The organism is Streptomyces sp. NPDC058872, from assembly GCF_042743065.1.
Classification (GTDB): Bacteria; Actinomycetota; Actinomycetes; order Streptomycetales; family Streptomycetaceae; genus Streptomyces.
The window spans coordinates 1-53,968 of sequence record NZ_JBHYMK010000039.1 but is presented as its reverse complement, the minus strand read 5'-3'; the positions used below and the strand labels follow the sequence as shown (position 1 = coordinate 53,968).

Sequence of the window (53,968 nt, the reverse complement as noted above, 5' to 3'; positions counted from 1 at the left end):
GTAGCTCACGACCGCGGTAGAAGTACCTGCCAGTCGAGCTACGTCATCCCGCGTCACCTTGGCCACGCGCGGAAGTCTACGCGGGGGGACCTACCTACCGGCAGGTCGCACTGTGGCATCCGCCACGTTCTTGTCCTCCGAGGGGGTGAGGACCTCCGCGTTTTCCTTGACGCGCGAGCCCGCGCGGGCCTCCTCCTTGGCGCGGGCCTCCTCCGCCGCCCGCTCGACCTTCTCGGGGGTGACGAAGCGGTAGCCGACGTTCCTGACGGTGCCGATCAGGGACTCGTGCTCCGGCCCCAGCTTGGCCCGCAGCCGCCGCACGTGGACGTCCACCGTGCGGGTGCCGCCGAAGTAGTCGTACCCCCAGACCTCCTGGAGCAGCTGGGCGCGCGTGAAGACCCGGCCCGGATGCTGGGCCAGGTACTTGAGCAGCTCGAACTCCTTGAAGGTCAGGTCCAGGACCCGGCCCTTGAGCTTCGCGCTGTACGTCGCCTCGTCGACCGAGAGGTCGCCGTTGCGGATCTCCATCGGGGAGTCGTCGGAGACGATCTGTTGCCGGCCCATGGCGAGCCGCAGCCGGGCTTCGACCTCGGCGGGGCCCGCGGTGTCGAGGAGGACGTCGTCGATGCCCCAGTCCGCGGTGACGGCGGCGAGGCCGCCCTCCGTGACGACGAGGATCAGCGGACAGCCCGGCCCGGTGGAGCGCAGCAGCTGGCAGAGCGAGCGCACCTGCGGGAGGTCGCGCCGGCCGTCGACGAGGATCACGTCCGCGCCGGGGGTGTCCACGAGGGCGGGGCCCTCGGCCGGGGCGACCCGGACGTTGTGCAGCAGCAGGCCGAGTGCCGGAAGCACCTCGGTCGACGGCTGGAGTGCGTTCGTCAGGAGCAGCAGAGAGCTCATCGCCGCCCTCCCGCGCGCCCCGGGCACCGCTGCGGCAGGGGGCGCCCCCCTGCCGGGGTCATCGGTCCGTCGTGCGTCGTCGTTCGCTCGTCCATGACGTCGGTTCCTCCTCGGTCCCTGCGAGGACGTCTACGTGTGCTCACGTGTGGCTCTCGCGCCCTGAGAGCTTTTGTTCATCCAGCCGTAACAACGGTTGGAAAACACAAAAGGACCCGGGGGCTGCGTTGCCCGGATCCTCTGGCAAGCAGAATAGCCCACATGCGTTCAGAGGGAGAGGGTCGATTTCACATCCTGGATGTTTCCTCGCTCACTTCCGTCCACCGGTCCGTGACACGGCGCGCAATGGTGCGCACCGAGGACGGCGTCCGGATCGAGGCGGTCTACGAGCCCTGCGCGACGGCTGACACCGGGACGGCCGTCGTCCTCGCCCACGGCTTCACCGGGGCGGTCGACCGGCCCGCCGTCCGGCGCGCCGCCCGGATCCTCGCGGAGCGCGCAGCCGTGGTCACCTTCTCCTTCCGCGGGCACGGGGGCTCCGGCGGACGGTCCACGGTCGGGGACCGGGAGGTCCTCGACCTGTCGGCCGCCGTCCGCTGGGCGCGTGAGCTCGGCCACCCGCGCGTGGTGACGGTCGGCTTCTCCATGGGCGGCTCCGTGGTCCTGCGCCACGCGGCCCTGGAGCGGGGGACCGGGGGGCGCACGGACGCGGTGGCCTCCGTGTCCGCGCCCGCCCGCTGGTACTACCGGGGGACGGCCCCCATGCGCCGCGTCCACTGGCTGGTCACCCGACCGGCGGGCCGGCTCGTGGGCCGCTACGGCTTCGGCACCAGGATCGAGCGGCGGCCCTGGGACCCGGTGCCGCTCCCCCCGGTGCGGGCGGTGCCGCTCATCGCGCCGACCCCGCTGCTGATCGTCCACGGAGACCGGGACGCCTACTTCCCGCTGGACCACCCGCGCGCGCTGGCCGCGGCGGGCGACGCCGAACTCTGGCTGGAGCGGGGCATGGGGCACGCCGAGGACGCGGCCGACGGGGAGCTGCTCGCCCGCCTCCGGGACTGGCTCCTGCGCGCATAGCCCATCATGGGGGGCGGCGCGCACACGAACGAAGGGAGTGCCGCTATGGCAGCGGGAACCATCCGCTACTGGGCCGCGGCCAAGGCCGCCGCCGGTGTCGCCGAGGAGCCGTACGCCGCCGGGACCCTGGCCGAGGCGCTCGACGCGGTCCGCGCGACGCACCCGGGCGAGCTCGCCCGGGTCCTCAAGCGCTGCTCGTTCCTGGTCGACGGCGACCCCGTCGGGACCCGGAGCCATGAGACGGTACGGCTTGCCGAGGGCGGCACGGTCGAGGTGCTCCCCCCGTTCGCAGGAGGGTGAACCCCAGAGCAATGAGCAACGACCAGTACCACGGCGGCCAGCCGTACGACCCGTACGCCGATGCGAACGGGCAGCAGCCCGCCGTCGACGCCACCCAGACCTGGGAGGGCCAGACCTGGGACACCACGTACCAGCCCATGGTCCAACGGCCGGCCCAGCAGCCCCCTGCCGCTCCGCCGTACGGGGGCGGGGACGCCAATACGGCGTACCTGCCGCCGCAGACCCCCGCGACGCACGGGACCCAGGGAATGCCCGGGGCGTACGGGGTGCACGGGGCTCAGGATGTGTCCGGGGCGTACGGGGCGCACGGGGCTCAGGAGGTGTCCGGGGCGTACGGGACGCACGGGGCTCAGGAAATGCCGGGGGCCTACGGGACGCACGGGAACGGTGGGGCTGCTGCGTACTACGCGGAGCCCACGGCCGAACCCTTCGCCCCGGCCGCCGCCTCCCCGGGCGCCGCCTCCCCGGGCGCCGCCTCCCCGGCCGTGCCCGGGGAGGGCGGGGGACCCGCCTACTCCTCGCCCACCACTTCGGGGAACACCCGCATCACCGATGCCCAGCGCGCCCGCGCCGAGGGCCGCTCGCCGGTGATAGAGCCCGGCATGCAGCCCGCCGCCCTCACGGCCGTCCTCGGCCTGCTGCTCGCCGGTGGCGCCGCCCTCGGTTCCTACGGGCTCCTCGTCCCGCTGGTCCTGCTCCAGGGCCTCACCGCGGCCGGCTGGTTCCGGCTCAACGGCATGTGGCCCGCCCGGCAGGGCATCGCGCTCGCCTTCCTCGGCGGTCTGGTCGCCGATGCCGCGATCCTCGGCACGGGCCGGGAGCACGCCGCCGCCGCGATCCTGGGCACGCTCGGCGTCTGGGTGCTGTTCTGCCTCGTCCTCCAGCTGCGCAGCCACGCCGATCCGGACGAGCGGATGTACGGCCTGATGGCCACCGTCGCCTCCGCCGCGCTGACCGTCGTCGCCGCCGGACACCTCGGCGCCGCCCCGGACGCGGTGGTCGTCGGCGGGGTCGCGGTCGCCGCGACCGTGTTCGCGCGGGCGCTGCCACTGCCCGGGGCGGTCTCCTGGGTCGTCGCCCTGCTCGCTGCGACGGGGTCCGGGATCGCGGTCGGCGGGCTCACCGACCTGGGTGCCTCCGGGGCCCTGCTCGGACTCGGCGTCGGGGTGTGCGCGCTGGTGGGCCTGAGGGCGGCCAGCTACGACTACCCGTCGCGCTTCGTCCACATGACCGCGGGCGTCGCCCTGCCGCTGACCGCCGCCGCCCCCGCGGTCTACCTGCTGGGACGGGCCCTGGTCTGACCCGTGGTGCCCCGGCGCGGGAACCAACCGGCCCCCCGACACGTCGATCTTCGTGTCGGGGGGCCGGAACCGTCTACGGGGGGACACAACCCATGCGAGCACTGCGGATTCTGCTGATCCTGGCCATCGTGCTGGGCGGTGTCTTCGTCGGGATCGACCGGCTGGCCGTGTCGTACGCCGAGTCGGAGGCGGCCAGCCGGGTGAACCTCTCGGCCGGGGACGCCCGGACCGACTCGATCGACGTCGACATCAAGGGCTTCCCGTTCCTCACCCAGGTCGCGGACAAGCGGTTCGACGAGGTCGAGGTGCGGGCGACCGGGGTGAAGGCGACGGCGGGCGACCGGCAGGTCCGGGTCGGCGAACTGACCGTGGCCCTGCGGGACGTGACCGTCACCGGCGACTGGGCGGGTGCGCGCGCCGGCTCCGCGAACGGCACCGCCCTGATCTCCTACGCGGACCTCACCGCCGCCTCGGAGCGGGGCGCGACCGTCGCCTACGGCGAGAACGGCAAGGTGAAGGTCACCGGCAGCGTGACGGTCCTGGGCCGCACCCTGACCCGCACGGTCCTGTCCACGGTGACCGCGGTGAACGGCGACACCATCCGGGTCCGGGCCGACGAGGTGCCGGGCGGCGGCATTCCGGGCCTGGAGGAGCTGGTGCGCGCCCGCACCGACTTCGAGCGGCCGATCGGCATGATCGCCGGCATGAAGGTCGAGAAGGTCGAACCGCGCCCGGAGGGCCTGGCCGTCATCCTGAGCGGCAAGGACGTCGTCCTGGCCGGCTGACGGGGCCGGAAATGACCCCCGTGGCCACATGTTGAGACGGGGTCGTCCGATCCGTAGAAGGTGCAGCGCAAACCTCGGTGCGGGGGCGTGCGGAGCCGCTCCGCGACGTGATCGCGTCTCGCATCTCGGATGATCGCGTCTCAAAATACGACACGCCGGTGACACGGCCGCCTGTCCGTCCCTACGATCGTAGGCATGAAGCGACAGGCGGATCTCACGAAGCGGCGGGCAGTAGACCTGTGCCGCGTCGCCGCCATGCTCTGTCGTTCAGTCTGAGCGGGACTCCCACTCCCGTATTCCTCAGGCCCGTCGACCGAAACCGGTCGGGGCCGCCCCGTGCAGCCGTACCCCCTGTCCGTACGCACGCGACGACGCGTACCGCACCGCACGCACCCCGCACCACCGCAGCACGCCCCCGCACACTGCCCCGGAGGAGAACAGCATGGCTCGCAGCGACGTCCTGGTCGACGCGGACTGGGTCGAGGCCAACCTCGACAACCCGCAGGTCGCCATCGTCGAGGTCGACGAGGACACCTCGGCCTACGAGAAGAACCACATCCGCAACGCCATCCGGATCGACTGGACCAAGGACCTCCAGGACCCGGTCCGCCGCGACTTCATCGACCAGGAGGGCTTCGAGAAGCTCCTCTCGGCCAAGGGCATCGCGAACGACACCACGGTCGTCCTCTACGGCGGCAACAACAACTGGTTCGCCTCCTACGCCTACTGGTACTTCAAGCTCTACGGCCACCAGGACGTCAAGCTCCTCGACGGCGGTCGCAAGAAGTGGGAGCTCGACTCCCGCGACCTCGTCGCCGAGGTGCCCAGCCGCCCCGCCACCGCGTACCAGGCCAAGGCCCAGGACGCCTCGATCCGTGCCTTCCGCGACGACGTCGTGGCCGCGATCGGCGCCCAGAACCTGGTCGACGTCCGCTCGCCCGACGAGTTCTCCGGCAAGCTGCTCGCCCCGGCGCACCTCCCGCAGGAGCAGTCGCAGCGTCCCGGCCACGTGCCGAGCGCCCGCAACATCCCGTGGTCGAAGAACGCCAACGACGACGGCACCTTCAAGTCGGACGACGAGCTCAAGGCCCTCTACGAGGCCGAGCAGGTCGACCTGGCGAAGGACACCATCGCCTACTGCCGCATCGGCGAGCGCTCCGCGCTCACCTGGTTCGTCCTGCACGAGCTCCTCGAGGTCCCGAACGTCAAGAACTACGACGGCTCCTGGACCGAGTACGGCTCCCTCGTCGGCGTGCCGATCGAGCTCGGCGCCAACAAGTAACCCCTCCGGACCCTCCCCCTTCTCCGGACCCCTCGACCGTAAGGACAGAACGACATGTGTGGAGCGCAGCCCGGCGGCCCCGACGCCTCGACGATCAAGCCCGGTGAGACCACCATCCAGGGCTTCGTGACCAAGGACGGCCAGCCCGTCACCGGTTACGTCCGCCTCCTGGACTCGACCGGCGAGTTCACGGCCGAGGTCCCGACCTCCGCCACCGGCCAGTTCCGCTTCTACGCGGCCGAGGGCACCTGGACCGTCCGCGCCCTGGTCCCCGGCGGCACCGCCGACCGCCAGGTCGTGGCCCAGAAGGGCGGCCTGGCCGAGGTCGCGATCGCGGTCTGATCGCCGATGCGCCCCCGCACCGCCCGGTGCCGGGGGCGCCCCACGGGCTTCGCGCCGCCCGGCGCGCCTCCTGCTCAGGGAGGCGGCGCGGTTGCGGAGCCCCACCGAACGGCCGGAGGGCCGTGCCTCCTGGGGGGTTGGACGCCTGAACCAGGACCTGAGGCACGGCCCTCCGGTCTTTGCCGTCCGCGCCCCGGTTCCGGGACGCCGCACCGGTGACGGGCGCCGCGCCCGGTCGTACGCTGGAGGCGTGTACGCACGACGCCGGCGCGTCTACTTCTGGATGATGGGCGCCTGCCTGCTTCTCTTCGTGGGCGCCTGGGCCGTCGTGCGGCTCTTCTCGATGCCGGTCGCCATCGGCATGTGCGTCGTCGCCATGGTCATTCCGCCGGTCGCCGCGATGGTCGCGAACCGTCGGGGCCCCGAGGACCGCTGGTGGGACGACCCCTCCGGGGACCCCCAGTCGGACGAGTGGTGGGACGAGCTCGACGGCAAGAAGCGCCGGGAGCCCTGAGGGCCCAGTCCCGGACCTCCCGAAGCGGGGCCGGGACCTCCCGAAGCGGGGCCGGGAGCGAGCCGACCTCAGTAGACCAGGGCCTGCGTTCCGTCGGCCATCGCCTCCTGGACGAAGACCTGTGCGCCGGCGATGCGGACGCCGTCCAGGACGTCCTTCTCCGTGATCTCGCGACGGGCGGCGCACTGGGTGCAGAGCGTGACGCGCCCGGCCGCCAGGATCGAGTCGATCAGGTCCGGCAGCGGTGCGGCGTGCGGGAGCTCGAACTCCGCCGCCCGGCCCGGGAGGGCGAACCAGGAGGACTCGCCGGTCAGCCAGAGCGAGACCTCGACGCCGCTGGCGACCGCGACGGCGGCCACGGTGAAGGCCTGGGAGCAGCGTTCGGGGGCATCGGCCCCCGCGGTCACCTTGATCACGAGCTTCTTCGGCATACACCGAACTGTAATGCGGAGCCGTGCAACCTCGGCCGTCCCTTCCGTGTCAGCTCTGTGCACGGGTAACGGAATCCGTGCTTCGGGTCTCGTGGGGGGACGCTTGAGCAAGGAAGAAACCATCCAGGACACGGACGCGCCGCCGCCGGAGCCGTCGTCGGAGCAGGCGCCGCCGCCGGAGTCGGAGCCGTCCTCGGCACCGGCTTCGGACGTTGCTTCGGAAGCGGTGGCTCCGGTCCGTCGACCGGGCTCCCGGGTCCTGCGCACCGCCGGTTTGATCGCCGTCGCCGCCGTCATCGGCCTCGTCGGCGGCACCGCCGTCGGCTACGGCATCCAGGCCGAGCGCGAACCGACCCCGCTGCCGGCGTTGAACCAGCAGGGCCTCGCCTACCCGGCCGAGTCGCTGCCCAAGGGGCAGCGGCCCGCCGCGCTCCCGGCCGCGGAGGACCGCCAGACGAAGGCCCGGGGCGACATCCGGAAGCTCCTGCTGCCGGTGCCGGCAGGAGCGAAGAAGAACGAGCACGTGGCCCGCGACGGCTGGATGTCGGTGAGCCGGTTCGCCGAGGGGTTCAACCGGCCGGACAAGGCCCTCGACCACCAGCTGGACCTGGGCGTGCGGCGGATCGCAACCGCTTCCTGGACGACGGGCGCGCACAAGCAGACCGCCGTCCGGCTCATCCAGTACCGCGCCAACGACGTCCTGGGCGCGGAGGAGTACATCGAGAGCCAGCGGCACTACATGCCGGACGACGACTACGCGGGCAACGCAGGCAAGCCCCTCAAGGGCTCGGCCAACGGCCACTACTACGTCTTCCCCGTGCAGCGGGAGGCCGGCTACCTGGACCTGTACGAAGCCCGTGCCTACTTCTACCGCGGTGACATCGCGGTCGCGATCTTCGTGATCGACACGAAGAAGGTCTCCGAGAAGGAGATCCGCTCGCTGGCCGAGCGACAGCTGGAGCGCCTGTGAGTGAGGACCGCAACGACGTGACCGAGCCCGTGACCGAAACCACGCCCGAGCCCGTGACCGAAGCCACGCCCGATCCCGCCCCAGTGGCCGGAACCGGGGCCAAGCGAGGTCTCCGGCGGGTGCTGCTCCGGGTGGTCCTGCCCTCCGCGGTGGCCCTCGGCCTCATCGGCGGTGGCATCACCTACACCGCGGTCACCGTCTCCTCCGCCGACCGCACCGCTCCGACCGAGGTGTGGGCCGAGGACGAGGAGGACGCACCGGGCAAGGATCCGGCCGCCGCCTCGGTGCGGGGCAGGGCCGGAACGCCGCTGGGCAAGCTCCTGCTGCCGCTGCCGGACGGGTTCGAGCTCGGCCCCGACGAGGAGCTGTACGGGAACGACGGCGAGCTCGGCCCCGCGGAGGCCACCGCACTGATGAAGCAGGCCGGCGAGGGCCTCTCCGGCAAGAAGCGCCGCACGTTCGAGAAGGAGGTCGACGCGCTCGGTCTCCAGGGCCTCGGGGTCCGCACCTTCGCCGACCGGGCCGACGACCTCGTCGTCACCCTCCAGCTCGCGCGCATGAAGGACAAGAAGCAGATCAAGGACAGCTACCGGATCCGCAAGGAGGTCATGGACTTCCTGAAGTTCCCCAAGGGCCCCGTGGTGAAGGACCACCGGAACGCGGCCTGCTACGTCGCGCCCGCGGACGATTCGTTGAGCAAGAAGGAACAGGAGGCCGAGCTGGAGCAGATGATCTGCCTCGCGTACGACTCCGAGGTCCTCGTCACGGTCACGGCAGCGGGTGCCAAGCCGTTCGACGAGGCGCGCGTGGCGGACCTGCTGAAGAAGCAGCTCGAACACATCGAGTCTCCGGGGGAGTACGTATGACCGAGCAGATCCAGGACCGGCCCGAGAGCCCGGCCCTGCCGCAGGAAGGGCCGGCGACCGAGGCCGTGGCGACCGAGGCCGTGGCGTCCGAGGCCGTGGCGTCCGAGGCCGTCGTGCCCGAGGCCGTGGCGTCCGAGGCCGTCGTGCCCGAGAAGGCGAAGAAGTCGCGGCGACCCTTGCTCTGGGGAATCCTCCGCTGGACCGCCGCCGTGCTCGTCTGCGGCGGCGTCGGGGCCGGTACGGCCCTGGGGATCACCGCCCTGGAACGCACCGAGGTGCCGGGGCTCGGGACCGAGCCCGACGGGCGCTGGGAGTACCCGAGGCTCTCGCTTCCGGCACTGCCCGAGGACGCCCTGCGGCCGTTCACCGACGGGAACGACGGCGAGATCCACCACGCCGACCTGCGGAAGCTCCTGCTGCCCGCCCCGAACGGAGCCACGGTCGACCCCGAGCTGAAGGGCGGCTGGGTCCCCCTCGACTCCTACCTCGCCCTCCTGACGGAGAAGGACCGGGGCAAGGTGAAGGAGCACCTGGCCGACTCGACGCTCCGGCACGTCGCCGCCCGCGGCTGGACCACGCCCGACGGGACGACCACCCGGATCGACCTGTTGCGGTTCTCGTCCGTGGCGTTCTCCGAGGCGTTCAGGGACGAAGCCATGTTCAAGATCTCGCAGAGCGGTGGGATGCCGTTCGGGGTCGAGTCGGCGAGGGTCGACATGTCCGTGAAGGACATCAGGGTGCCGGGCACCTCCGTGTACGCCTATGCGGAGCAGGAACCGTACGGCCCCGAGCAGACGCGCTGGGCCTACGTCCAGGCCGGGGACACCGTCGCGGTGGTCACCCAGACCCGGAAGGGCGGGACGCTCACCGTGCCGTTCCAGCAGACGGTCGCGCTCCAGGCACAGCTGCTCGGCTAGGCCCAATACCGATAATTTAGGTCGTTTTCCGTCTGGTCGAGGTGGCTCTGGTCGGCGCGACCAGACGGACCGCCGGGGCGTGTGGCCCTGGAGGGCTGTGGTGCTCGACTCGTTTGAGTGCCCAGTGGGACATCTTGCGTTTGATCACGCGCGGGTTGGAACGCAACCGTCCTGCGGGCAGCAGTCGTTCGGTGATCTCGCGCAGTCTCTGGGCGATGGACCGGGCCAGTCGCGAGAGGGGAAAGGGCTGCCTGCCTGGCCTGAGGATGAAGTACGACAACACGAGGACCCGCGGCGGCAGCGAAGGCGACCTCCGTGGTTTCACCACCCCGGACGTGCTGCTCAGGGAGTTGGAGCTCCTGGAGGGTGCGCCCGGCAGCTTCGTGGAGTACGAGAACCGTCACGGGGACGTCTGGCGGATCGAGTGGAACGGGTCGTGGGTGGTCGACGGCAAGTCCCAGGACCACCCGCCGTCCCCGGCGGAGGTCCTGGGAACCCGGAACTGACCGACGGCGAGCGGGAGGTCCTGCTGCTGCTTGCGGCGGGCGAGCAGAACCGCCGATTCGTCCGCCGCCGGTATCGCGGAGCGCACGGTGAGGGCCCGCACCAGCAGTACCGTGCGCGAGCTCGACCTCAGGTCCCGGTGCGGGACGGCGACCCGCACCCGTACGAGGACGACGCCGGGTCAGCCGGGCAGCAGGTCGCCGATCATCTCGATCGCCGTCATCCACAGGGGCTGGGCGCCCGTGCCGAACGCGGCGGCCAGCGCATAGCCGAGGGCCGCGTCCAGCGCCTCCGGCTCGGCGTCCTCGTGCCACTCCACCAGGACCTTTCCGTCGCCGTCGGAGGAGAACTCCCCGAGGCGCGCCCCGGACCGGATCAGCCGGCTGCCCGGGAGGGAGTCGGGCACCAGGCGCCACGAGCGCTCCGCACACCGTACGTCGACGCGGTAGGAGCGTCGGGTCAGCCGGCCCTTGGCGGGGTCGATTACTGCGTCCGCGCCGTCGACGGTCAGGGTGAGCAGTGCGCCGTCACGGGTGCCGACCGGCACGTGGTCCTTGCCTTCCGTCCCCTCGGCCCGCCGCAGTTCGACCCGCGGCACCCGCTCGCCCGACACGGTGACCTCGCCCCGCTCGACATCCAGCCGCACGGTCAGCGCGCCGAACAGCTCGTCCTCCACGACGTGCTCGACGGCGGGCTTCGCCCCGGTCTCCTCGCCCTCGTGCGCGTCGGCACCGGCATCACCGTGGGTGTTGTCGCGGGTGGGGTCCTCGGGGGAGCCGTGCTGGTCGCCGTCGGTGTTCTTGGCGAGCGAGGTCGTGGGGGCCGGGTCCTTCGGCATGGGGGTGTTCCTCCGCTGTGTGGGGCTCTGACGGTGGTCAGTACGTCAGGTAGGACGGAGGGCGGCGCCCTCACGCTCCCGCGCGGCGCGGTTTTGGGTACTGGCCTGTTGCGCCCGGGCTGTTTGAGGAGCTCCATGACCTGCACTACGCCACCCCGACCGGTCGACGTCGAAGCGCTGTTCCCGGAGCTCGCGGCGCACCGCAGGCGGTACGACAACCGCACCGAGGCGGAGCAGGACGAGGACTCCTTCCTGCACGGGTCGGACCTGTCGGTCGCTCCCGGCCGGAAGGTGGGCGGGTTCGCCCCCCTGGGCCGGGGACCCGGTGCCGGTGGAGTGCGAGGACTGCGGCCGTGCGGGGGAGCTGCTCCTGACGGTCGCGAGCCGGGAGTGGGACAACGGCAGTCGCACCTGGATCCCGTGGGAGGACCGGGCGACCGCTGGGGAGACGGACGCGAACGTCCCGACGCACATCACCGCGGGCCGCTGGGGGCTCGATGAACGCCTTCACCTGCCCGGCGGACGCGGACCACGCACCCCGCTTCGTCGTCCGGAGCTAGCCGACGGGTCCCGCCGACGGGCCGCCCGCACCCCGCGAGACCCACCTCACGGGGTGGGCCGGACCCCCGCCCACTAAGCTGGGGTCCGGCCCGTTCCGCCTTCACCGCTCAGTCGAGGAGCACCCCGTGATCGTTTTCTTCGAAACCCTCCTGGTCCTGGTCTGCGTCGGCGTGCTCGCCTTCGCCGGTCTGACCGTGAAGAAGCTGTACCAGGGCCAGCGGTAACCACCACTACAGAACGCCAGAGCTGCTCATGATCGAGATCCCGTCCGACCTCAATCCGGACCTCGTCCCCCTCGCGTTCCTGCTCGGTACGTGGGAGGGCGCCGGCGTCTCCGACTTCCCCGGCGCCGAGAAGTGCAACTTCGGCCAGTCCGTGACCTTCAGCCACGACGGCCGCGACTTCATCGAGTACCACTCGCACGCGTGGGTCCTCGACAACGACGGCAACCAGGTCCGTCCGCTGGAGAGCGAGAGCGGCTACTGGCGGATCGACAAGGACCGCAAGGTCGAGGTCGTCATGGTCCGTGACCAGGGCATCGTGGAGATCTGGTACGGCGAGCTCGCCGACCAGAAGCCGCAGATCGACCTGGCGACGGACGCCGTCGCCCGCACCGCCGCCTCGGGCCCGTACAGCGGTGGCAAGCGGCTCTACGGCTACGTGAAGAGCGACCTGATGTGGGTGGGCGAGAAGGCGACCCCCGAGGTCCCGCTCCGCCCCTACATGTCGGCGCACCTGAAGAAGGTCGTCACGCCGGAGGAGGTCGCGGAGATGGCCCGCAACCTGCCCGACATGCCGGACGACGGCATCGCCTTCTTCCGCTAGGACCGACGGCCGCCCGACCCGGCGGCCCCGCACGCTCGCTCCGGGCCCGTCGATCGACGGGCCCGGCGCCGTGGGACGCCGTCCCGCGGAAGGCAGCGCGTCACCGGCGGTTCGGACCCGTGATCGAACGGCTACCCCGGCACGGGGCCGCCGCTCCTACACTGGAGGGCGTGGTGAGCACCGAGAGCACCGACTGGAAGAGCGATCTGCGGCGTCGCGGCTACCGGCTGACGCCGCAGCGGCAGCTCGTCCTGGAGGCCGTGGACACGCTGGAGCACGCGACTCCGGACGACATCCTCTGCGAGGTCCGCAAGACGGCCTCGGGGGTGAACATCTCCACCGTCTACCGGACCCTGGAGCTCCTGGAGGAGCTCGGGCTCGTGAGCCACGCCCATCTGGGGCACGGGGCCCCGACCTATCACCTCGCGGACCGGCACCACCACCTCCACCTGGTCTGCCGGGACTGCTCCGAGGTGATCGAGGCGGACGTCGAGGTGGCCGCCGAGTTCACCGGGAAGCTCCGTGCGACCTTCGGGTTCGTGACGGACATGAAGCACTTCGCGATCTTCGGGCAGTGCGGGGAGTGTGCCGGGAAGGCCGCCGCCGCCGAGTCGTAGGCTTTTCCCATGAAGAGCCCTCTGCTGTCCCTGCCCGGCGCCGTGCCCGCCGAAGGCCGCGACGAAGGCGTCGCCGCCCACTACGGCGACCTGTTCCGCGAGCAGCGCGCCCTCTCCGAGGGCGACGGCTTCGTCGACCTCTCGCACCGGGGAGTGCTGACCGTCTCCGGCGACGACCGGCTGAGCTGGTTGCACCTGCTCGTCACCCAGCACATGACCGAGCTGCCGCCCGGGCGGGCGACCGAGGCCCTGATCCTCTCCGCCAACGGGCACATCGAGCACGCCCTGTACCTCGTCGACGACGGCGAGACGGTGTGGATGCACGTCGAGCCGGGCACCCGCGAGGAGCTCCTCGGGTACCTGGAGTCGATGAAGTTCTTCTACCGGGTGGAGGTCGTCGACCGGACGGAGGACATCGCGGTCGTGCACCTTCCGGCCGGCTCCATCGGCGAGGCCCCCGAGGGGGTCGTCGTCCGGGAGACCCCGCACGGCCGCGACCTTTTCCTGCCGCGCGCCGACCTGGAGTCCTTCGCCTCCTCGTACGGGCCGGCCGCCGGGCTCCTCGCGTACGAGGCGCTGCGCGTCGAGGGGCACCGACCGCGGCTCGGCTTCGAGACCGACCACCGGACCATCCCGCACGAGATCGGCCTCATCGGCAGCGCCGTCCACCTCCAGAAGGGCTGCTACCGGGGACAGGAGACCGTCGCCCGGGTGCAGAACCTGGGGAAGCCGCCGCGCCGCCTGGTCTTCCTGCACCTCGACGGCAGCGAGGTGCTGCTGCCCGCCCACGGGACGCCGCTGCGGCTGGCCTCGGACGGGCCCGAGGGGCGACAGCTCGGCTTCGTGACGACCGCCGTCCGCCACCACGAGCTGGGACCGATCGCCCTGGCCCTGGTGAAGCGGAACGTACCGGTGGACGCCCCGCTGGTCGCCGGGACGACGGCAGCCGCCCAGGAGACCGTCGTCGAGCCCTGAGTCCCGGCCGGCCGGGACTCACACCTCCAGCAGCACCGTGAACGGGCCGTGGTTCGTGAGCGAGACGCGCATGTCCGCTCCGAAGCGGCCCGTCTCCACCCGTGCGCCCAGCTCGCGGAGGCAGCGCACCACCTCGTCGACGAGGGGCTCGGCGACCGGGCCCGGGGCGGCGGCGTTCCAGGTGGGGCGGCGCCCCTTGCGGGCGTCTCCGTAGAGGGTGAACTGGGAGATCACGAGCAGCGGCGCCTGCACGTCGGAGCACGACTTCTCGCCGTCCAGTACCCGGACGGACCAGAGCTTTCTGGCCAATTGGGCGGCCTTCTCCGGGGTGTCCTCATGGGTCACCCCGACCAGCACGCACAAGCCCTCGCCGGTGATCTCACCGACGGTCTCCCCTGCGACGACGACGCTCGCGCCGTCGACCCTCTGCACCACTGCTCGCATGCCCACCAACCTATCCAGCGGATCGCGCTCCGGAGGACGAGGGGCCGAACGGGTGCAGAGCGCCTGCACGCGCACGTGCAGGAATGGCACCATGCGTGTCAGGCGGTGCGGCTCCGCACCGGTCGAGGGGACGAATACTCATGAGTGCACCTGGCACCGGGCCGACGCCGCCCGGCCCCGTACCACTGACACGAGTCGGTGGTTCCTCCGTCGCACGCCCGCCCGTGCAGCGGACCGCCGAACCAGACCTGCCGGACCGGGCCCGGCCGGAGCTCGGCGCGCTGCGGCTGCCCGAGCTGCGCGCGCTCCGGCGGGACGCCCAGAGCGACGAGGCCGACCTGAGCTACGTGCGGCGGATGCTGCAGGGCCGGATCGACATCCTGCGGGCCGAGCTGGCGCGGCGGACCGATCCGGAGGCCCCGGTCCTCGACCGGCTCTCCGAGATCCTCGCCGACGTGCCCTCGCGGCAGCGCAGCTCGGCCCGGCACGTCACGCTGTCGACGCCGCGCGGCGAGGAGTACCGGCGGCTCGCGACCGAGATGCTGTCGGAGGTCGAGCTGTCGGACCTCACGGCCCGGACCGACGAGGAGCTGCACGCGGCGATGGGCCGGCTCGCGGGGTACGAGCAGCAGGTCTCGCGGCGCCGCCAGCACCTCCAGCGGACCGCCGACGACTGCAGCGCGGAGATCGCCCGCCGCTACCGAGAGGGCGAGGCCCAGGTCGACGACCTGCTGGCCTGAGGCGCGTGGGCCGCGGGGAAACCCGGGTGCGGGCCGGCCGGTGCCGTGCGTAGGGTCGGAGCATGAGCGTCGACGTGCGTGCGGTGACGGAGTCCCAGTTCCACGACTGGCAAAGGGCCTTGCGCACGGGCTTCCTGCGGACACCGGTCGTCTCCGACGCCGAGGTCGCGGACCGGCTGGCGCACGTGGACCTCGCCCGGACGCTCGGGGCCTTCGACCGGGACCGGATCGTCGCCACCTTCCGGTCCTTCCGCCAGGAGGTCAGCACGGTCGGCGGCGGCAGTCTGGCCGCCGATGCGATCACCCAGGTCACGGTGGCCCCGACGCACCGCAGGCGCGGCCTGTTGAGCCGGATGATGGCTGCGGACCTCGCCGCCGCGAAGGAGCGGGGCGACGCGGTCGCGACGCTGATCGCCGCCGAGTACCCGATCTACGGCCGGTTCGGCTTCGGCCCGGCGAGCTGGGTCACCGAGTGGAGCGTGGACGTGCGCCGGACCGGCCTCGATCCGCGCCGTTCGGGTCGCCCGGAGGACGGCGGCCGGATCGACCTGACGGAGGGTGAGGAGATCCGCAAGATCGGTCCCGAGCTGCACCGCCGACTGGCCGGCGTCCGGGCCGGCGTCACCAACCGCGACGCGCGCGGCTGGGAACTCGGCACCGGGCTCGGTCACCAGAGCGAGCCGTGGCGGGAGCCGTACTACGCGGTGTACCGGTCGGAGTCCGGCGAGGTCGAGGGGTACGCCGCGTACACCGCCGACGACAAGTGGGGCGACGCCAAGCAGCCGATGAACACGGCGACCGTCCGGGACCTGATCGCGGTCACCCCGGCGGCCGAGCGCGCCCTGTGGCTCTACCTCTGTTCGATCGACTGGGTCGTCACGGTCCGCTCCGGCTACCGGGCGCCCGACGAGCTGCTGCCGTTGCTGCTGCCGGACCCCCGGGCGGCCAGGGTGCTGACGCACGTGGACATGCTGTGGGTCCGGGTCCTGGACGTGGCCCGGGTCCTCCAGGGCCGTGCGTACCCGGTGGAGGGCAGCCTGGTGCTCGACCTCGGGGACCGGGACGGCCTGGCGGGCGGGCGCTACCGCCTCGACGCCTCCCCGGCGGGCGCGGCCTGCGTCCGCACCACCGAGTCCGCCGACCTCGCCTGTGACGTCGCGGAACTGGCCGTGCTCGCGTTCGGTGACGAGTCGGCGGTGCGGCTGGCCCGGCTCGGGCGCGTCGAGGAGCAGACGGCGGGGGCGGCGGCCCGCGCCGACCTGCTGTTCCGCACCCCGCTGCGACCGTTCTCGCCGGACATCTTCTGAGCCCGCGCGTCCCGAACCGCCCGGGGCTCCCCGCCGCCGGGACCGCCCCGCCGCCGGGGCCGTCTCAGGCCTTGCGGGGCTGGGAGAAGCGGATCATGTTGCCGGCCGGGTCGCGGAAGGCGCAGTCCCGGACGCCGTAGTGCTGGTCGACGGGCTCCTGGAGCACCTCGGCGCCGGCGGCCCGGATGCGCTCGAAGGTGGCGTCGACGTCCTCGGTGGCGAAGATCGTCCCGCGCAGCAGGCCCTTGGCGAGGAGGTCCTTGACCGCCTGCCGGTCCGCCTCGGAGGCGCCGGGGTCCGGGAGCGGGGTCTCCAGCACGACCGACACGTCCGGCTGTGCGGGCGAGCCCATGGTCACCCAGCGCATGCCCTGGTAGCCGACGTCGTTGCGGACTTCGAGGCCGACCGCGTCGCGGTAGAAGCCGAGCGCCTCGTCGGCGTCGTCGACGGTGATGAAGCACTGGGAGAGGGTGATGGTGTCCATGCCGTCGACGCTACGGCGCGGCGTTCGCTCCCGCTTCTCCGTTCCTGATCGGTTCGGCACCGGGGTCGAGGGGCGGCGTGCCGTTCCGCACCGGTCGGGTGTGCACCTTGGCGACGCACGCCGGAACTGCGGCGTCCTCTGCGTGGCTGCGGGCCCGGTAGGCGCTCGGGGTCTCCCCGACCAGCTCGGTGAAGCGCGAGCTGAACGAACCGAGCGAGGTGCAGCCCACCTCGAAGCAGACCTCCGTGACGGACAGGTCCCCCCGCCGCAGCAGGGCCTTGGCCCGCTCGACGCGGCGGGTCATCAGATAGCCGTACGGGGTCTCGCCGTAGGCGGCGCGGAAGCTGCGGGCGAAGTGCCCCGTCGACATCAGGGCGACCCGGGCCAGGGCCGGCACGTCCAGCGGCGACGCGTAGTCGCGGTCCATGGTGTCCCGCGCGCGGCGCAGTCTCTTCAGGTCGTCCAGGTCCACGCCCCCAGGATGTCACCGTCCGGCCGCGGAAAGGCCCGAACGGCCTTGCGGGAGGAGCCGGTCGCGTGCGGCTTCGAACGCGGGGCGGGGCGCACGGCCTTCCTGCTCAGGTGTGGTGTTCGGTGGGGAAGCCGGTCCAGCGCAGTTCTGCGGGCAGGTGCCGCATGTCGTTGTGGAGCGCCAGGGAGGACGGCATGCCGGGTGCGTAACGGATCACCGTCAGGGCCGCGTTGCCGTGGTTGAGCCCCATCCAGCGCCACTCGGGTGCGTCGAGGGCGGCGCGGACCAGCCAACCGACGAGGAAGTTGTGGGTGACGACCAGCTCGTGGCGGGGGTGGTCACCACGGACCGGACCGGTGAACTCTGCGAGCGCCTCCCGGGCCAGCGCCGGACCGCGTTCGCGCTCCTCCTCGGGCAGCCGTGCGAGGAAACCGAGCATCCCGTCGGCCGAATCCGGCGGCAGTTCCGCCCGCGTGGGCAGGTGGGGGACGTAGTCGCCGGCCAGTTCCGACTGGCGCAGCGGGACGGCGTCGAGTTGTGCGCCGACCAGTCGGGCGGTCTGTCGGGCCCGGGGCAGCGGCCCGTGGTGGATCACCGAAAGGGGGACGCCCCGCAGGCGTTCGCCGAGGAGAACGGCTTGGCGGCGGCCGTTTTCCGTCAGGCCCGTTCCGTCCGCCGAGGCTTCGGCGTGCCGGGCCAGGTAGAGGTGCCGAGCGGCGGTGTCCGTCATGTTCCTCGCTCCGTCGTCGTCCGGACTTCTTGTCGTGGGGACGGACGTCGGGATGCGGGGCCGTGGTTTCGTCGCGGCGGTCCCGGCCGGTTGGGGCCGGGACCCGACTACCTGTACGCCTCCTGCGACCGCAAGGCCACCTACCGGAGGTTTGCCGAGGGTGACGCGATGCTCCTCGACCGATTCACCGGTGCCAGGGTCCAGCCGAGTCTCGGCCAGCGCCGGGATTTCGCCGAGCTGACCGCCGCCAACGAGCTGGATCTCGCAGCGGTCAGCCCGAAGATCCGAACCGAGCACGGCGCCAGCCTGCTCAGGCTGTTCGCCCGGTGGCGCCCCCTGCTGTCCGAGTCGGCATGGGCGCACTGCCGCAACGCGTTGGGCTAACCGCCAGCGAGCCTCTTCCGCCCTGAGCCGGAGGGTGGAACGGGCTGGTCAGCGGGTGTGGTGACGAGGCACCTTGAAGAGGACCAGACCCCTCGTCCGGGTGGTTGCACGCTCCGGCACGATCCCCCCGTCGCCACGCCATGACTCGTAACCGCTGAGCCGAGGCAAGGGGCTTTCGGCAGGGCTCGTAAGGTGTGGGCATGTGGACCCAGCACACCCAGGCTCTGTGATCACGAGGCGTTGAGGGCGATGCCGTAGGGCGTCGCCCTCCTTGGTGTGCCTGTCACGTGGTTCCTCTTCCTTGCGTCGCCCGCACGGGGGCGGCGCGATGCCGGCTCCCGTTCTTCTTGGGACGGCGACTTCTGCGAGCGCGTACGGGCACGGTCCTTTCCCTTCGCCGTTGCCAGGAGTGCCTCGTGCCTGCGTTGTTTCCCCCTGCCCTCGAACCGTTCCTCGACGTGCTGCGCTGCCCGGTATGCCGCGCCCGTCTCCGACCCGCCCGCGGCTCACTGCGCTGCCGGGCGGGCCACACCTTCGACATCGCCCGTCAGGGCTACGTCAGCCTCCTCACGGGCATCCGCGCCACCAGCGGTGACGACGCCGCCATGGTTCAGGCCCGAAACCGGTTCCTGTCCACCGGCAGGTACGCCCCGATCCGCCAGACCCTGACCCGCATGACAGCCGATGTCCTGCCTGGTCAAGGCGCGGTCGTGGACATCGGATGCGGCACCGGCTACTACCTGGCCGGCGTACTCGATCAGCTGCCCGGTGCCTGCGGCTTGGGGGTGGATGCGTCAGTACGCGCCCTGCGTTCGGCGGCCCGGGTCCATCCGCGAGCTGCTGCGGCGAGCTGGGACGTCTTCCGCCCCTTCCCCGTGGCTGACCGGGCGGTCGACGTCGTGCTGGACGTGTTCGCCCCGCGCAACCCGGCCGAGTTCCACCGGGTGCTCCGTCCGACCGGCCGGTTGATCGTGGTGCGCCCCGTCGAGCGGCACCTGGTGGAGCTACGGGGCAAGGTCCCCGCGATGGTCGCGATCGACCCGGACAAGGAACAGCGCCTGCAACAGGCGTTGAACCCCTACTTCGAGGCCGCCGGTACCCAGCACGTCGAATACACCGCACCCCTGACCGGGCAAGAAGCCATCGACCTGGTGGGGATGACACCGAGCGCACGCCACCTGACCCACGCGGACCTGAGCGATCACGGTTCCCTACCTGACCGGGTCACCGTCTCCGTGCTCGCCACCTCCTACCGGCCGCGGTGACCACGAGCGGCGGACGCGCCTGCTGACCGACGAACCCATGGGTCCGCCTGGCGCCCCGCCTTCTCGGGCAATTCGGGGAAGGCGGGGCGTCCGCCCGCAGGCCGTCGCGCTCTCCCCCGATCAACAGGAGCGGAGGCATCGCCCTCGCGGACAGACGGCCCGGGGGGAACAGCTCGCCGAGCAGGTCGTCCGGGACCTGTTCACTGCACACCGCAGGCCCGGTGGGAAACCGCAGATGGACCGGGAACGGACACCTGCTGTCCTGTCTCAGATAACTGTGGGCAGGGCGAGGTTCTGACCTGCGGTGCCTACGGTTGAGTGGGACAAGTTGGCGGTCGGTGTCCCGCTCAACCGTAGGCAGCGTGGTGGTTCACCCGCGGAGCCAAGCCAGCAGGCGCCGTGGAGTCGGTCGCCATGTACTGGCCAGTATGGATCGGGGGGCCGATTTGGCTTTCCTGACTTGCAGGGCGATTCGGTATTCGTCTGCCTCGCGGATGAGTTCATGAGAGCGGATTTGGTGCAACTCGAAGTGCATGCCGCTCGCTCCTACTGCTGGAGCTCCATGACATCGGCGACCACGCAGCTGACGTTGTCGGGGCCGCCGGAGTCGTTGGCGAGGGCGATGAGTTCGTGGACCGCGTGTTCGGGCCCGCTGGCGTCGGAGAGCACCCGGCGGATCTCTTCGGCCGGCACGACGGCGGACAGGCCGTCCGAGCAGAGCAGGTAGCGGTCCCCCTGTCGGGCGTCGCGCAGGCGCACGTCGGGCGTGGAGTCGGCTCCTTGGCCCAGGGCGCGGACCAGTAGCGACCGCTGGGGGTGGGAGGCGGCTTCTTCCGGGCTGAGTCGTCCTTCGTCGACCATCGCCTGCACCAGGGTGTGGTCCTGGGTGATCTGGAACAGCCTTCCACCACGCAGCAGGTAGACGCGGGAGTCCCCGATGTGGACGAGGGCCAACTGCGACCCGGTCCAGAGCATCGCGGTGAGCGTGGTCCCGGCGTCTTCGGGGGAGGGGCCGGGTGCGGAGACGCCGTGCACGGCCTGCTCGGCCCGGTCGATCGCGTCTTCGAGGACGTCGAGGAGGTTTCCCGCCGGGACGTCGTCGGTTTCGAGGCGCTTGAGCGCGTCGACGGCGGCGGCGCTTGCGGGGGCACCTCCGCTGCCGTAGCCGTCGGCGACGGCGAGCAGGCGGGACCCCGCGTAGACGGTGTCCTGGTTGCTCTCGCGGACGAGGCCGGTGTCGGAAAGGGCGGCGTAACGGATGCCCAGGGGCTTGGCGGTCGGTGCCACGGCGGGGTCCTTCCAGGAAAGGTGGTCGACGAGGAAGGCGGCCAAGTCCCGCCGTGCGGCCGTGTCGGCTTCGACCTGTGCCCAGAACGCACGGACCTCTTCGGCCGCCGGGCCTGCCGCCAGGGCGCAGACCTGCTGGATGCGGGCGAGGGGCATCCCGAGCCGTCGGAGCCAGGCAACCAGCCGGGCCCGATCCAGTTGCTCCGGTGCGTAGAGGCGGTAGCCGGTCAGCGGGTCGACGCGGGCGGGAGTCAGAAGGCCGAGCTCGTCGTAAAGACGTAGCGCCTTCGGCGACAGCCGGGACGCCTTCGCGAACGTCCCGATGGTCAGCAACTCCATGTCCGTTCCTCCTCGTGCCGGGCACGTCGCCCGGCCCCACCGATGCTGCGGGCTCCCCCAAGGTGAAGGTCAACCGAGAGCCCCGTCGGTTCTGTTCGTGAGTCACGCCGTGGCTTTGTACACGAGATCGGGGTTCTGGCACAGATTTTGGGGAGCCGTCGCGGAGAGTCATCGTGGTGTTCGATGATGTGGGAGGTTGAGCCTCGGCTCCACGCCTATTGTTCTGCCTCACCGAACTTTGACGGTGGTCCGACGATGCTGGCATTCAGCGCATGGACCTGTGCTGGGTCGAGGTGGAGTTCGTACGCGGTGTAACACTCGCTGATCTCTGTTCCTACGGCAGCGCCACATGGGCACAGCCGGTTCAGGCCGCTCTGCCCATGCCAGCCGCAGCAGCCTGTGTGATCCCCCTCAAGGTCGGGCAGCAGGTCAGGTGCGTCGTCGGGATGGAGGACGAACGTGTTTCGGGGACCTGCGGAAGTCAGGAACCCGTCTCCATCCGGATCGCCGACACAAGGCCCGCCGGGAAACACCGCGACGGGTTCGTCGGTCGGCAGGAACGGAGCTCCCCATGGCTCGGGCTCCAGGGCATAGAGCCCCGCATGCATCGTGGCCGGGGCCCGGCGATACCCGTCAGGTCCAATTTGCCCGTCGAACTCTGGTCTGACCAGGGTCTCGGACAGCTGCACAACCCTGGTCAGAGGGCGGGCGCAGGCGGCACACACAAAAATGATCACAAGAAGTTCTAGCCCGCCGAACCCGCATCAGCAAGACGCTACCTCCAAGCTATTGCAGCAGGATCATCTTCCGGAGCAGGTGGAAGCCGGCTCGGCCATAAAGCTGCCTCTTGATCTTTTTGATGCGGTTCACGGCGCCTTCGATGCTGCCCGAGCTCCAGTCCAGGGTGAGGCCCGCGGTCACGGCGTCGAGGTCTCGGTGCAGGTGGAGTGCGAAGCCGGTGAGGCCGGGCAGCCGGCTGGCGTCGACTGCGTCGATCCAAGCAGGGAGGGTGGCGCCGAGGCGGTCGGTGAGGATCTCGCCGAAGTCGCGGACGTGGCCGGCGGCCGTGTCCAGTTCGGGGCAGCGGGTCAGGACGTCCTTCAGACCGGCCCGGTCCTCCTCGCTCAGGGACGTGGGGTGGCGTGTGAGCCAGCCGGTCACCTGCCGCACCGTCGGCGGCCGTGGCGGTGCGGCGGATGGAGCCTCGCGCAAGGTGGCGATGTGTGCTCGGACCATGCCGTAGGTGACAGGAGCGTGCTCGGCGACCAGCTCGCCGTGCAGCCGGGTGACGCTGGTGCATCCCTCGGCGAATCGTCGTTCCAGGTAGGGCTTGTAGGGGTCCAGCCTGCTGGGCCGGGGCCGGTTCTCGCGGATGGTGTCCTGCCAGCGTGCCGCGTTTGCGTACCGGAGCACCGTATTGAGGCCCCAGCCCAGGTGTCGGGCGATCGCCCGGCGCGAGTGGCCCTGGGCGAGCATCTCGTGGACCAGGGCGTGTGCGGCCTTCTTGCGCTCGGCCCGACGGCCAGCGGGCTCCGCTTCGTTCTGAGGCGGCTGGGGAGCCAGCTGTGTGTCCTGCGGCAGGGTGCCGAGGGGCGTCGGATTGCGCAGGCAGTCGCGGTGGGCGGCGACCCAGGTCTCCACGGCCCGGCCGAGGCCCTGCCACAGATGGAACCGGTCGGCGACCTGCAGAGCGTCGGGGGCGCCGCGCCGGGCACCCTCGCCATAGGCGCCGGCCCGGTCCCGACAGATGATCTCCACGCCGGGATGGCGGATCAGCCAGGCGGCCAGCGGTCCGGCCTCGCGGGTCGGGAGCACATCGACCACGCGATGGTCTTCGACGCTGGTCAAGACCGTGGAGTAGGTCTGGCCGCGACGGATCGCGAAGTCGTCCACGCCCAGAACCCGCGGCGTGCTGCATCGCGGATCGGGCAATGCCATGACCCTGCGTAACAAGGTCATCCGCCCCGCACCGAAGCCGAGCTGGGCAGCCAGCCGAGCGCCGGCCCGTCCCGCCAGGGCGAGCCCCACCCGCTCCAGAGCGCGGTTGAGCCGCGTGGTGAGCCGTGCGTACGGGGCGGCCAGTCGCGAAAACGGCTCGACGAATGTCCGGCGTGGACAGTCCGCCGACCCGCAGATGAAACGCCTGACCGTCAGCCGGATCACAAAGCCCCGATCAGCGAGCGGAAGATCCTTCAGCCTGCGCTGGTAACGATCGTGGACTCGATCCGAGAAGAGGCCGCAGTCCGGACATGCCGCCGCGACCGCGCGACCGCGCGACCTCTCGCCACCGCCTCGACCGTGCCGAACGCGGCCGTGGCCGCCTCGACCTCCACCTCGTCGATCCCCTCGAACACCAGCGAATCCAATAACAGTGCATCGATCTGCATGACCAGCACCATCACCGTCCACCGCCGACCAGGGCAGCGAACGGAATGCACCTGAGGGAGCGTCACTTTGGGCCGTCAGACGACAAGGCGCACGCCGTCTCGCGCGAGCCAGTCCCTCGCAATCGAACATCGAGGTAACGCTCCGCGACGGCTCCCCAAGATCTGTGCCAGAACCGAGATCGGGAGTCGTTTGTCGACGAGCGCGGGAGGCACCCCGTTGGCGGGCAGGTCAATGTTCACGAGTTTGGGGCCAGTCCTGGCCGGCTGTCACCTCGCGTGTGATGCGACGCCACTGGTCCTCGCCGCCGGGTAGGGGCCAGGCCCAGGTCGGCTGTTCCGCGGTGTTCAGGTCGTGCAGGAGACGGGCGAGCTGCGGGCCGGCCGTGGCGGCGCCGTCCGGGACGGTGGGGCCGTGGACGTTGCGGAGTTCGGCGAAGCGCGCCAGTTCGTCCTCGTAGAAGCCCACGGCCTGATCGATGCGCACGGCCAGGTCATCGCGCGGCACCGTGCGGTGCAACTGCAGCAGCGGAGGTTCCACGGATTCGGCGATCGCCGCGGCGAGCCGCGCGTGCCCGTCCAGGATCAGATGGCAGTCCAGGCCGCTGACCCACCACAACAGGACGGGCGGGAGCGTCCCTTCACGGGCCTGCTTGCGGTACGCCTTGACCCGGCTGTCGTCGGCACCGGGCATGGGCCGCAGGGGAAGGACCTCCCACGAATGAGAATGGAGGTACCAGTCGATGAGGCCGTCTGGATGGCCGTCGACGAGCATCGAGCTCCAGTGCTCGGCATGAGAGGTGCCGGGATGATTCCAGCGGCGGAGCGGACTGTCGCCTGAGAGCAGCCATCGGCCTTCATGCAGCGGGCTGTGTGGTGAGTCGATGAGGTACTGCGAAAAGCGGTGCGCCCACCGCTGTGGGCTTCCCGCCAGGGCACGCCCCACATCGGCGCGCAACGGCGGGACGAACGAGCGGTACTCGTGGGTGCGCCAGAAGTGCACGCCCTGGAGCTGCCCGTCGACAACGGCGATCAACACAGGCTGCGACATCTGGGAGACCAGGAGTTGCGGCCCGGCGCTGAACACGCACAGCCCCGGCTGGTGGGGGTCCTGTGCGTCGAGGGACAGGCCCACCCACGTGCCATCGTCCCTCGTGACATCGCTGCGTTGCATGCCGAGAGCGTAAACGGCTGACGCGGTAGACCCCGATGGCTCCCTTGGCCGGTCGACACGACCCACACACTCCACGAGGCAAAGCTCAACTGGCGCGACTGCGACTGCGACTGCCTGGTGACAGACGTCCCTGCGAAGTGACGGCTATCGCTGCGAGGCACAGCACGGGCCCCGCCGCCCGGGGTGACTATTGCAAGCAGTTGCTTGCAATAGCTAGCAAGAGCTGGCATGGTCGGAGCATGGCATCGCTCAACGTCGGCAACCTCGGCGAGTACCTCCGCGAGCAGCGGCGGACCGCGCAGCTCTCCCTGCGTCAGCTCGCCGACGCCGCCGGGGTGTCGAACCCGTACCTGAGCCAGATCGAGCGCGGGCTGCGCAAGCCCAGCGCCGAGGTCCTCCAGCAGGTCGCCAAGGCCCTGAGGATCTCTGCCGAGACGCTCTACGTGCGCGCCGGGATCCTGGACGAGAAGGAGCGGGAGGAGCTGGAGACGCGCGCCGTCATCCTGGCCGATCCCTCCATCAACGAGCGCCAGAAGCAGGTGCTGCTCCAGATCTACGACTCCTTCCGCAAGGAGAACGCCGCCGAGGCCGCCGCACAGGCGGCGGAGGTCGCGCCGGACGCCGCCCCCGATGCCGCACCGCCGTCGAGCTAGCACGTCACATCCGGGAGGACCACCAGCATGGCCATCATCGACGAACTGCGTACCCCCCTCTACTTCGCCGCCGGCACCGCCGACCTCGCCGTGCAGCAGGCCAAGAAGGTTCCCGGCCTGATCGAGCAGCTCGCCGCCGAGGCGCCCGCGCGGCTGGACGCCGTGCGGAAGACCGACCCGAAGGCCGTGCAGGAGAAGGTGACCACGCAGGCCAAGGAGGCCCAGGCCACCGTGCAGTCGAAGTTCGCCGAGGTCGTCGGCGGGCTGGACACCGACTTCAAGAAGCTCGGCGAGACCGCCCAGGACCTCGCCCTCCGGGGCGTCGGCGTCGCCGCCGAGTACGCGGTCAAGGCGCGCGAGAAGTACGAAGAGGTCGCCGCCCACGGCGAGGACGCCGTCCGGGCCTGGCGGGGCGAGGCCGCCGAGGAGATCACCGAGATCGCCGTCGTGGTCGAGCCGGAGCCGAAGGCGCCGGCCGCGGCCGCAGAGGCCGAGGCAACGCCCGAGGTGACTGCCGAGGCCGCGCCCGAGGGCAAGAAGGCGTCCACCCGGAAGCCCACCGCCCGCAAGGCCCCGGCCAAGAAGACCGCTGCGCCCGCCGAGAAGGAGTAGGGCCGGGCACCAATGCGGGTACCCGGCGCGTTGTACCGGGTACCTTGACCGCGAGGCGCTCTCTTCCCATCCTTCCTAGGCGGTGCTCAGCATGTTGCGCGCGGGATTCGACTCCCTTCTGTTCCTGGTGATGTTCCTGGTCTTCACCGGCTTCGCCGTCGCCGCGCTCGTCTTCGCCGCCATGGCACGCGAGGACGCGTATCGCGCCGCCGACAAGAAGACGAAGAAGTTCTGGCTGATCATCCTCGGCATCAACCTCGGCCTGAACCTGTTGCTGCCGATGCTGTTCCTGCAGATCGCGGGGCTCATCGCGGCCATCGTCTTCATGGTGGACGTGCGTCCCGCGCTCGCCCAGGTCTCCGGCGGGGGCCGGGGCCGCCGCGGCGGGGGCTCCAGCAGCGACGGGCCGTACGGCCCCTACAACGGCGGCCGGTAGCGGCCGGTCGGTACGCACGGCACACGGGGCAGGGCCCGGGGCGAGTCCCCGGGCCCTGCCCCGTGTCCGGCCGTTTCCGTGCTCGGGAGCCTAGCTACGGCCCCGGCCCCGGCCCTTGTCCCGGCCCTTGTCCCGGTTCCGGTCCCGCTCCAGGGCCAGCACCGCCACGTCGTCCGTCAGCTCGCCGCCGTTCAGCGCCCGGACCTCGGTCACGGCCGCCTCCAGGAGCTCCTCGCCCCGCAGGCCGGCCGCCAACTGCCGGTTGATCATCCCGACCATCCCGTCCTGACCGAGTCGCGGCGAGCCCGGGCCGGCAGAACGGCCCTCGATCAGCCCGTCCGTGTACATCAGCAGGGTCCAGGCTCCGCCCAGCTCGACCTGGCGGCGCGGCCAGCGGGCGCGCGGCAGCAGTCCGAGGGCCGGGCCGCCGTCCTCGTACGGCAGCAGCTGGGCCGCCCGCCCGTGCCGGGCGATCAGCGGGGTGGGGTGGCCGGCCAGGCAGAGCCCGGCCCGGCGCCCGTCGGGGGCGATGTCGACGGTGCAGAGGGTCGCGAAGATCTCCTCGCTCTCCCGCTCGTGCTCCAGGACCTGCTGCAGCGTCGACAGCAGCTCGTCCCCGCACAGGCCGGCGAAGGTCAGGGCCCGCCAGGCGATCCGCAGCTCGACGCCGAGTGCGGCCTCGTCGGGGCCGTGTCCGCACACGTCGCCGATCATGGCGTGGACCGTGCCGTCGGGCGTGCGGACGGTGTCGTAGAAGTCCCCGCCGAGCAGGGCGCGGGAGCGACCGGGGCGGTAGCGGGAGGCGAACCGCAGCTCGGAGCCCTGGAGCAGCGGGGTGGGCAGGAGACCGCGTTCCAGGCGGGCGTTCTCCTGGGCCCGCAGCCGTGACTCGGCCAGCTTCACCTGGACGACGTCGGCCCGCTTGCGTTCGACGGCGTACCGGATGGCCCGGCTGAGCAGTCGCCCGTCGAGCTCCTCGCGGAAGAGGTGGTCCTGGGCGCCGACCCGTACCGCCTCCGCCGCGAGCTCGGCGTCGGCGGAGCCGGCGAGCGCCAGCACGGCGTGGCGCGGGGCGAGCCGAAGGATGTGCCGCAGCGGGGCGAGCGGATCGTCCTCGACGGCCGTCCGCGGATCGTGCAGGGAGAGGTCGACCAGGACGCAGTGGACGTCGTCGGTGAGGAGCCGCTCGGCCTCGGTGAGGTTCCGGGCGGTGCGGATCCGCACCCGGGTGCCGGCGGCGTCCGCGGCGTCCAGCATTTCGGGTACGGCGAGCACACCCGCCGGGTCGTCCTCGACGACCAGGAGGGTGAGGTCGGTGCGATCGGTTCCTGTGACTGTGCCTGTCATGGGAGTGGCGTCCATGGGAGTGGTAGCGCCGGGTCCCGCAGCGGCAGAGACGTTTCTCTGGCGCGGTACGGATACGGGCATCGGTCCGGGTTCCTTCCCTCCCCCCGAGGGTGCGCAGGGCGCCGGGTGGCGTCCCGCCCGTCCCGGACCATAGCGGTAGGGCGGTGCGCAACGGAATGGTGATCAACCCATGAGTACGCGCGTCGTGCTTGGCATATGCCGCGGAAGGGGAGGTACTTGCCCCCGCGCGGTCCGTGCGGGGGCTCCGGGCCCATGAGAAAGGTCACGCCCCGGGCGTCCGGGGCGCGCGGTGTCCTGCGTCACGAAGGGCGGACGACTCCGAGGATCTCCATGGATCCCGCACCCGCGAGGGTCACGTTCCGCCCCGGGCGCGGTGCGTGCACGATCGTCCCGTTTCCGACGTACATCCCGATGTGGCTCGCGTCCTTGTAGTAGACGATCAGGTCGCCGGGCCGCATGTCCTTGACGTCCACGTGCGGCAGCAGCCGCCACTGCTCCTGCGAGGTCCGCGGGATGTTCCTGCCCGCTGCGCCCCAGGCGCTCTGGGTCAGGCCGGAGCAGTCGTACGAGCCGGGCCCCTCGGCCCCCCACACGTACGGCTTGCCGATCTGGGCCGTGGCGAAGGCGACGGCCTTCTTGCCCTCCGGCGTGGCCCCCGTCTTCGTCCCGTCGAGGACGCCGGTGTCGAGCCAGGCCGCCTGGGCCCGGGAGCGGGCCTCTTCTTCCAGGCGCCGCAGCCGCTCGCGTTCCTCGGCCTCGAGCTGGTCCTCCAGCTTCTCGGCGGCGGCGATCTTCTCGTTGATCTCCTTCTTCGCCTGGGCCTGCTTGACGCGGTCGGCCTCCAACGTGGTCCAGTTGGTGCTGGCGTCCTTGGCATAGACGTCCAACTCGGCCTGGGTGCGGGTCATCTCGCCCAGGAGGTCGCTGGTGGCCTTCGCGCCGGCCTTGAGGCGACCGGCGTTGTCCAGGAAGAGCTGCGGATCGTTCGTGAGGACGAGCTGCGCGCCGTCGGGGAGCCCGCCGTTGCGGTACTGGGCCCGGGCGGCGGCGCCGGCCTTCGCCTTGAGGACGGAGATCTTCTCCCGGCCTTCGACGATCATCCGGGCGAGCTCGACGATCTCGGCGGACTGCTCCTCGGCCCTCTCCTCGGCGAGGTTGTACGCGTCGGTCGCGACGGCGGCCTGTCGGTACAGGGTCTCGATCTCCTGGCGCACCTCCTCCAGGCTCTTCTTCGGCGCGGGAGGGGGGAGCGGTGCGGCCGAGGCCTGGAGGGTCAGCGCGGGGGAGGCCAGCACGGTCAGGGCGCAGATCACGGTGATCGCGGCGATGGCGTGGCGGCGTCGGTTCACGAGCTCCCCCTCGAGTGACCCAGATGTGATTTACCGTCAGTAACCCGAAGGTGACTTCGGCGATAGTGCCATGGGAAACCGGAAAGTAACAGAGGAATCCGTGGCCTGTCGGGCCGGCTCCTTCCACAGGGACGAGGGAAACGGGCGTGGCGTTCCCCCGGTGGGGGGAAAAGCGGGAAAACGGCGGGAGCCAAGAACGGAGACCGAGGAGGAAGGCCGTCTCCACCCCGGACCGTCTCCACCCCGGACCGTCGGAGCCCGGGCCACCGCCGACATCCGGGCCACCGCTATCGGTCCGGCCACCGCCATCGGCCCGGCCACCGCCATCGGCCCGGCCACCGCCATCGGTCCGGTCGCCGTCATCGGTCCGGTCGCCCTCAGCGCCCGGGCCACCGCCGTCGATCGACGGGCGTCACCCCTGCGGTGCCAGCGCTGCCCACCGGACCGACACCTCGCCCTGTCGCCAACGGCGCGGACCGTCCGTCAGCGGCCAGTCCGCCGACAGGTCCCGCACGGAGCGGATCCACCGCTGCCGGGCCCCCAGGGAGGCGTACGGGGCGGCAGCCGCCCAGGCCCGGTCGAAGTCCCGCAAGAAGGCGTGCACCGGCTCGCCCGGCACGTTCCGGTGGATGAGTGCCTTCGGCAGCCGTTCCGCGAGGTCCGAGGGGCGGTCCAGCGAACCGAGCCGGGTCGCGAAGGTCACCGTGCGCGGTCCTGCCGCATCGAGCGCCACCCACACGTGTCGGCGCCCGATCTCGTCGCAGGTGCCCTCGACCAGCAGCCCGCCGGGCGCGAGCCGTCCGCACAGCCGGGCCCAGACGGCCGCGACCTGGTCCTCGTCGTACTGGCGCAGCACGTTCGCCGCCCGGATCAGGGCGACCCGGCCGGGGACCGGGACCTCGAAGCCGCCGTGCAGGAAGGAGAGTCCCGGGTGCGCCGCCTCGTACGGCTTGGCCGCCTCGACCCGGGCGGGCTCGATCTCGATGCCGCACAGGAGGGTCCGGGGCTCGGCGGTGCGCAGCCGGGCCAGCAACTCCACGGCGGTCCAGGGGGCGGCCCCGTATCCGAGGTCGACGGCCACCGGGGGTTCGGGCGAGCGGCGCAGGGCGGGGCCGTGGACCGCGGCGATCCAGCGGTCCATGCGGCGCAGCCGGTTCGGGTTGGTGGTCCCGCGGGTCGGGCTGCCGACGGGGCGGGTGGTGCGCGGGGCCATGACACGAGCGTAAGGGGTGCGTCCGGGAGGCGGGGCGGGCCGTCGTCCCGGCAACGAATTGGCAAAGCGCCCCGCCGCCGGAAATGAACGGGGGGCGTTTCGGTGTTGTCGCGGCTGGAGGACGACCGTGTCCTCCGGTAGTCATGCCCGAGCCGGCCCGGCCCCGAAGGCCCCGGCCCGAGGCGCCGAGCGGCCGTGGAGGCCCCGAGCGGAAGGACCCGCCGACGTGAGCCAGTACGTGTCCCGGCTCGCCGGTGCCCGGCACCGGCACCCGGCGCCGGCCAGGCTCCGGCTCCCCGGCCGGCACCGCACCCCGCGGCGCGTGGCCATGCTCAGCGTCCACACCTCGCCGCTGCACCAGCCCGGGACGGGCGATGCCGGCGGCATGAACGTCTACATCGTCGAGCTGGCCAAGCGGCTCGCCGCCATCGACATCGAGGTGGAGGTCTTCACCCGGGCCACCACCGGCGACCTGCCCCCGGTGGTCGAACTGACCCCGGGCGTGCTCGTGCGGCACGTGGACGCGGGCCCGTACGAGGGCCTGGCCAAGGAGGAGCTGCCGGCGCAGCTCTGTGCCTTCACCCACGGCGTGATGCAGGCGTGGGCGGGCCACCGACCCGGCCACTACGACCTGGTCCACTCCCACTACTGGCTGTCCGGGCACGTGGGCTGGCTCGCCGCCGAACGCTGGGGCGTTCCGCTCGTCCACGCCATGCACACCATGGCCAAGGTCAAGAACGCGGCGCTCGCCGAGGGCGACACCCCCGAGCCCGCGGCCCGGGTCATCGGGGAGACCCAGATCGTCTCCGCCGCCGACCGGCTGATCGCCAACACGGCCGAGGAGGCCGACGAGCTCGCCCGCTTCTACGAGGCGGACCCCGGCAAGATCGCGGTGGTGCACCCCGGCGTCAACCTCGACCGCTTCCGCCCGGCCGACGGCCGGGCCGCCGCGCGGGCCCGGCTCGGGCTTCCGCAGGACGCCTTCGTCCCCGTCTTCGCCGGCCGGATACAGCCGCTGAAGGCCCCGGACATCCTGCTGCGGGCCGCCGCCCGACTGCTGGAGCAGGACCCCTCGCTCCGGACCCGCATGGTCGTTCCGGTGGTCGGCGGGCCGAGCGGCAGCGGTCTGGCCAAGCCGGAGCAGTTGCAGAAGCTGGCGGCCCGGCTCGGGATCGCGGACGTCGTGCGCTTCCACCCGCCGGTGGGCCAGGAGCAGCTGGCGGACTGGTTCCGTGCGGCCAGCGTGCTCGTCATGCCCTCGTACAGCGAGTCCTTCGGGCTGGTGGCGATCGAGGCGCAGGCGGCCGGTACCCCGGTCGTCGCGGCGGCCGTGGGCGGGCTGCCGGTGGCCGTGCGGGACGACGTGACGGGTTTCCTGGTGCAGGGCCACGACCCGGTGGACTACGCCCGGGCGCTCGGCCGCTTCGTGGCGGACCCCGCGCTGTCCGACCGGATGGGCGCGGCGGCGGCGCGGCACGCCGCGTCCTTCGGCTGGGACACGGCGGCCTCGGGCACGGCGGACGTGTACACGGCCGCCATGCACGACCACCGGCTGCGCGAGAACCGCCGTCGCGTACGCTCGCACCATGGCTGAGGACGTTCGGCGGATCATCGAGGGAACCTTCGACGACGCGGGGTTGGACTGGGAGTCCCCCGAGTCCGGTTCGTACGTCGTGAAGCTCCCCGGCACGCGCAAGTTGTTCACCACGCTGTCGCTCCGGGTGGGCCGCCACTCGCTCTCCCTCAACGCCTTCGTCATCCGTCACCCGGACGAGAACGAGTCGGGCGTCCACCGCTGGCTGCTCGAACGCAACCTCAAGCTGTACGGGGTGGGTTACGCGGTCGACGGCCTCGGGGACGTCTACCTCGCCGGCAAGCTGCCGTTGGCCGCCGTGACGCCCGAGGAACTGGACCGGTTGCTCGGTTCGGTCCTGGAGGCGGCGGACGGCGACTTCAACACGCTCCTGGAGCTCGGGTTCGCGTCGGCGATCCGACGGGAGTACGCGTGGCGGGTCTCCCGCGGCGAGTCGACCCGCAACCTCGACGCCTTCAAGAACCTGACGCGGACGCCGGGCGACTGACCGCCCGGAAGCCCGGGAGGGACCCGTCCGCGAGAACCTCGCCGGGCGTGGCGGGCGCCCGCCCGCCGGGGGCCTCCCGACCCGCCCGGTACTGTCCCGGCGTCGTGCCGAAGGCGCGCCGGAAGGCGTGCGAGAGGGCGTACGGCGAGCCGTAGCCGACGCGACGGGCGACGGTCGCCAACGGGTCCCGGGTGGTGCGGAGCAGCGCTGCGGCCCGGGTCAGCCGCCACCACGTGAGGTAGGCCATCGGGGGCTTGCCCACCAGGGCGGTGAAGCGGCGGGCCAGGGTGGGGCGGGAGACGCCCGCCTCGGCCGCCAACCGGTCGACCGTCCAGGGGGCGGCCGGATCGGCGTGCAGCGCGCGCAGCGCGGTGGCGGTCATCGGGTCGCCCAGGGCCGCCGGCCACGCGCCGGTCGACCCCTCCGCCATCCAGCACCGGATCATGTAGACGAACAGCAGGTCGAGCAGGCTGGGGAGGGCGAGGGAGGCGCCGGGCTGTCGTGCGTCCAGCTCGCCGCCCAGGAGGGCGAGGGCGGACCGGAGTTCGGGGCGCCCGCCGGCCCGGTCCGGCAGGTGGACGAGCGGCGGGAGTTCGGCCAGCAGCGGATGGGCGTGGCTGCGGTCCAGCCGGTACTTGCCGCAGACCATTTCGACCTGGCGGTCGGGGGCGTGCGGGTGGGGCAGCGTCGGGAGGCTCCCGTCGCCCGCCGGGTCGAAGGGCACCGCCCGGGCGAGCGTCGCCGCGTCGGCGGGCGCGTCGGCGATGACGTGGCCGGTGCCGTGCGGCAGCAGCACCACGTCCCCCGTGCCCAGCGAGACCGGCTCGCCGTCGTCGGGCAGCAGCCAGCAGTCGCCCGAGAGGACGACGTGGAAACCGGCTCCGTCGTACGGGTCGAAGCGCACGCACCAGCGCCCGCCGACCCTTACCCGGTTGGAGGAGGGCCGGCCGACCCGTACGGCCGAGATCGCGTCGCTCACCACGTCCATGGCGGGGAGCGTAGCGCCGTCCTCGGGGAGGGGCGGAACGCCCCGTACCGGAAGGCCGGCCCTCCGTGCGGTGACGGCCGGTCGCCCCGTCGCGCGCCGGGGAGCGTCCCCACCGGGGAAGCGGGTGCCCGGCAGACAGAAGAGTGGGGTGAGCGTCTCGCGCATCGAGGTGAGCGAAAGGAGCATTGAGAGGCTCACTTCCCCTCCTTAGGGTCGTTCACATGACGAACGAGAACACACGGAGCATCGTCCTGGGGGACGTCGAGGTCCTCCGGGTCGTCGAGTGGCAGGGCCCGTTCGGGCCGGCCGGCACCCTCGTCCCGGAGGCCGGGGCGGAGGTGTGGAAGGCGAACGAGGAGTGGTTGGCCCCGGACCACTGGGAGCCGGACGGCGACAGCGCGGTCATGGCCCTGCAGAGCTGGGTGCTGCGTAGCGGGGGCCGGACCGTCCTGGTCGACACCGGGGTGGGCGACGGGCGCGAGCGGCCCCACTCGCCGCAGTTCCACCGGCGGCGGGACGGCTTCCTCGACCGGTTGGAACGGGCCGGCATCCGGCCCGAGGACGTCGACGTCGTCGTCAACACCCATCTGCACGCCGACCACGTCGGATGGAACACCCGGGACGCGGCGGGGGAGTGGGTGCCGACCTTCCCGAACGCCCAGTACCTCCTCCCGGCTGCCGACGACTTCCACTTCGGCCCGGAGAACGGCTACGCCGGCGGCCTCCGGGAGGACGACCGCCTGGTCTACGGGGACAGCGTGGCGCCCGTGCACCGCGCGGGCCTCGTCACGCTCTGGGAGGGAACCCACCGCATCGACGGAAACCTGACCCTGGAGTCGGCGCCCGGTCACACCCCCGGGTCGGCCGTGCTGCGGCTCGCTTCCGGCACCGACCGGGCGGTCTTCGTCGGTGACCTCCTCCACAGCCCGGTGCAGATCCTCGACCCCGGGTGCGCCAGTTGCTTCTGCCTGGACCCGGCGCAGGCGGCACGCAGCCGCCGCCGCGTCCTCGAACGGGCCGCCGACGACAGGGAGCTGGTCGTCCCCGCGCACTTCGGAGGGGCCGGAGCCGTCGAAGTGCGCAGGAACGGGGCGGGGTTCGCGCTCGCCGGGTGGGCGTCCTACGGCCCGCCGGAGGTCAGCCGCTGACGGAGGGCGTACCGGTGCCCTCGGCCGCGACTCCGGCGGGGGTTTCCGCTCCGGCGGGGGTCTTCGCTCCGGCCGGAGCCTCCGTTCCGGCGGGCTCCTCCGCTCCCGCCTCGGCGGCGGCGGAGGCCCCCGCGACGGTCCCGGCGGGCTCCTCCGTCTCCTCGCGCAGGGCCTTCCGCAGTCGGGTGGCGTACCCGGCCGCGGCGAGGACGCCGATCGCGGCCGTGGACGCCCACAGGACGTCGGGGCCGGGGCCGCCGACGACCGCACCGGCGAGGATCGGGGCGACGAAGCCGGCGACCGCCCAGGACATGCCCATCACGCCCTGGTAGCGGCCCCGGGCGTGCTCGGGGGCGAGCCGGGCGGTGGCCGCGGCGTTCGTCGGGACGTGGATCATCTCGCCGACGGTCCACACGACCACGGTCACGGCGAAGGCGGCCGGAGAGCCGGCGAGGGCGGTGGCGCCGGTGCCGACGGCGAACAGCAGGGCGGAGAAGCTCAGCAGGTGGACTGGCGACCGCTTGTCCGTCAGCTTGTTGACGAGCAGCTGGAAGCCGACGATCACGATGCCGTTGACGGCGATGACGACGCCGTAGGCGGAGGGGGAGAGGCCCTGGTCCGCCATGGTCAGCGGCAGGCCGATCCACGGAGCGGTGAAGACGAGGCAGACGAGGAGGTTGAGCAGGACGAGGGTCCGGAAGGGCGCGTCCCGCAGCACCGTGAACATGCTGACCCGCTCCTCCTCGACCGGCTCGCCCTGCGGGTCGACCGCACTCTCGGGGCGGGTCTCCGGGAGGCGGAGGAAGACGATGACGGCGCACAGGAAGGTGGCCACGGCGTCGAGCAGGAAGAGGGTGCGGTAGCCGAGGAAGATCGCGGCGCCACCGCCGATGGAGGCGATGGCGAAGCCGAGGTTGAGGGCCCAGTAGTTCAGGGCGTACGCCCGGCGCACCTCGTGGGCGGGGACCATGTCGGCGATCGTGGCGTTGATGGAGGGGCGGACGGCCTGCATGGCGACGCCCATGAGGAGGACGACGGCCGCGACGGCCCAGGCGGCGGTGACGACCGCGAGGGCGGCGGCGCAGGCGGCAGCCGCGAGGTGCATGGTCACCATGGTGGGGCGGCGGCCCCAACGGTCGGTGAGCGCGCCGCCGAGCGGGGAACCGGCGACGCCGCCGAGGCCGTGGAGTGCGATCACCAGTCCGGCGAACCAGGGGGAGTGTCCGAGCTCCACGGTCAGGTAGAGGGAGAGGAAGGTGAGGACGAAGGCGCCGGTCCGGTTGACCAGGGTGGACAGCCAGAGCCACCAGAAGCCCTGTGGGAGTCCGGAGACGGTCGCCCTGGCTGATCGTCTGAGCGAGTCGATGGACATGTGTGGTGACCCCTTGCTGGATGTAAGACCTGAATCAGGTGCTCGTAACTTACGTATCTCAGGGGTCGGACGCCAGCCAATTGACGACGCGCGTCAATCGTCAGCGGTCGATTAGGCTCGGACGCATGGCCGACGCACCGTACAAGCTGATCCTCCTCCGCCACGGCGAGAGCGAGTGGAACGAGAAGAACCTGTTCACCGGTTGGGTGGACGTCAACCTCACCGCCAAGGGCGAGAAGGAGGCGACGCGGGGCGGCGAGCTCCTCAAGGACGCCGGCCTGCTGCCCGACGTCCTGCACACCTCCCTCCAGAAGCGCGCCATCCGCACCGCGCAGCTCGCGCTGGAGTCCGCCGACCGCCACTGGATCCCGGTCAGTCGCTCGTGGCGCCTCAACGAGCGCCACTACGGTGCCCTCCAGGGCAAGGACAAGGCCCAGACCCTCGCCGAGTTCGGCGAGGAGCAGTTCATGCTGTGGCGCCGCTCCTACGACACCCCGCCGCCGGCGCTCTCCGATGACAGCGAGTACTCCCAGGCCCACGACGCCCGTTACGCGACGATCCCGCCGGAGCTGCGCCCGCAGACCGAGTGCCTCAAGGACGTCGTCTCCCGGATGCTGCCCTACTGGTACGACGCGATCGTCCCGGACCTCCTCGCCGGCCGCACGGTCCTGGTCGCCGCCCACGGCAACAGCCTCCGCGCCCTGGTGAAGCACCTGGACGGCATCTCGGACGCCGACATCGCCGGTCTCAACATCCCGACGGGCATCCCCCTGTCCTACGAGCTCGACGAGAACTTCAAGCCGCTCAACCCGGGCGGCACCTACCTCGACCCGGACGCCGCCGCGGCTGCCATCGAGGCCGTCAAGAACCAGGGCAAGAAGAAGTAAGCCCACAGTTGTAAGCCCCCGACCTGCGCACACGGCGCAGGTCGGGGGCATTTTCTCGCTCTGGGCCCACGCTGGGCCCTCGGTGCGGAAGGTCATCGGCTCTCGTGGCGCCGGTGCTTGACGGCACGCCTGCGCACCTGTGCCGGAGCAAGTGGTGCTCTGGAGCACGAAACCCGAGCCTGCCGCCGTGAGCCGGACCCGCGCCCTTCCTGTGGTGGCTCGCCAGGTGTTGTGTCCGGCCAGGCGGCGTCCAGCGGGAGCGGGGGCGGGGTGCCCGGGTGCACCTCGGTGGTGGCGGTGAAGCCGTCGCCCCGGGACGGGCTTGACCCTCGGGTGACGCGAGACGGCGCAGTCGGTGCTGTGGACAGGGGAAAACTGCTGCCGATCGGGCGGCTCTCGCAGGCCGGCGGCCTCTCGGTCACCGCGCTTCGACACTACGGTGCCAGCGGCGTGTTGGTGCCGGCGTTCGTCGACCCGGCGAGCGGCTACCGGTACTTCCGACGTGACCAGGTGCGCACGGCGCAGTTGATCAGGGCGCTGCGCCGGCTGGACATGCCGGTCGAGGAGGTGCGCCGGCTGCACCGACGGTGGGCCGGGACACCGGACCGTCCGGACAACCGCCCGGAGACCGCCTGACCGGTCGACGAGCTCGTCGACGAGCAGGGATAACGGCTAAGGCTGCGTTGCAACGACCCCTGGAATCCGCTTTCTCCATGGGTGGGGCTTTCCGCCGGTTGCTTCTCGCGGGGGCACGCCGTGGCGCCCGTGCGATCTCCGGCAACGGTCCGCTGCTGCGCGGATCAACAGGAGAGAACCCGTGCCACGGCCTGGCTGAAGTCGCCGTTCGCGAGTGCCTTGACCGGGATCGTGAAGTACAGCGTTCCGGCGTCCCCCCACCCCCATCCGAGTTCGGGGTCCTCGGCGAGTTGGAGGAGATGGACGGCCGGGCCGTCGGCGTCACGGGGCGACACCGCGAGCGTGTACGAGGTGTCCGGCCAGCCGAAGGCGCAGTGGCTGCCGGCCGTGTTCCCGTCGAGGTCTCCCATCCCTTCGAGCACGAGTGATGCCGCACCCCAGTGTTGGTCCCCGTCGAACTCCAGGTCCTCGTCCGCGACGTCCCAACAGTCCGGGAGCATGGCCACCTCGACCGCGCGGACGGGTACGGCCGGATACCTTCTCGCTGGTTCGGGCGCCCCCGTCTCGACGGCCCGTGCCGGATCGGAGGAAATGACGCGGTACGTCCCGGGCCCGGACGCGTCCAGTTCGCAGTACTGCTCGTACGGCACGTCCGGGTCGAGGTAGAAGAAGTTGAGCAGACCGGGGCGTATGGGCAGTTCGTCGCCGAGCCAGGTGGCCAGGGCGTCGGAGTCCAGTACGGCGTGCAGGGACAACGGAACTCCGCCCTGTTCCGGCCAGCAGGTCTCCGGTTCGAGCAGGGCGGGCCCGCCGAGGCGGCACTGCCCCGTGGCCCGGTCGGTCCCCGCCGGGCGGACCAGCTGAAAGCCGCGCCGGGCCATGGCGGCGAACTGCCGACCGGCCTTCTCGCCGAGCCGTTCCGTGCATGTCCGGCTCAGGTGGGCGGGGTCATCGAACTGCATGCCGGTATCTTCTCAACTTCCTTCTCCGCGTGCCCCGGTGCTTCCACGGGGAGGAAGCACCGGGGCGAGCGGTTCTCCTACGAGGTGCAGCAGCCCAAGGCGAAGAAGCCGCAGAAGTGGTCCGACGGCCGATCCGGCCCGACCGGGAAGGAGCCGGGACCTAGAACGGCCCCTGCAAGAAGCTCTGCATCGTGTACTGGCCGCTGGGGGCCAGCGTGAACCGGTCCGAGACGAGGTAGGCCGGCCCGGCTCCGTAGTCGAGCGAGCAGGTGTGCTGGTAGTAGCCGTCTGCCGGGGAGCGGAGGGTGCACTTCCAGGAGTACCAGCCCGCGGCCAGGTAGATGTACCTGCTCGCGAAGGGCCGACCGCCGTACGAGCCGAGGTCCGAGGACCAGGAGTACGTGCCCGCGGCCAGATAGATGCTCCGGTTCATCGAGGCGGCTGCGCCGGCCTTCGGCGAATCGGTCAGGTACAGCGTCCGCGACAGCGTCGCCGTGCCGACGTCGGTGGCACTCGACGGTGCGGTGCTCACCGTGAATGCGGCCACCACGGCGACGACGATCGCCAGCGAACGCGACAGGAAGCGTCGCCGCAGCGACTCCTTGAATGCGATCAAAACTCAAACCCCTATGAATCACGCGGGACTTGCCTGCCCCGCCCCTCCGAATGACCCGTGGAGCGTACGGGCGCACCGGGTCGGGTGCAGCTGAATTAAGGGGTGGCGGTGCGCCCCTGGAGGCCGGTGAAGAGGGGGTGGGGCTGTCTGGTGCTCCGTCGACGGGATGCCGACGGGGATGCCGGCTCCGTGACGGGCTGGCGTTCGACGTTGTCGTGGGGGACGGGCGTTGCTAGGTTCCGGGCGGGGCGCGGCCGTGGGGCGGCTGTCCGTGCAGAAGGAAGAGGGGGATTTCCCATGGGCGTCGACCGGCTGAGACCCGTCACCGCCGCACTTGCGGCCGTCGCACTGGCCTCGGTGCTCACCGGCTGTCAGGGGGGTTCCACCTCCGCGACCCCGGGGAGGACGTCCAAGCCGACCAGCACGTCGGGGGTGAAGAAGCCGACTTCGGGGGTGAAGAAGACGTCCAAGCCGGTGACGGCCAAGCCCAAGGCCAAGAAGCCCGATGTCGACCTTCCCGACCCCGAACCGTCCGACTGCGTCCACACGGCCCCGGGCCCCGCGGACATCGTTCCCGGTGAGGTCGCCGTCTACCGGGTCGAGGAGATCCCCGGCGTCACCGGGAAGGTGAACCTCGTCGTCCAGCAGGGCGCGTGGGCCTGCCGGGGTCCCTTCACCCCCGACGCCCGTTTCGTCGGTACCGGGGAGGAGCGCCGCTGGCCCCTCGACCGGGCCGCGTACGTCACCGTCACCGCCCCGATCGTCGACGGCCCCGAACGGCAGCAGATGGGCGTCCAGCAGCTGATCGGCTGGATCGACGCGCACCCGGACTCGGGGCTCGTGTTCCGTTACGAGACGGGGGACGACGGGGCGATCCGTCGCCTTGAGGAGGTCTTCCTCTCGTGAGGGGCTTCCTCCCTCGGTAGGAGGCCTTCTGAGGGGGCTTCCTCCAGGGGTTCCGCGTCCCCCGGGTTCCTCCGTTCCTTGAGGGGACGCACCGCTCCGGGTCCGTGGTCGGTGCGGGTGCGGGTGCGGGTGCGGGTGCGGGTGCGGGGGCGGGTCCGGTCACGGGCACCGGTGCCGCCCCGACGGGTGCGCTCAGAAGCCCTTGCAGGCGTGTGCGCGGAAGTCCGCCAGGGTCGTCGTCCGGACCCTCTCGCCGTCCTCGTCGACGAGGGTGTAGGACACCCGGTCCGGCGTCAGCTCCTTCAGGTCCGCCGGGGTGAAGGAGTGGGAGGACGTCGACCAGGAGCCGTCACGGGTCGCTCCGTAGAGGGTGTAGACCTGCCCCTCCTCCAGGGCGTGCGGTGGTGCTTCCGGGGTCCAGCCGTTGCCGCTGGCTTCCGTCAGGGGCCAGCTGGTGAAGCCGGTGACGGCTTCCGTCGAGTTCCAGAGGTCTTCGTACTCCGGTTCCGGCTCCGGCCCTGCTTCGTCCGCGGTGTCGTCCGCGGTGTCGTCCGCGGTGTCCGGCGGGGCCGGGTAGAGCACCGCTGCGTCGACCCGGTCGTGGCACACCAGGATCACGCCCACCGGCTTCCCGTCGGGGGTCACGGAGACGCCCGTGATTCCGGCCACCGGGACGGTGCAGCCGCCGAGCACGGGCAGCAATGCGGGGAGGAGGGCGGCCGGCGCCACCCGACGCAACCAGGGACTCATGGTCCCCATGATCCGGTCAGGGGCTCGGACACGGCGGAGACGTGACGAATCGTTACTGTGTGGAAGATGAACACGTCCGTCCGCCTTGAGCCGATCACCCCCGACAACGTCGAAGCGGCCCTGGCCCTGAGCGTCCACCCCCATCAGGAGCGGAACGTCGCCCCCGTCGTGAAGTCCTTGGCGGAGGCGTACGCCTTCGGGCCGCAGGCGTGGCCGCGGCTGATCTTCGACGGTGACCGCCCGGTCGGCTTCGTGATGGCCTTCCTGGACGTCCCGTGGAACGAGCAGCAGGACCGCGTCGACCGTCGCAGCGGGATCTGGCGCCTCAACATCGCCGCCGGCTCCCAGGGCAAGGGATACGGGCGCTTCGCTGTCGAGGCCGTCCGCGGGGAGCTGCGCCGGCGCGGGGAGCAGCGGCTCTTCGTGACCTGGGAGCCCGGAGAGGACGGACCGGGAGAGTTCTACCGCCGGCTCGGCTTCCGCACGACCGGCGAGTCCAGCGGCGGTCAGACGGTCGGCGTGCTGGACGTCTAGGCGGTGCCGGGTGAGGGGGTGGGGTGCGAGCGTCGCACCCCACCCCCTCACCGGTCAGCCCGAGCACCCCCCGCACTGGCACGGCCCGCCCGACTGGCAGCCGCAGCCACAGCCCGATCCGCACCCGCAGGCGCCGAGGACGGGCAGGAGCGGCGCCTCGCGCGGCGCTTCGGGCACGGAATCGGTCGACCTGGGGGATTCGGCCATGGGGTCCCTCCCTTTCGAGGCGAGCGTCGCCTCCCCCCATTGCATGCCCCGCCGGACCGGCGCATCAACGGCGCACGGGAGTCCCGTGCACCCGTGCGCCCTCCTTCGCCCTATGCGCCCTCCACCGGAGCGTCCGCCGACTGCAGCTCGTCCGCGTGCTCCCCCGTCACCAGGTACACGACCCGCTTCGCCACCGACACCGCGTGGTCCGCGAACCGCTCGTAGTACCGGCCGAGCAGCGTCACGTCCACGGCCGTCTCGATGCCGTGCTTCCAGCGGTCGTCCATCAGGTGCTGGAAGAGCGTCCGGTGCAGCAGGTCCATCTCGTCGTCGTCCTGCTCCAGCTGGAGCGCCAGGTCGACGTCCTTGGTGATGATGACTTCCGCGGCCTTGGCCATCAGGCGCTGTGCCAGCTGTCCCATCTCCAGGATGGTGGCGTGCAGGTCGCGCGGCACCGCCGTCTCCGGGAACCGCAGTCGGGCCAGCTTCGCCACGTGCTGCGCCAGGTCGCCGGAGCGCTCCAGGTCGGCGCTCATCCGCAGCGAGGTGACCACGATCCGCAGGTCCGTCGCCACCGGCTGCTGCCGGGCGAGCAGCGCTATCGCCCGCGCCTCCAGGTCGTGCTGGAGGTCGTCGACCTTCTGGTCCGCCGCGATCACGCTCTCGGCGAGCTTGAGGTCCGCGTCGAGCATCGCCGTGGTGGCGCGCCCGATCGCCGATCCGACGAGGCGGGCCATCTCGACCAGGCCCTCGCCGATCGAGTCCAGTTCCTCGTGGTACGCGTCCCGCATGGATGTCCCTCTCTACCTCTACGCAATGCTCCGGGGTCCGGGTGGGGCTCGGACCCCCACGGTCCCACGTTCGGCCCCCTACGCGTCCGGTTCCACCCGCTGATGTGAATCGACACTTTCTCCCAGGTGAACTCTGGGCGACGCGCGCCACTCCCGTCGCCAGGGCAAATGAATCGATCACATCTCCACGGTGAACTCTGGGCGACGAGTGTTCGAGGAGCCGCTCGGACGGCTGGGAGAGTGTCCTCGACCCCGCATAACCTGGGAGACATGGACGTGAACGCGGCGGTCGCCGCATTGGCAGCGATCGCCGGAGTGTGCACCGGCGTGATCGCCATGCTGGCGTTCCGCTGGAGCGAACGCGACCAGGCACGCCCCACCCGTACGTCACTGCACACCGACGCCGTGCTCCCGCCCGGCGTCGACACCGTGCTGTCCGTGCTGCGCTCCTCCGCGGTGGTCCTCGACGAGAGCGACTCCGTGGTGAAGGCCAGCTCTGCGGCGTACGCGCTCGGCCTGGTCCGTGGCGGCAAGCTGGCCGTCGAACCCATGTTGAACATGGCCCGGGACACCCGCAGGGACGGGGAGATACGGCAGGTCGAGCTGGACCTGCCGCGGCGCGGCACCGGACGCGGCGAGGCCCTCGCCGTCTCCGCCCGGGTCGCCCCGCTGGGCTCGCGCCTGGTGCTGCTCCTGGTCGAGGACCTCACGGAGGCCCGCCGGATCGAAGCGGTGCGACGGGACTTCGTCGCCAATGTGAGCCATGAGCTCAAGACCCCCGTCGGCGCGCTCTCCCTGCTCTCCGAGGCCGTCATGGACGCCTCCGACGACCCCGAGGCGGTCACCCGTTTCGCCGGTCGGATGCAGATCGAGGCGACCCGCCTCACCAACCTCGTGCAGGAGCTCATCGACCTCTCCCGGGTGCAGAACGACGACCCGCTGGAGGACTCCGAGCCGGTGTCCGTGGACGAGCTGGTCGCCGAGGCGATCGACCGCTCCCGGCAACCCGCCTCCACCAAGCAGATCACCATGGTCTCCGGCGGAGCCCCCGACCTCTACGTGTGGGGCAGCCGGGGCCAGCTGGCCGCGGCCCTCGGCAACCTCGTCGAGAACGCCGTCAACTACTCGCCGGCCCGCACCCGGGTGGGCATCGCCGCCCGCCACATCGCGGCGCCCGGTGGGGACCTCATCGAAATAGCCGTGACCGACCAGGGCATCGGCATCTCGGAGAAGGACCGCGAGCGGATCTTCGAGCGCTTCTACCGGGTCGATCCGGCCCGCTCCCGTGCCACCGGCGGTACGGGACTGGGGCTGGCCATCGTCAAGCACGTGGCCGCCTCGCACGGCGGCGAGGTCACCGTCTGGAGCACCGAAGGCCAGGGCTCCACCTTCACCCTGCGGCTGCCCGAGGCGGGCGCCGTACGGGACCGCCGGTCCGCCTCCTCTCCCACCCCCGATCCCATGACCGAACCGCTTCCCGCCCCGGAGGTCCTTCCGTGACCCGAGTGCTCGTCGTCGAGGATGAGGAATCCTTCAGCGACGCCCTGTCGTACATGCTCCGCAAGGAGGGCTTCGAGGTCGCCGTCGCGGCGACCGGGCCCGACGGCCTCGACGAGTTCGAGCGCAACGGAGCCGACCTCGTCCTCCTCGACCTGATGCTTCCGGGTCTGCCCGGTACCGAGGTGTGCCGCCAGCTGCGCGGCCGATCGAACGTCCCGGTGATCATGGTGACCGCCAAGGACAGCGAGATCGACAAGGTCGTCGGCCTGGAGATAGGGGCGGACGACTACGTGACGAAGCCCTTCTCCTCGCGGGAGCTCGTCGCCCGCATCCGCGCGGTGCTGCGCCGCCGCGGCGAGCCGGAGGAGGTCACCCCGGCGGCCCTGGAGGCCGGCCCGGTCCGCATGGACGTCGACCGCCACGTGGTGACCGTCTCCGGCGGGAAGGTCGACCTGCCGCTGAAGGAGTTCGACCTCCTGGAGATGCTGCTGCGCAACGCGGGCCGGGTGCTGACCCGCATGCAGCTCATCGACCGGGTGTGGGGCGCGGACTACGTCGGCGACACCAAGACCCTCGACGTCCACGTCAAGCGCCTCCGCGCCAAGATCGAACCGGATCCGGGCGCCCCGCGGTACTTGGTCACGGTCCGGGGCCTCGGCTACAAGTTCGAGCCGTAGGCCCCGCGCGGGTCCGCCCCCGCACCGGCCCGTCCTGTTCTCCGGCCCCTCCCCGTCCTCCCGTCCGTCCGGAGGCCCGGGGAGGGGCCGTGCCGCGTGCGGAGGTTCCGGTGGACCCGCAGGCCCTCACGGGGCCGGCCCCCGGAGAGCGGGCTCCGCGTCCCGGCACCGGCCGTGTGCGGGCGGGACCGGGGGCGGAGCCGGCCGGAAGCACGAGCAAGCACGAGGAAGCAGGAAGGGGCGCCCCCGGCCGGGGGCGCCCCTTCCTGCGTGCTTCGGTGGCCTCAGTGGCTGGCGTCCACCGGCGCCTCGGAGGACTCGCCGCCGTGCTCCGCACCGTGCTCGCCCTCGCCGGCGGGCGACTCGCTGGCGGTCGGCGTGGCGCCCGGGGGAGCCGGGACGATCTCGGGGCCGAAGTCCTTGAAGTAGCTCTTCGCCGGGACGACGAACGCGTTCAGACCGACGTCGCCGGTCCTGCTCAGCTTGAAGACGACCTGCTGCGCGTCGCCGTCGCGGGCGGCCTCGCTGCCGTTCTCGATCATGGCGGCGGCGTTGCCCTCGCCACCGATGACGACCGAGCCGCCGGCGGGGACGGTGATCGGGCCGGAGCCCTCGGCCGACTTCAGCGTCACGACCGAGCTCGTGCCCGGCAGGCTGATCGCGTCGATGGTCTGCGGCAGGCGGCCGTTGTTGAAGACGGTGGCCGAAACGGCGGCCGGGCCCTTGGCGCCGGGCTCGGGCTGGGTGATCACCAGCGCGTTCTGGATCTTGACGTCCTCCACCGTGACGGCGGCGTTGTCCGGACGGATCTTGAGCGTCTGCGCGTCGTTGCCCGCGCCACAGGCGGACAGTGCGGCGACGGAGAACACGATGGCGGTGGCGGCGAGGGCGCCGCGTCGAAGGCTGCGGCTCACGGCGGCGGCATCTCCTAGGACGTACGGACGGGAAACCGGGGAACAGCTAAAGGCGTGTCAGCGCGTTCAGGTTACCGAGCCGCACTCTCCGTCCCGCACCCGACCCGCCCCTAAGCGGCCAGACCAGTCGTCAGCGCCCCGCCGGGGCGCGGTGCACGGTCCCGTCGGAGGTCCCCGGCCGGACGCCCCGCCCCCTCCCGGTTCCTCACCCGGCCGGCCCTCCGCGAACCCTTACGGCGCTCGCCGTCCGTCCCGCCGATGTGGCCGGATCACGACGCATTGACCTGTTGTTCACATAACTGCCTTGATCAATTCCGAGGGCACCCCGCATTCCCCGGAGCCCGTCCTCCGGGAAATCCCCGACCGATCTCGACCGGTGTCGCTGATCAATTCCGGGAATCTTCCCGAGGTGCATCCGTACGAGTGAGCGATCTTCGAACGAAGTGGGCGAAGAAGGTCGCGCCGAACCGGACAAAGTGGGGCATTGGGCCTGTCTGGAGGGGCTCGGGATGTGTGTAACGTGCGCGTTTCTCTCCGTCCATGCAGCCGCTCCGACCTGCGAATACCGCCTTCCGGAAGGCCTTCGCAGCACGTTCGCATCATCGTTGTCAAGCCCCGAGATATGCCCTGACCTGCGAAAACGTCATTCAGAAGAAGCAGAATCCGTGTTACTCTGGATAGCCACGGAAGGGGTACCTGTCACATGACGTTCAAGGTTGGCGACACCGTGGTCTATCCCCATCACGGGGCCGCGCTGATCGAGGCCATCGAAACTCGCCAGATCAAAGGCGTGGACAAGACCTACTTGGTGCTCAAGGTCGCGCAGGGTGACCTGACGGTTCGCGTGCCGGCGGACAACGCGGAGTTCGTAGGCGTTCGCGACGTGGTCGGTCAGGACGGGCTGGACCGGGTCTTCGAGGTGCTGCGTGCACCGTACGCCGAGGAGCCGACGAACTGGTCCCGTCGCTACAAGGCAAATCTCGAGAAGCTCGCCTCCGGCGACGTCATCAAGGTCGCCGAAGTGGTGCGTGACCTGTGGCGGCGCGAGCGCGAGCGCGGGCTCTCCGCAGGTGAGAAGCGGATGCTCGCCAAGGCTCGCCAGATCCTGGTGAGCGAGCTGGCCCTCGCGGAGAACACGAACGAGGACAAGGCCGAGGCCCTCCTCGACGAGGTCCTCGCGTCCTGAGCCGCGTTCCCAAGTGAAGAGTCACGCTCTCAAGTGAAGCGATGCCGCGGTGCCCGCTGGCGTGCTGTGAACCCACACAGTGCAGTCGTCGGGCGCTGCGGCATGTTCGCGTCCGTATACGAACCGTATGCGTACGCGTACCGCTGAAGTAACCCGCACCCCCTGAACTTTCCCTACGCCCGAACCCCTGTGCCCACGCGGCCACGCCTCGACCGTCATCACGGAAAGGGCCCGGTCAAGGCGGAGCGTCCGGCACGGTGAAGGCCATACCCATGTCGGCCGCGGAAACAAACCTGCCGGAGTGCAACCGATGTCAGACGAAGCGCGTCCCCGTCGTACCGCCGTGGTGATCCCGGCCGCAGGGCGGGGCGTACGCCTCGGCCCGGGCGCCCCCAAGGCGCTCAGGGCGCTGGGCGGCACCCCCATGCTCATCCACGCCGTCCGCGCGATGGCCGCCTCCCGCGCGGTCTCGCTCGTCGTCGTGGTCGCACCCCCCGATGGCGCCGGCGCCGCCGAGGTCAAGCACCTCCTCGACGCCCACGCCCTCCCCGAACGCACGGACTACCTGGTCGTCCCCGGGGGCGACACCCGTCAGGAGTCCGTCCGCCTCGGCCTCGAAGCGCTTCCCGAGGGCATCACCACCGTCCTGGTGCACGACGCGGCCCGGCCCCTGGTCCCCGTGGACACGGTGGACGCCGTCATCGAGGCCGTGCGGGACGGTGCCGTCGCCGTGGTGCCCGCGCTGCCCGTCGCCGACACCGTCAAGGAGGTCGAGCCGGCCGAGCGGCCGGGCGACCCCGAGCAGGTCGTCGCCACCCCGGTCCGCGCCCGGCTCCGTGCCGTCCAGACCCCCCAGGGCTTCGACCACGACACCCTGGTCAACGCCCACGCCACCGTCGCCCTCACCGGTGAGGGCGCCACCGACGACGCCGGCATGGTCGAGCGGCTCGGCGCACCCGTCGTCGTCGTGCCCGGCCACGAAGAGGCCTTCAAGGTGACCCGCCCCCTCGACCTCGTCCTCGCCGAGGCCGTACTCGCCCGCAGGAGGGCCAACGATGGCTTCTGAGCCGATGATCCTTCCCCGTACCGGCATCGGTACCGACGTCCACGCCTTCGAGGAGGGCCGCGCACTCTGGTGCGCCGGCCTGCTCTGGGAAGGCCCCGACAGCGGCGGGTACGGCCTCGCCGGCCACTCCGACGGTGACGTCGCCGCCCACGCCGCCTGCGACGCCCTCTTCTCCGCCGCCGGGATCGGCGACCTCGGTGCCCACTTCGGCACCTCGCGCCCCGAGTGGTCCGGCGCCTCCGGCGTCACGCTCCTCGCCGAGGCCGCCCGGATCGTCCGTGCCGAGGGGTACGAGATCGGCAACATCGCCGTCCAGGTCATCGGCGTCCGCCCCAAGATCGGCAAGCGTCGCGCAGAGGCCCAGAAGGCGCTCAGCGAGGCGGCCGGCGCTCCCGTCTCCGTCTCCGGCACCACGACGGACGGCCTCGGGCTGACCGGCCGGGCCGAGGGGCTCGCGGCCCTCGCGACCGCCCTCGTGTACCCCGTCGTCACTCCCTAGCGCCCCCGGGCGCGGTGAAAACGTCACCGGCGACCCCGAAGAGGGCGCAGGGCACCACCATGCGCCCACTACCCTGGAGTGGTGACTATTCGCCTGTACGACACAAGCGCCCGGCAGATCCGTGACTTCACCCCGCTCACGCCGGGCTGCGTCTCGATCTACCTGTGCGGTGCCACCGTGCAGGCGGCCCCGCACATCGGCCACATCCGCTCGGGCCTGAACTTCGACATCATGCGCCGCTGGTTCGTCCACCGCGGCTACGACGTCACGTTCATCCGGAACGTCACCGACATCGACGACAAGATCATCAAGAAGGGCGCCGAGCAGGGCCGCCCCTGGTGGTCCATCGGATACGAGAACGAGCGTGCGTTCAACGCCGGTTACGAGGCGCTGGGCTGCCTCCCGCCGACCTACGAACCGCGCGCCACCGGTCACGTCCCCGAGATGATCGAGATGATGCGGGGCCTCATCGAGCGCGGCCACGCCTACGAGGCGGACGGCAGCGTCTACTTCGACGTGCGCTCCTTCCCGGGCTACCTGGAGCTGTCCAACCAGGACGTCGACGACCTCCGCCAGCCCGACGAGGGCGTCTCCGGCAAGCGCGACCCGCGCGACTTCGCCCTGTGGAAGGCGACCAAGCCGGGCGAGCCGGACTGGGAGACCCCCTGGGGTCGCGGCCGTCCGGGCTGGCACCTGGAGTGCTCGGCGATGGCCCACAAGTACCTGGGCCCCGCCTTCGACATCCACGGCGGCGGTCTCGACCTGATCTTCCCGCACCACGAGAACGAGATCGCCCAGGCCAAGGCCTTCGGCGACGAGTTCGCGCAGTACTGGGTGCACAACGCCTGGGTCACCATGAGCGGCGAGAAGATGTCCAAGTCGCTCGGCAACAGCGTGCTGGTGTCCGAGATGGTCAAGAACTGGCGCCCCATCGTGCTGCGCTACTACCTGGGCACCCCGCACTACCGCTCGATGATCGAGTACAGCGAGGAGTCCCTGCGCGAGGCCGAGGCGGCCTTCGCCCGCATCGAGGGCTTCGTCCAGCGCGCCACCGAGAAGGCCGGGACGACCGTCGCCCCCGCCGCCGAGCTGCCGGCCGCCTTCGCCGAGGCGATGGACGACGACCTGGGCGTCCCCCAGGCGCTCGCGATCATCCACACCACCGTCCGCCAGGGCAACAGCGCCCTCGCCGCGGACGACAAGGACGGGGCCATCGCCCGCCTCGCCGAGGTCCGCGCCATGCTCGGCGTGCTCGGCCTGGACCCGCTGGACCCGTACTGGGCCGAGGAGACGGGTGACGGCGAGGAGCTCCACGGCGTCGTCGACGCCCTCGTGCGCCTCGTGCTCCAGCAGCGCGAATCGGCGCGCGAGCGCAAGGACTGGGCGACCGCGGACGCGATCCGCGACCAGTTGAACCGGTCCGGCCTCGCCATCGAGGACAGCCCCGACGGCCCCCGCTGGACGCTGGGCAACCGTTAGAAGACGTGCCGCTCGGACCTCCGGGCGGCACACTTCAGTTACAGACCCACGCAACGCAACACCGAGGATGAGAGTAGTCATGGCCGGGAACAGCCAGCGCAGGAACCGTCGCACGTCCAACAAGAAGGGCGCTACGGTCGGCAGCGGTGGCCAGCGGCGCAAGGGCCTGGAAGGCAAGGGCCCGACCCCGCCCGCCTCCATGCGCAAGGGCCACAAGAAGAACCGCGTGGCCAACGCCCAGGCGCGGCAGGCCGCCACCCGCCGCCCCGTCGTCCGGCGCGGCGGCAAGGGCCTGTCCGAGATGGTCGTCGGCCGCAACCCGGTCTTCGAGGCCCTGCGCGACGGCGTGCCCGCCACCACCCTGTACGTGCAGCAGTTCATCGACAACGACGAGCGCGTGCGCGAAGCCCTCAACCTCGCCACCGGCCGCGGCAACATCAACATCATGGAGGCGCCGCGCCCCGAGCTCGACCGGATGACCAACGGCCTCAACCACCAGGGCCTCGTCCTCCAGGTCCCGCCGTACGAGTACGCGCACCCGGAGGACCTCGCCGCGGCGGCCTACGACGAGCACGAGGACCCGCTGATCGTCGCCCTCGACGGCGTCACCGACCCGCGCAACCTCGGCGCGGTGGTCCGCTCCGTCTCGGCCTTCGGCGGCCACGGCGTCGTGGTTCCCGAGCGCCGCGCCGCCGGCATGACCGCCGGGGCCTGGAAGACCTCCGCCGGCACCGCCGCCCGCACCCCGGTCGCCCGGGCGACCAACCTGACCCGCTGTCTGGAGCAGTACCAGAAGGCCGGCCTCACGGTCGTCGGCCTCTCCGCCGACGGCGACACCGAGGTCCACGAGCTGGAGGCCCTGGAAGGCCCCGTCGTCATCGTCGTCGGTTCCGAGGGCAAGGGCCTCTCCCGACTCGTCGGCGAGACCTGCGACTTCCTCGTCCGCATCCCGATGCCGGGGGGCGCCGAGTCCCTCAACGCCGGTGTGGCCGCGGGCGTCGTGCTGTACGAGGCCGCCCGCCGTCGCATGGGCTGACCCGAACGGAGGAATCACCCCGGCCGTGATCTTGACGGGTCTCGGACATTTGGCAACCGTCAAGGCAGTGTCCTAACCGCACATCACTCGGTTAGATGAGTGTGGACACCAGAACGCCCCGGCCGGGGTTCGACGATCAGCCTCCGCTGAGCATGGTCAAGGTGGATTCCGATCCCGCCCAGGTGATCGTGAACCACGCCAGCTTCCGTGTGCGGCTCGCGCCGGCCCCGCAGCCCAAGTTCGGCGCCGGCGCCCGCACCGCCGCCCTTGCCGGAGCCGCCGGCATCGCAGGGGGCGGCCCGCGCCGCCGCCCCGTCGTGTGGACCGGAAAGTCTTCGCCGGGAGCGACCGGCCTCCTCCAGGCCGTACGCGAGTCCTCCGTCGCCACGCTCGAACCGGTCGGCGGTCACGCCACCGCGGAGACCCAGGCCATCCCGCGCGTCGAAACCACCATGCCCACCCCCGTGGTGCCCGCCGAGGCCGCGCCCCTGCTGCCGCCGATGCGCCGTGCCGAGGGTGCCTACGACGAGGTGCACGAGCTCGGACCGGAGCCCGTCGGGCCCTACGGGGCGGAGGCGCCGGACGACCGTGCCGACCGGCGTCAGGGCCGGGACGACGTCCGGAACGGCTACTACCCCGGCCGGCGGATGAACCTCGGGGTGGTCCTCCTCCCGCTCCGCGTCTTCCTCGGCTTCATCTCCATCTACGCGGGCATGGGCAAGCTCTGCGACCCCGTCTACTTCGACGGCGGCGAGCGCGGCTCCATGGTGAAGTGGCTCACCTCCCTCCATCCCTGGGCCCTTGCCGAGCCGCTCCGTGACTTCGCCCTCCAGCACCCCGTGGGCGCGGGGCTCACCGTCGCCTTCCTCCAGGTCGTCGTGGGCGTCCTCACGGTCCTCGGGCTCTGGCAGCGCGTCGCCGCCGTCGTCGGTGCCCTGCTGTCCGCCGCGCTCCTCCTGACGGTCAGCTGGCGGACCGTCCCGGTCTACGACTCGGCCGACATCATCTACCTGGCCGCCTGGTCGCCGCTGATCATCGCGGGCGCCCCCGTCTACTCCCTGGACGGCCGCCTCGCCGGCGAGGCCTGGCGCACCCTCGGCCCCCGTGCCGAACTCTGGGAACTCCGTCGCCGCGTCACCCGGCGGAGCACCCTCCTCGCCGCCGTCGTCGTCGGCCTCACCCTCCTCATCGGCTCCGTCCTCGGCGGTGCCGTCCGCTCCACCGAGATGGTCACCGTCCCGGGCCCCAACGACGACCCGATCAACCACCTTCCGGGCCAGCCGCTTCCCCAGGAGCCGGCCAGCCGCGCCCCCTCGAAGGCCCCCTCGAAGGCCCCCGAACCCGAGGCGACCACCGAAGCCCCGGCGCGCAGCGAAGAGACCCAGGAGGCCACCCGGCCCACCGAGACCACCCGTGAGTCCACCCGGACGCGGGAGCAGCGGCCGACGTCCACCCAGGGCACCAGCACCGGTGGCACCAGCCGTCCGCCCGCGCAGTCGCAGCCGGCGCCGCCGCCGTCGACCAGCGACACCCCGACCAGCACCGGCGGCACTTCGGGCGGGGGCTCGACCGGATCCACCACCACCCCATCCGAGAGCGGTTCGACGACGGGCGGAGCACGGAACCCGATCGGCGGCCTGTTGGGCTGACACGGCCGCTGCGCGACGGAAGGGCGGTACCGCGGGGCTGCGGTGCCGCCCTTCCGTCGCGCCCGGACGGGGTGGTGCGGCAGACGGTGCGTCAGGGCTTCTGCGCGGCCAGTTCCTTGGCGGCCTCCGTCAGGTCCTTGGCGGTGTCGATGGCCCTCCAGTAGGCGCCCTGGGGCAGCGGGAAGCCCGCCAGCCGGCGTTCCCGGGCGAGGCGGGGGAAGGTGGTCCGTTCGTGGTCGCCCAGGTCGGGGAGGAGCTCCGTGAAGGCCGCGGAGAAGACGTACACGCCCGCGTTGATCAGGAACGGCGAGGGCGGCGCCTCGATGAAGTCGGTGATGTGGCCGAAGGTGTCGGTCTCGACGGCGCCCCACGGGATGCGGGGGCGGGCCAGGGCGAGCGTCGCCAGGGCGTCCCGCTCGGCGTGGAAGGCCGCCATCTCGCGCAGCGAGAAGCGGGTCCAGATGTCGCCGTTGGTGGCGTACCAGGGCTGGTCCGGTTCGGGCAGGTGGGCGGCGGCGTACTTGAGGCCGCCGCCGCGGCCGAGGGGCTCGGTCTCGACGACCGTCGTCACCTTCAGCGGCAGGTCGGCGCCGTCCAGCCACTCCTGGAGCACTTCGGCGAGGTGACCGCAGGAGACGACGGCGTCGGTGACGCCCTCGGCGGCCAGCCAGGAAAGCTGATGGCCGATGATCGGGGTCCCGGTGCCCGGGATCTCGACCATCGGCTTGGGGCGGTCGTCGGTGTAGGGGCGGAGCCGTGAGCCCTGGCCGCCCGCCAGGACCACGGCCTGCGTCGGAGTGGTGTGCATACGGGGAACGATAGGCGCCCCGTAGGCATCGGTCCGGTCAGCTCGCGGGGATTCAGCTCGCGCGCATCACGCCGCTCGCGTAGGAGGTGTCGCAGACCGGGCGGGAGTAGGACTGGGCGCGGGAGGGGCCGTACTGCTCGACGGCGGCGCGGCCGAGGGCGCGGGCGATGGAGAAGCAGTACTGGGCGAGGGAGGGGCGGTTCTCCACCTCGCGCTGCAGGTGGGTGAGGGCCGTGCCGGGGTCCTTCTCCTGAAGCTCTGCGAGGAGCCGGTCGCGGAGAATATCCTGCGGGGCACGGGACTCGGCCTGGGTGGCGAAGTCGGCGGAGGAGGCCGTGAGCTGGGTCCCGGAGTCCTGGCCGGCCCACGGAACGGCGGACACCGCGAGCGTTCCCGAGAGCACCAGGACGACGGGCAGGACGAGGGCGAGAGAGCGGCCGATTCGGCGGGCAGTGTGCGTCACGCAGGCGAGCGTAGCGGCCGGTAGTGATATGGCGACATTTAGTCACTCTCGCGAGGGATGGTTCGAGGCGGCTTTTCGAATTCCCTGTTGACGCGGGGGTGGGCTCGGGGCCCTGAATGCCGGGGTTTTCCGCAGTGGGCCGATATAAACGGGCGGCCCCGCATCCGTGG

At 71.6% G+C, this 53,968-nt stretch carries 60 protein-coding genes (1 of these 60 cut by a window edge); 37 read left to right on the top strand and 23 right to left on the bottom strand.

The genetic code is table 11. The annotated features are described in order from the left end of the window. On the bottom strand, positions 1-66 hold the beginning of the coding sequence (locus tag ACFW22_RS23770) for a LacI family DNA-binding transcriptional regulator (protein WP_386408059.1). The gene continues 960 nt to the left of window position 1, outside the view; the window shows 66 of its 1,026 coding nt (coding positions 1-66); its start codon is at positions 64-66; the stop codon falls past the left edge of the window. Between the two features lie 24 nt (positions 67-90). Next, positions 91-900: a response regulator transcription factor gene (locus ACFW22_RS23765; protein WP_386408057.1), complete on the bottom strand. Its 810-nt coding sequence runs from the start codon at positions 898-900 to the stop codon at positions 91-93. Between the two features lie 258 nt (positions 901-1,158). On the opposite strand from ACFW22_RS23765, the gene ACFW22_RS23760 reads away from it, so the two are divergent. From ACFW22_RS23760 to ACFW22_RS23725, 8 genes are all read left to right on the top strand, one after another. Further along, positions 1,159-1,974, top strand: a complete 816-nt coding sequence (locus ACFW22_RS23760; RefSeq protein WP_386408055.1) for an alpha/beta hydrolase — start codon at positions 1,159-1,161, stop codon at positions 1,972-1,974. A gap of 45 nt (positions 1,975-2,019) precedes the next feature. Further along, positions 2,020-2,274, top strand: coding sequence for a MoaD/ThiS family protein (locus ACFW22_RS23755; RefSeq protein WP_386408053.1), 255 nt, complete (start codon positions 2,020-2,022; stop codon positions 2,272-2,274). An 11-nt stretch (positions 2,275-2,285) separates the two neighbouring features. Beyond that, positions 2,286-3,575 (top strand): hypothetical protein, encoded by a 1,290-nt coding sequence (locus ACFW22_RS23750; RefSeq protein WP_386408051.1) that lies wholly within the window; start codon positions 2,286-2,288, stop codon positions 3,573-3,575. Between the two features lie 92 nt (positions 3,576-3,667). Beyond that, the gene (locus ACFW22_RS23745) at positions 3,668-4,360 is read left to right on the top strand and encodes a DUF2993 domain-containing protein (RefSeq protein WP_386408049.1); all 693 of its coding nucleotides are present in this window, start codon (positions 3,668-3,670) and stop codon (positions 4,358-4,360) included. Between the two features lie 195 nt (positions 4,361-4,555). Beyond that, positions 4,556-4,636 (top strand): putative leader peptide, encoded by an 81-nt coding sequence (locus ACFW22_RS23740; RefSeq protein WP_350497993.1) that lies wholly within the window; start codon positions 4,556-4,558, stop codon positions 4,634-4,636. 166 nt (positions 4,637-4,802) lie between these two features. Next, complete coding sequence (locus ACFW22_RS23735) at positions 4,803-5,642, top strand: sulfurtransferase (protein ID WP_386408047.1); 840 nt, start codon at positions 4,803-4,805, stop codon at positions 5,640-5,642. A 54-nt stretch (positions 5,643-5,696) separates the two neighbouring features. Then, the gene (locus tag ACFW22_RS23730; protein ID WP_046908577.1) at positions 5,697-5,984 is read left to right on the top strand and encodes a DUF1416 domain-containing protein; all 288 of its coding nucleotides are present in this window, start codon (positions 5,697-5,699) and stop codon (positions 5,982-5,984) included. Between the two features lie 250 nt (positions 5,985-6,234). Continuing rightward, positions 6,235-6,498, top strand: a complete 264-nt coding sequence (locus tag ACFW22_RS23725) for a DUF3099 domain-containing protein (RefSeq protein WP_384878439.1) — start codon at positions 6,235-6,237, stop codon at positions 6,496-6,498. Positions 6,499-6,566: 68 nt separating this feature from the next. On the opposite strand, the gene ACFW22_RS23720 is transcribed toward ACFW22_RS23725, so the two are convergent. After that, a complete protein-coding gene (locus ACFW22_RS23720; RefSeq protein ID WP_386408044.1) occupies positions 6,567-6,929 on the bottom strand; it encodes a DsrE family protein in 363 nt (120 codons plus the stop codon). Positions 6,930-7,032: 103 nt separating this feature from the next. Here ACFW22_RS23720 and ACFW22_RS23715 point away from each other — a divergent pair, with 103 nt between their 5' ends. From ACFW22_RS23715 to ACFW22_RS23700, 4 genes are all read left to right on the top strand, one after another. Beyond that, positions 7,033-7,899: a hypothetical protein gene (locus ACFW22_RS23715; protein ID WP_386408042.1), complete on the top strand. Its 867-nt coding sequence runs from the start codon at positions 7,033-7,035 to the stop codon at positions 7,897-7,899. A 17-nt stretch (positions 7,900-7,916) separates the two neighbouring features. Beyond that, the gene (locus ACFW22_RS23710) at positions 7,917-8,765 is read left to right on the top strand and encodes a hypothetical protein (RefSeq protein ID WP_386408040.1); all 849 of its coding nucleotides are present in this window, start codon (positions 7,917-7,919) and stop codon (positions 8,763-8,765) included. Then, positions 8,762-9,682 carry a hypothetical protein gene (locus ACFW22_RS23705; RefSeq protein WP_386408038.1) on the top strand — a complete coding sequence of 307 codons (921 nt, stop codon included), beginning with the start codon at positions 8,762-8,764 and terminating at the stop codon, positions 9,680-9,682. The genes ACFW22_RS23710 and ACFW22_RS23705 overlap by 4 nt, the downstream gene beginning before the upstream one ends. Before the next feature lie 266 nt (positions 9,683-9,948). Then, positions 9,949-10,188: a hypothetical protein gene (locus ACFW22_RS23700; protein WP_386408036.1), complete on the top strand. Its 240-nt coding sequence runs from the start codon at positions 9,949-9,951 to the stop codon at positions 10,186-10,188. A 179-nt stretch (positions 10,189-10,367) separates the two neighbouring features. On the opposite strand, the gene ACFW22_RS23695 is transcribed toward ACFW22_RS23700, so the two are convergent. Continuing rightward, positions 10,368-11,024, bottom strand: a complete 657-nt coding sequence (locus tag ACFW22_RS23695; protein WP_386408034.1) for a hypothetical protein — start codon at positions 11,022-11,024, stop codon at positions 10,368-10,370. Positions 11,025-11,837: 813 nt separating this feature from the next. On the opposite strand from ACFW22_RS23695, the gene ACFW22_RS23690 reads away from it, so the two are divergent. The 3 genes from ACFW22_RS23690 (at position 11,838) to ACFW22_RS23680 (ending at position 14,002) form a co-directional block, all read left to right on the top strand. Then, positions 11,838-12,410, top strand: a complete 573-nt coding sequence (locus ACFW22_RS23690) for an FABP family protein (RefSeq protein WP_386408032.1) — start codon at positions 11,838-11,840, stop codon at positions 12,408-12,410. A 170-nt stretch (positions 12,411-12,580) separates the two neighbouring features. Beyond that, entirely contained in the window at positions 12,581-13,027 is a 447-nt protein-coding gene (locus ACFW22_RS23685) for a Fur family transcriptional regulator (RefSeq protein ID WP_386408030.1), read from the top strand. 9 nt (positions 13,028-13,036) lie between these two features. Then, positions 13,037-14,002 (top strand): YgfZ/GcvT domain-containing protein, encoded by a 966-nt coding sequence (locus ACFW22_RS23680; RefSeq protein WP_386408028.1) that lies wholly within the window; start codon positions 13,037-13,039, stop codon positions 14,000-14,002. Positions 14,003-14,020: 18 nt separating this feature from the next. On the opposite strand, the gene dtd is transcribed toward ACFW22_RS23680, so the two are convergent. Beyond that, the gene (gene dtd / locus ACFW22_RS23675) at positions 14,021-14,446 is read right to left on the bottom strand and encodes a D-aminoacyl-tRNA deacylase (RefSeq protein WP_386408026.1); all 426 of its coding nucleotides are present in this window, start codon (positions 14,444-14,446) and stop codon (positions 14,021-14,023) included. Between the two features lie 140 nt (positions 14,447-14,586). Here dtd and ACFW22_RS23670 point away from each other — a divergent pair, with 140 nt between their 5' ends. Together ACFW22_RS23670 and ACFW22_RS23665 are read left to right on the top strand one after the other, a co-directional pair. Next, a complete protein-coding gene (locus ACFW22_RS23670) occupies positions 14,587-15,186 on the top strand; it encodes an ABC transporter substrate-binding protein (protein ID WP_386408024.1) in 600 nt (199 codons plus the stop codon). Between the two features lie 62 nt (positions 15,187-15,248). After that, on the top strand, positions 15,249-16,493 hold the full coding sequence (locus ACFW22_RS23665; RefSeq protein WP_386408022.1) for a GNAT family N-acetyltransferase: 1,245 nt from the start codon (positions 15,249-15,251) through the stop codon (positions 16,491-16,493). A 64-nt stretch (positions 16,494-16,557) separates the two neighbouring features. On the opposite strand, the gene ACFW22_RS23660 is transcribed toward ACFW22_RS23665, so the two are convergent. The 3 genes from ACFW22_RS23660 to ACFW22_RS23650 all read right to left on the bottom strand — a co-directional run bounded on the left by ACFW22_RS23660 (position 16,558) and on the right by ACFW22_RS23650 (position 18,179). Then, positions 16,558-16,977 (bottom strand): VOC family protein, encoded by a 420-nt coding sequence (locus tag ACFW22_RS23660; protein WP_386408020.1) that lies wholly within the window; start codon positions 16,975-16,977, stop codon positions 16,558-16,560. A gap of 10 nt (positions 16,978-16,987) precedes the next feature. Beyond that, a complete protein-coding gene (locus ACFW22_RS23655; RefSeq protein ID WP_386408094.1) occupies positions 16,988-17,404 on the bottom strand; it encodes a helix-turn-helix transcriptional regulator in 417 nt (138 codons plus the stop codon). A gap of 151 nt (positions 17,405-17,555) precedes the next feature. Further along, entirely contained in the window at positions 17,556-18,179 is a 624-nt protein-coding gene (locus ACFW22_RS23650) for a histidine phosphatase family protein (protein ID WP_386408018.1), read from the bottom strand. Between the two features lie 90 nt (positions 18,180-18,269). On the opposite strand from ACFW22_RS23650, the gene ACFW22_RS23645 reads away from it, so the two are divergent. Beyond that, positions 18,270-18,563: a hypothetical protein gene (locus ACFW22_RS23645; protein WP_386408016.1), complete on the top strand. Its 294-nt coding sequence runs from the start codon at positions 18,270-18,272 to the stop codon at positions 18,561-18,563. A gap of 416 nt (positions 18,564-18,979) precedes the next feature. Continuing rightward, positions 18,980-19,828, top strand: coding sequence for a putative RNA methyltransferase (locus ACFW22_RS23640; RefSeq protein WP_386408014.1), 849 nt, complete (start codon positions 18,980-18,982; stop codon positions 19,826-19,828). Positions 19,829-20,374: 546 nt separating this feature from the next. On the opposite strand, the gene ACFW22_RS23635 is transcribed toward ACFW22_RS23640, so the two are convergent. The 3 genes from ACFW22_RS23635 to ACFW22_RS23625 form a co-directional block, all read right to left on the bottom strand. Beyond that, on the bottom strand, positions 20,375-21,454 hold the full coding sequence (locus ACFW22_RS23635) for a MerR family transcriptional regulator (RefSeq protein WP_386408012.1): 1,080 nt from the start codon (positions 21,452-21,454) through the stop codon (positions 20,375-20,377). Positions 21,455-22,240: 786 nt separating this feature from the next. Continuing rightward, entirely contained in the window at positions 22,241-23,971 is a 1,731-nt protein-coding gene (locus ACFW22_RS23630) for an ISL3 family transposase (RefSeq protein ID WP_386408010.1), read from the bottom strand. Positions 23,972-24,070: 99 nt separating this feature from the next. Beyond that, entirely contained in the window at positions 24,071-25,012 is a 942-nt protein-coding gene (locus ACFW22_RS23625) for a hypothetical protein (protein ID WP_386408008.1), read from the bottom strand. Between the two features lie 239 nt (positions 25,013-25,251). On the opposite strand from ACFW22_RS23625, the gene ACFW22_RS23620 reads away from it, so the two are divergent. The 3 genes from ACFW22_RS23620 (at position 25,252) to ACFW22_RS23610 (ending at position 26,713) form a co-directional block, all read left to right on the top strand. Beyond that, positions 25,252-25,665, top strand: a complete 414-nt coding sequence (locus ACFW22_RS23620; RefSeq protein WP_384887643.1) for a helix-turn-helix domain-containing protein — start codon at positions 25,252-25,254, stop codon at positions 25,663-25,665. 27 nt (positions 25,666-25,692) lie between these two features. Beyond that, on the top strand, positions 25,693-26,277 hold the full coding sequence (locus ACFW22_RS23615; protein ID WP_386408006.1) for a hypothetical protein: 585 nt from the start codon (positions 25,693-25,695) through the stop codon (positions 26,275-26,277). Between the two features lie 91 nt (positions 26,278-26,368). Further along, positions 26,369-26,713, top strand: coding sequence for a DUF2516 family protein (locus tag ACFW22_RS23610; protein WP_386408004.1), 345 nt, complete (start codon positions 26,369-26,371; stop codon positions 26,711-26,713). A gap of 90 nt (positions 26,714-26,803) precedes the next feature. Here the strand turns inward: ACFW22_RS23610 and ACFW22_RS23605 are convergent, their stop codons facing one another. The 3 genes from ACFW22_RS23605 to ACFW22_RS23595 form a co-directional block, all read right to left on the bottom strand. Next, positions 26,804-28,141 carry a PP2C family protein-serine/threonine phosphatase gene (locus tag ACFW22_RS23605; protein ID WP_386408002.1) on the bottom strand — a complete coding sequence of 446 codons (1,338 nt, stop codon included), beginning with the start codon at positions 28,139-28,141 and terminating at the stop codon, positions 26,804-26,806. Between the two features lie 239 nt (positions 28,142-28,380). After that, positions 28,381-29,430, bottom strand: coding sequence for an NlpC/P60 family protein (locus tag ACFW22_RS23600; RefSeq protein WP_386408000.1), 1,050 nt, complete (start codon positions 29,428-29,430; stop codon positions 28,381-28,383). A 412-nt stretch (positions 29,431-29,842) separates the two neighbouring features. Further along, entirely contained in the window at positions 29,843-30,643 is an 801-nt protein-coding gene (locus ACFW22_RS23595) for a class I SAM-dependent methyltransferase (RefSeq protein WP_386407998.1), read from the bottom strand. 226 nt (positions 30,644-30,869) lie between these two features. Between ACFW22_RS23595 and mshA the strand changes: the two genes are divergently transcribed. Beyond that, positions 30,870-32,237 (top strand): D-inositol-3-phosphate glycosyltransferase, encoded by a 1,368-nt coding sequence (gene mshA / locus ACFW22_RS23590; protein ID WP_386407996.1) that lies wholly within the window; start codon positions 30,870-30,872, stop codon positions 32,235-32,237. Beyond that, complete coding sequence (locus ACFW22_RS23585) at positions 32,230-32,724, top strand: YbjN domain-containing protein (RefSeq protein ID WP_386407994.1); 495 nt, start codon at positions 32,230-32,232, stop codon at positions 32,722-32,724. Before mshA ends, ACFW22_RS23585 begins: the two co-directional genes overlap by 8 nt. Here the strand turns inward: ACFW22_RS23585 and ACFW22_RS23580 are convergent. Next, the gene (locus ACFW22_RS23580; RefSeq protein WP_386408092.1) at positions 32,693-33,712 is read right to left on the bottom strand and encodes an AraC family transcriptional regulator; all 1,020 of its coding nucleotides are present in this window, start codon (positions 33,710-33,712) and stop codon (positions 32,693-32,695) included. The two genes, ACFW22_RS23585 and ACFW22_RS23580, sit on opposite strands and share 32 nt — an antisense overlap. 221 nt (positions 33,713-33,933) lie before the next feature. Here ACFW22_RS23580 and ACFW22_RS23575 point away from each other — a divergent pair, with 221 nt between their 5' ends. Further along, the gene (locus tag ACFW22_RS23575; protein ID WP_386407992.1) at positions 33,934-34,860 is read left to right on the top strand and encodes an MBL fold metallo-hydrolase; all 927 of its coding nucleotides are present in this window, start codon (positions 33,934-33,936) and stop codon (positions 34,858-34,860) included. On the opposite strand, the gene ACFW22_RS23570 is transcribed toward ACFW22_RS23575, so the two are convergent. Then, positions 34,850-36,232, bottom strand: a complete 1,383-nt coding sequence (locus ACFW22_RS23570) for an MDR family MFS transporter (protein WP_386407990.1) — start codon at positions 36,230-36,232, stop codon at positions 34,850-34,852. The two genes, ACFW22_RS23575 and ACFW22_RS23570, sit on opposite strands and share 11 nt — an antisense overlap. A gap of 125 nt (positions 36,233-36,357) precedes the next feature. Between ACFW22_RS23570 and ACFW22_RS23565 the strand changes: the two genes are divergently transcribed. Together ACFW22_RS23565 and ACFW22_RS23560 are read left to right on the top strand one after the other, a co-directional pair. Next, a complete protein-coding gene (locus ACFW22_RS23565; protein ID WP_386407988.1) occupies positions 36,358-37,119 on the top strand; it encodes a phosphoglyceromutase in 762 nt (253 codons plus the stop codon). Between the two features lie 360 nt (positions 37,120-37,479). After that, complete coding sequence (locus ACFW22_RS23560) at positions 37,480-37,755, top strand: MerR family transcriptional regulator (protein WP_386407986.1); 276 nt, start codon at positions 37,480-37,482, stop codon at positions 37,753-37,755. A gap of 164 nt (positions 37,756-37,919) precedes the next feature. Here the strand turns inward: ACFW22_RS23560 and ACFW22_RS23555 are convergent, their stop codons facing one another. Next, the gene (locus ACFW22_RS23555; protein ID WP_386407984.1) at positions 37,920-38,717 is read right to left on the bottom strand and encodes a DUF1963 domain-containing protein; all 798 of its coding nucleotides are present in this window, start codon (positions 38,715-38,717) and stop codon (positions 37,920-37,922) included. A gap of 160 nt (positions 38,718-38,877) precedes the next feature. Next, the gene (locus ACFW22_RS23550; protein WP_386407982.1) at positions 38,878-39,333 is read right to left on the bottom strand and encodes a hypothetical protein; all 456 of its coding nucleotides are present in this window, start codon (positions 39,331-39,333) and stop codon (positions 38,878-38,880) included. A 297-nt stretch (positions 39,334-39,630) separates the two neighbouring features. Here ACFW22_RS23550 and ACFW22_RS23545 point away from each other — a divergent pair, with 297 nt between their 5' ends. Next, the gene (locus ACFW22_RS23545; RefSeq protein WP_386407980.1) at positions 39,631-40,239 is read left to right on the top strand and encodes a hypothetical protein; all 609 of its coding nucleotides are present in this window, start codon (positions 39,631-39,633) and stop codon (positions 40,237-40,239) included. Between the two features lie 192 nt (positions 40,240-40,431). Here the strand turns inward: ACFW22_RS23545 and ACFW22_RS23540 are convergent, their stop codons facing one another. Beyond that, entirely contained in the window at positions 40,432-40,989 is a 558-nt protein-coding gene (locus tag ACFW22_RS23540) for a hypothetical protein (protein WP_386407978.1), read from the bottom strand. 66 nt (positions 40,990-41,055) lie between these two features. Here ACFW22_RS23540 and ACFW22_RS23535 point away from each other — a divergent pair, with 66 nt between their 5' ends. Beyond that, entirely contained in the window at positions 41,056-41,523 is a 468-nt protein-coding gene (locus ACFW22_RS23535; RefSeq protein WP_386407976.1) for a GNAT family N-acetyltransferase, read from the top strand. A 317-nt stretch (positions 41,524-41,840) separates the two neighbouring features. On the opposite strand, the gene phoU is transcribed toward ACFW22_RS23535, so the two are convergent. Beyond that, positions 41,841-42,521 (bottom strand): phosphate signaling complex protein PhoU, encoded by a 681-nt coding sequence (gene phoU, locus ACFW22_RS23530; RefSeq protein ID WP_386407974.1) that lies wholly within the window; start codon positions 42,519-42,521, stop codon positions 41,841-41,843. Positions 42,522-42,791: 270 nt separating this feature from the next. On the opposite strand from phoU, the gene ACFW22_RS23525 reads away from it, so the two are divergent. Both ACFW22_RS23525 and ACFW22_RS23520 read left to right on the top strand, forming a co-directional pair. Beyond that, positions 42,792-44,021 (top strand): sensor histidine kinase, encoded by a 1,230-nt coding sequence (locus ACFW22_RS23525; protein ID WP_386407972.1) that lies wholly within the window; start codon positions 42,792-42,794, stop codon positions 44,019-44,021. Further along, on the top strand, positions 44,018-44,698 hold the full coding sequence (locus tag ACFW22_RS23520; protein ID WP_017242433.1) for a response regulator transcription factor: 681 nt from the start codon (positions 44,018-44,020) through the stop codon (positions 44,696-44,698). Before ACFW22_RS23525 ends, ACFW22_RS23520 begins: the two co-directional genes overlap by 4 nt. A 284-nt stretch (positions 44,699-44,982) precedes the next feature. Here the strand turns inward: ACFW22_RS23520 and ACFW22_RS23515 are convergent, their stop codons facing one another. Further along, positions 44,983-45,612 (bottom strand): DUF461 domain-containing protein, encoded by a 630-nt coding sequence (locus tag ACFW22_RS23515; protein ID WP_386407970.1) that lies wholly within the window; start codon positions 45,610-45,612, stop codon positions 44,983-44,985. Positions 45,613-46,315: 703 nt separating this feature from the next. Here ACFW22_RS23515 and ACFW22_RS23510 point away from each other — a divergent pair. From ACFW22_RS23510 to ACFW22_RS23485, 6 genes are all read left to right on the top strand, one after another. After that, entirely contained in the window at positions 46,316-46,798 is a 483-nt protein-coding gene (locus ACFW22_RS23510) for a CarD family transcriptional regulator (RefSeq protein ID WP_003953493.1), read from the top strand. A gap of 310 nt (positions 46,799-47,108) precedes the next feature. Continuing rightward, positions 47,109-47,864: a 2-C-methyl-D-erythritol 4-phosphate cytidylyltransferase gene (gene ispD, locus ACFW22_RS23505; protein ID WP_386407968.1), complete on the top strand. Its 756-nt coding sequence runs from the start codon at positions 47,109-47,111 to the stop codon at positions 47,862-47,864. After that, a complete protein-coding gene (gene ispF, locus ACFW22_RS23500; protein ID WP_386407966.1) occupies positions 47,854-48,363 on the top strand; it encodes a 2-C-methyl-D-erythritol 2,4-cyclodiphosphate synthase in 510 nt (169 codons plus the stop codon). The genes ispD and ispF overlap by 11 nt, the downstream gene beginning before the upstream one ends. A gap of 81 nt (positions 48,364-48,444) precedes the next feature. Beyond that, positions 48,445-49,842, top strand: coding sequence for a cysteine--tRNA ligase (cysS, locus tag ACFW22_RS23495; protein ID WP_386407964.1), 1,398 nt, complete (start codon positions 48,445-48,447; stop codon positions 49,840-49,842). A 79-nt stretch (positions 49,843-49,921) separates the two neighbouring features. Continuing rightward, positions 49,922-50,878, top strand: coding sequence for a 23S rRNA (guanosine(2251)-2'-O)-methyltransferase RlmB (rlmB, locus tag ACFW22_RS23490; RefSeq protein ID WP_386407962.1), 957 nt, complete (start codon positions 49,922-49,924; stop codon positions 50,876-50,878). A gap of 95 nt (positions 50,879-50,973) precedes the next feature. Then, positions 50,974-52,527: a DoxX family membrane protein gene (locus ACFW22_RS23485; RefSeq protein WP_386407960.1), complete on the top strand. Its 1,554-nt coding sequence runs from the start codon at positions 50,974-50,976 to the stop codon at positions 52,525-52,527. 91 nt (positions 52,528-52,618) lie between these two features. On the opposite strand, the gene ACFW22_RS23480 is transcribed toward ACFW22_RS23485, so the two are convergent. Beyond that, entirely contained in the window at positions 52,619-53,335 is a 717-nt protein-coding gene (locus ACFW22_RS23480) for an NDP-sugar synthase (RefSeq protein WP_386407958.1), read from the bottom strand. Positions 53,336-53,387: 52 nt separating this feature from the next. Next, a complete protein-coding gene (locus tag ACFW22_RS23475) occupies positions 53,388-53,798 on the bottom strand; it encodes a hypothetical protein (RefSeq protein ID WP_384887955.1) in 411 nt (136 codons plus the stop codon). Between the last annotated feature and the right edge of the window lie 170 nt (positions 53,799-53,968).

Bases quoted from the DNA above. Each gene is read 5' to 3' on its own strand.
- ACFW22_RS23745 (WP_386408049.1), top strand. From the start codon at position 3,668: ATGCGAGCACTGCGGATTCTGCTGATCCTGGCCATCGTGCTGGGCGGT.
- ACFW22_RS23485 (WP_386407960.1), top strand. From the start codon at position 50,974: ATGAGTGTGGACACCAGAACGCCCCGGCCGGGGTTCGACGATCAGCCT.
- ACFW22_RS23580 (WP_386408092.1), bottom strand. From the start codon at position 33,712: ATGGACGTGGTGAGCGACGCGATCTCGGCCGTACGGGTCGGCCGGCCC.
- ACFW22_RS23555 (WP_386407984.1), bottom strand. From the start codon at position 38,717: ATGCAGTTCGATGACCCCGCCCACCTGAGCCGGACATGCACGGAACGG.
- ACFW22_RS23545 (WP_386407980.1), top strand. From the start codon at position 39,631: ATGGGCGTCGACCGGCTGAGACCCGTCACCGCCGCACTTGCGGCCGTC.
- ACFW22_RS23740 (WP_350497993.1), top strand. From the start codon at position 4,556: ATGAAGCGACAGGCGGATCTCACGAAGCGGCGGGCAGTAGACCTGTGC.
- ACFW22_RS23650 (WP_386408018.1), bottom strand. From the start codon at position 18,179: ATGACGGACACCGCCGCTCGGCACCTCTACCTGGCCCGGCACGCCGAA.
- ACFW22_RS23635 (WP_386408012.1), bottom strand. From the start codon at position 21,454: ATGGAGTTGCTGACCATCGGGACGTTCGCGAAGGCGTCCCGGCTGTCG.
- rlmB (WP_386407962.1), top strand. From the start codon at position 49,922: ATGGCCGGGAACAGCCAGCGCAGGAACCGTCGCACGTCCAACAAGAAG.
- ACFW22_RS23680 (WP_386408028.1), top strand. From the start codon at position 13,037: ATGAAGAGCCCTCTGCTGTCCCTGCCCGGCGCCGTGCCCGCCGAAGGC.
- ACFW22_RS23705 (WP_386408038.1), top strand. From the start codon at position 8,762: ATGACCGAGCAGATCCAGGACCGGCCCGAGAGCCCGGCCCTGCCGCAG.
- ACFW22_RS23595 (WP_386407998.1), bottom strand. From the start codon at position 30,643: ATGGCCCCGCGCACCACCCGCCCCGTCGGCAGCCCGACCCGCGGGACC.
- ACFW22_RS23535 (WP_386407976.1), top strand. From the start codon at position 41,056: ATGAACACGTCCGTCCGCCTTGAGCCGATCACCCCCGACAACGTCGAA.
- ACFW22_RS23565 (WP_386407988.1), top strand. From the start codon at position 36,358: ATGGCCGACGCACCGTACAAGCTGATCCTCCTCCGCCACGGCGAGAGC.
- ACFW22_RS23695 (WP_386408034.1), bottom strand. From the start codon at position 11,024: ATGCCGAAGGACCCGGCCCCCACGACCTCGCTCGCCAAGAACACCGAC.
- ACFW22_RS23630 (WP_386408010.1), bottom strand. From the start codon at position 23,971: ATGTTCGATTGCGAGGGACTGGCTCGCGCGAGACGGCGTGCGCCTTGT.
- ACFW22_RS23700 (WP_386408036.1), top strand. From the start codon at position 9,949: ATGAAGTACGACAACACGAGGACCCGCGGCGGCAGCGAAGGCGACCTC.
- ACFW22_RS23750 (WP_386408051.1), top strand. From the start codon at position 2,286: ATGAGCAACGACCAGTACCACGGCGGCCAGCCGTACGACCCGTACGCC.
- ACFW22_RS23510 (WP_003953493.1), top strand. From the start codon at position 46,316: ATGACGTTCAAGGTTGGCGACACCGTGGTCTATCCCCATCACGGGGCC.
- ACFW22_RS23585 (WP_386407994.1), top strand. From the start codon at position 32,230: ATGGCTGAGGACGTTCGGCGGATCATCGAGGGAACCTTCGACGACGCG.
- phoU (WP_386407974.1), bottom strand. From the start codon at position 42,521: ATGCGGGACGCGTACCACGAGGAACTGGACTCGATCGGCGAGGGCCTG.
- ACFW22_RS23610 (WP_386408004.1), top strand. From the start codon at position 26,369: ATGTTGCGCGCGGGATTCGACTCCCTTCTGTTCCTGGTGATGTTCCTG.
- ACFW22_RS23525 (WP_386407972.1), top strand. From the start codon at position 42,792: ATGGACGTGAACGCGGCGGTCGCCGCATTGGCAGCGATCGCCGGAGTG.
- ACFW22_RS23655 (WP_386408094.1), bottom strand. From the start codon at position 17,404: ATGGACCGCGACTACGCGTCGCCGCTGGACGTGCCGGCCCTGGCCCGG.
- ACFW22_RS23615 (WP_386408006.1), top strand. From the start codon at position 25,693: ATGGCCATCATCGACGAACTGCGTACCCCCCTCTACTTCGCCGCCGGC.
- ACFW22_RS23570 (WP_386407990.1), bottom strand. From the start codon at position 36,232: ATGTCCATCGACTCGCTCAGACGATCAGCCAGGGCGACCGTCTCCGGA.
- ACFW22_RS23625 (WP_386408008.1), bottom strand. From the start codon at position 25,012: ATGCAACGCAGCGATGTCACGAGGGACGATGGCACGTGGGTGGGCCTG.
- ACFW22_RS23690 (WP_386408032.1), top strand. From the start codon at position 11,838: ATGATCGAGATCCCGTCCGACCTCAATCCGGACCTCGTCCCCCTCGCG.
- ispD (WP_386407968.1), top strand. From the start codon at position 47,109: ATGTCAGACGAAGCGCGTCCCCGTCGTACCGCCGTGGTGATCCCGGCC.
- ACFW22_RS23735 (WP_386408047.1), top strand. From the start codon at position 4,803: ATGGCTCGCAGCGACGTCCTGGTCGACGCGGACTGGGTCGAGGCCAAC.
- ACFW22_RS23620 (WP_384887643.1), top strand. From the start codon at position 25,252: ATGGCATCGCTCAACGTCGGCAACCTCGGCGAGTACCTCCGCGAGCAG.
- ACFW22_RS23575 (WP_386407992.1), top strand. From the start codon at position 33,934: ATGACGAACGAGAACACACGGAGCATCGTCCTGGGGGACGTCGAGGTC.
- ACFW22_RS23765 (WP_386408057.1), bottom strand. From the start codon at position 900: ATGAGCTCTCTGCTGCTCCTGACGAACGCACTCCAGCCGTCGACCGAG.
- ACFW22_RS23720 (WP_386408044.1), bottom strand. From the start codon at position 6,929: ATGCCGAAGAAGCTCGTGATCAAGGTGACCGCGGGGGCCGATGCCCCC.
- ACFW22_RS23730 (WP_046908577.1), top strand. From the start codon at position 5,697: ATGTGTGGAGCGCAGCCCGGCGGCCCCGACGCCTCGACGATCAAGCCC.
- ACFW22_RS23480 (WP_386407958.1), bottom strand. From the start codon at position 53,335: ATGCACACCACTCCGACGCAGGCCGTGGTCCTGGCGGGCGGCCAGGGC.
- ACFW22_RS23755 (WP_386408053.1), top strand. From the start codon at position 2,020: ATGGCAGCGGGAACCATCCGCTACTGGGCCGCGGCCAAGGCCGCCGCC.
- ACFW22_RS23670 (WP_386408024.1), top strand. From the start codon at position 14,587: ATGAGTGCACCTGGCACCGGGCCGACGCCGCCCGGCCCCGTACCACTG.
- ACFW22_RS23660 (WP_386408020.1), bottom strand. From the start codon at position 16,977: ATGGACACCATCACCCTCTCCCAGTGCTTCATCACCGTCGACGACGCC.
- ACFW22_RS23540 (WP_386407978.1), bottom strand. From the start codon at position 40,989: ATGAGTCCCTGGTTGCGTCGGGTGGCGCCGGCCGCCCTCCTCCCCGCA.
- ispF (WP_386407966.1), top strand. From the start codon at position 47,854: ATGGCTTCTGAGCCGATGATCCTTCCCCGTACCGGCATCGGTACCGAC.
- ACFW22_RS23605 (WP_386408002.1), bottom strand. From the start codon at position 28,141: ATGCCCGTATCCGTACCGCGCCAGAGAAACGTCTCTGCCGCTGCGGGA.
- ACFW22_RS23760 (WP_386408055.1), top strand. From the start codon at position 1,159: ATGCGTTCAGAGGGAGAGGGTCGATTTCACATCCTGGATGTTTCCTCG.
- dtd (WP_386408026.1), bottom strand. From the start codon at position 14,446: ATGCGAGCAGTGGTGCAGAGGGTCGACGGCGCGAGCGTCGTCGTCGCA.
- ACFW22_RS23665 (WP_386408022.1), top strand. From the start codon at position 15,249: ATGAGCGTCGACGTGCGTGCGGTGACGGAGTCCCAGTTCCACGACTGG.